The organism is Roseateles sp. P2_H4, from assembly GCF_056403315.1.
Map to the genome: position 1 here is coordinate 1 of NZ_JBFUFR010000045.1, position 50305 is coordinate 50305.

The 50305-nt window shown below is 69.5% G+C and carries 47 protein-coding genes and 1 riboswitch; of the genes, 15 read left to right on the plus strand and 32 right to left on the minus strand.

The genetic code is table 11. The features are described from left to right. Both AC1DW3_RS25640 and AC1DW3_RS25645 read right to left on the minus strand, forming a co-directional pair. A partial coding sequence (locus tag AC1DW3_RS25640) for a DUF885 family protein (protein ID WP_477936202.1) occupies positions 1-490 on the minus strand: 490 nt, incomplete at its 3' end. Next, complete coding sequence (locus tag AC1DW3_RS25645; protein WP_477936204.1) at positions 487-975, minus strand: cupin domain-containing protein; 489 nt, start codon at positions 973-975, stop codon at positions 487-489. The genes AC1DW3_RS25640 and AC1DW3_RS25645, both read right to left, overlap by 4 nt. A gap of 74 nt (positions 976-1049) precedes the next feature. Here AC1DW3_RS25645 and pdxR point away from each other — a divergent pair, with 74 nt between their 5' ends. Together pdxR and AC1DW3_RS25655 are read left to right on the plus strand one after the other, a co-directional pair. Further along, the gene (gene pdxR, locus AC1DW3_RS25650; RefSeq protein WP_477936206.1) at positions 1050-2495 is read left to right on the plus strand and encodes a MocR-like pyridoxine biosynthesis transcription factor PdxR; all 1446 of its coding nucleotides are present in this window, start codon (positions 1050-1052) and stop codon (positions 2493-2495) included. Between the two features lie 74 nt (positions 2496-2569). Further along, positions 2570-3364, plus strand: coding sequence for an MBL fold metallo-hydrolase (locus tag AC1DW3_RS25655; protein ID WP_477936208.1), 795 nt, complete (start codon positions 2570-2572; stop codon positions 3362-3364). 151 nt (positions 3365-3515) lie between these two features. Here the strand turns inward: AC1DW3_RS25655 and AC1DW3_RS25660 are convergent, their stop codons facing one another. Beyond that, positions 3516-4385 (minus strand): FlgO family outer membrane protein, encoded by an 870-nt coding sequence (locus AC1DW3_RS25660; protein ID WP_477936210.1) that lies wholly within the window; start codon positions 4383-4385, stop codon positions 3516-3518. A 121-nt stretch (positions 4386-4506) separates the two neighbouring features. Here AC1DW3_RS25660 and AC1DW3_RS25665 point away from each other — a divergent pair, with 121 nt between their 5' ends. Next, on the plus strand, positions 4507-5166 hold the full coding sequence (locus tag AC1DW3_RS25665; protein WP_477936212.1) for a YceI family protein: 660 nt from the start codon (positions 4507-4509) through the stop codon (positions 5164-5166). 143 nt (positions 5167-5309) lie between these two features. Next, complete coding sequence (locus tag AC1DW3_RS25670; RefSeq protein ID WP_477936214.1) at positions 5310-6389, plus strand: hypothetical protein; 1080 nt, start codon at positions 5310-5312, stop codon at positions 6387-6389. Positions 6390-6423: 34 nt separating this feature from the next. Here the strand turns inward: AC1DW3_RS25670 and AC1DW3_RS25675 are convergent, their stop codons facing one another. From AC1DW3_RS25675 to AC1DW3_RS25710, 8 genes are all read right to left on the minus strand, one after another. Continuing rightward, positions 6424-7221 carry an ABC transporter ATP-binding protein gene (locus AC1DW3_RS25675; protein WP_477936216.1) on the minus strand — a complete coding sequence of 266 codons (798 nt, stop codon included), beginning with the start codon at positions 7219-7221 and terminating at the stop codon, positions 6424-6426. A 4-nt stretch (positions 7222-7225) separates the two neighbouring features. Beyond that, on the minus strand, positions 7226-8137 hold the full coding sequence (gene ntrB / locus AC1DW3_RS25680; RefSeq protein WP_477936218.1) for a nitrate ABC transporter permease: 912 nt from the start codon (positions 8135-8137) through the stop codon (positions 7226-7228). A gap of 3 nt (positions 8138-8140) precedes the next feature. Beyond that, a complete protein-coding gene (locus AC1DW3_RS25685) occupies positions 8141-9388 on the minus strand; it encodes a CmpA/NrtA family ABC transporter substrate-binding protein (protein ID WP_477936220.1) in 1248 nt (415 codons plus the stop codon). 311 nt (positions 9389-9699) lie between these two features. Next, entirely contained in the window at positions 9700-10320 is a 621-nt protein-coding gene (locus AC1DW3_RS25690; RefSeq protein ID WP_477936222.1) for an ANTAR domain-containing response regulator, read from the minus strand. 39 nt (positions 10321-10359) lie between these two features. Next, complete coding sequence (locus AC1DW3_RS25695) at positions 10360-11337, minus strand: SRPBCC family protein (RefSeq protein WP_477936224.1); 978 nt, start codon at positions 11335-11337, stop codon at positions 10360-10362. A 12-nt stretch (positions 11338-11349) separates the two neighbouring features. Beyond that, complete coding sequence (locus tag AC1DW3_RS25700; RefSeq protein WP_477936226.1) at positions 11350-12633, minus strand: TRAP transporter large permease; 1284 nt, start codon at positions 12631-12633, stop codon at positions 11350-11352. Continuing rightward, positions 12630-13247, minus strand: a complete 618-nt coding sequence (locus AC1DW3_RS25705) for a TRAP transporter small permease (protein WP_477936228.1) — start codon at positions 13245-13247, stop codon at positions 12630-12632. The genes AC1DW3_RS25700 and AC1DW3_RS25705 overlap by 4 nt, the downstream gene beginning before the upstream one ends. 80 nt (positions 13248-13327) lie before the next feature. Continuing rightward, complete coding sequence (locus AC1DW3_RS25710; protein ID WP_477936230.1) at positions 13328-14326, minus strand: TRAP transporter substrate-binding protein; 999 nt, start codon at positions 14324-14326, stop codon at positions 13328-13330. Between the two features lie 116 nt (positions 14327-14442). Between AC1DW3_RS25710 and AC1DW3_RS25715 the strand changes: the two genes are divergently transcribed. From AC1DW3_RS25715 to AC1DW3_RS25730, 4 genes are all read left to right on the plus strand, one after another. After that, on the plus strand, positions 14443-16344 hold the full coding sequence (locus tag AC1DW3_RS25715; protein ID WP_477936232.1) for a sensor histidine kinase: 1902 nt from the start codon (positions 14443-14445) through the stop codon (positions 16342-16344). Beyond that, positions 16337-16942 (plus strand): response regulator transcription factor, encoded by a 606-nt coding sequence (locus tag AC1DW3_RS25720; protein ID WP_477936234.1) that lies wholly within the window; start codon positions 16337-16339, stop codon positions 16940-16942. Before AC1DW3_RS25715 ends, AC1DW3_RS25720 begins: the two co-directional genes overlap by 8 nt. A 61-nt stretch (positions 16943-17003) precedes the next feature. Beyond that, a complete protein-coding gene (locus AC1DW3_RS25725) occupies positions 17004-17753 on the plus strand; it encodes a hypothetical protein (RefSeq protein WP_477936236.1) in 750 nt (249 codons plus the stop codon). 188 nt (positions 17754-17941) lie between these two features. Continuing rightward, complete coding sequence (locus AC1DW3_RS25730) at positions 17942-18601, plus strand: PEP-CTERM sorting domain-containing protein (protein WP_477936238.1); 660 nt, start codon at positions 17942-17944, stop codon at positions 18599-18601. Between the two features lie 66 nt (positions 18602-18667). Here the strand turns inward: AC1DW3_RS25730 and AC1DW3_RS25735 are convergent, their stop codons facing one another. Both AC1DW3_RS25735 and AC1DW3_RS25740 read right to left on the minus strand, forming a co-directional pair. Next, on the minus strand, positions 18668-19930 hold the full coding sequence (locus AC1DW3_RS25735) for an MFS transporter (protein ID WP_477936240.1): 1263 nt from the start codon (positions 19928-19930) through the stop codon (positions 18668-18670). Then, positions 19927-20703 (minus strand): MerR family transcriptional regulator, encoded by a 777-nt coding sequence (locus tag AC1DW3_RS25740; RefSeq protein ID WP_477936242.1) that lies wholly within the window; start codon positions 20701-20703, stop codon positions 19927-19929. Before AC1DW3_RS25740 ends, AC1DW3_RS25735 begins: the two co-directional genes overlap by 4 nt. A 207-nt stretch (positions 20704-20910) precedes the next feature. Here AC1DW3_RS25740 and AC1DW3_RS25745 point away from each other — a divergent pair, with 207 nt between their 5' ends. Further along, a complete protein-coding gene (locus tag AC1DW3_RS25745; RefSeq protein WP_477936244.1) occupies positions 20911-21261 on the plus strand; it encodes a hypothetical protein in 351 nt (116 codons plus the stop codon). 88 nt (positions 21262-21349) lie between these two features. Here the strand turns inward: AC1DW3_RS25745 and AC1DW3_RS25750 are convergent, their stop codons facing one another. Further along, a complete protein-coding gene (locus AC1DW3_RS25750; protein WP_477936246.1) occupies positions 21350-21625 on the minus strand; it encodes a hypothetical protein in 276 nt (91 codons plus the stop codon). A 36-nt stretch (positions 21626-21661) separates the two neighbouring features. Here AC1DW3_RS25750 and AC1DW3_RS25755 point away from each other — a divergent pair, with 36 nt between their 5' ends. Then, positions 21662-21841 carry an ATP-binding protein gene (locus tag AC1DW3_RS25755; protein ID WP_477936248.1) on the plus strand — a complete coding sequence of 60 codons (180 nt, stop codon included), beginning with the start codon at positions 21662-21664 and terminating at the stop codon, positions 21839-21841. A gap of 157 nt (positions 21842-21998) precedes the next feature. On the opposite strand, the gene AC1DW3_RS25760 is transcribed toward AC1DW3_RS25755, so the two are convergent. The 11 genes from AC1DW3_RS25760 to AC1DW3_RS25810 all read right to left on the minus strand — a co-directional run bounded on the left by AC1DW3_RS25760 (position 21999) and on the right by AC1DW3_RS25810 (position 36384). After that, positions 21999-23798, minus strand: a complete 1800-nt coding sequence (locus AC1DW3_RS25760) for a S53 family peptidase (RefSeq protein ID WP_477936250.1) — start codon at positions 23796-23798, stop codon at positions 21999-22001. A 48-nt stretch (positions 23799-23846) separates the two neighbouring features. Then, a riboswitch (cyclic di-GMP riboswitch) is annotated at positions 23847-23941 on the minus strand. 167 nt (positions 23942-24108) lie between these two features. Next, positions 24109-26313, minus strand: a complete 2205-nt coding sequence (locus AC1DW3_RS25765; protein ID WP_477936252.1) for a molybdopterin-dependent oxidoreductase — start codon at positions 26311-26313, stop codon at positions 24109-24111. 128 nt (positions 26314-26441) lie between these two features. Beyond that, positions 26442-28529 carry a GGDEF domain-containing protein gene (locus AC1DW3_RS25770; protein WP_477936254.1) on the minus strand — a complete coding sequence of 696 codons (2088 nt, stop codon included), beginning with the start codon at positions 28527-28529 and terminating at the stop codon, positions 26442-26444. Positions 28530-28718: 189 nt separating this feature from the next. Then, positions 28719-29780 carry a cupin-like domain-containing protein gene (locus AC1DW3_RS25775; RefSeq protein WP_477936256.1) on the minus strand — a complete coding sequence of 354 codons (1062 nt, stop codon included), beginning with the start codon at positions 29778-29780 and terminating at the stop codon, positions 28719-28721. Positions 29781-29850: 70 nt separating this feature from the next. Then, a complete protein-coding gene (locus tag AC1DW3_RS25780) occupies positions 29851-30726 on the minus strand; it encodes an alpha/beta hydrolase (RefSeq protein ID WP_477936258.1) in 876 nt (291 codons plus the stop codon). Continuing rightward, on the minus strand, positions 30717-31802 hold the full coding sequence (locus AC1DW3_RS25785; protein ID WP_477936260.1) for an esterase/lipase family protein: 1086 nt from the start codon (positions 31800-31802) through the stop codon (positions 30717-30719). Before AC1DW3_RS25785 ends, AC1DW3_RS25780 begins: the two co-directional genes overlap by 10 nt. Before the next feature lie 511 nt (positions 31803-32313). Continuing rightward, positions 32314-33084: a LytR/AlgR family response regulator transcription factor gene (locus AC1DW3_RS25790; RefSeq protein WP_477936262.1), complete on the minus strand. Its 771-nt coding sequence runs from the start codon at positions 33082-33084 to the stop codon at positions 32314-32316. Beyond that, positions 33081-34127 carry a histidine kinase gene (locus AC1DW3_RS25795; RefSeq protein ID WP_477936264.1) on the minus strand — a complete coding sequence of 349 codons (1047 nt, stop codon included), beginning with the start codon at positions 34125-34127 and terminating at the stop codon, positions 33081-33083. The genes AC1DW3_RS25790 and AC1DW3_RS25795 overlap by 4 nt, the downstream gene beginning before the upstream one ends. A 244-nt stretch (positions 34128-34371) precedes the next feature. After that, a complete protein-coding gene (locus tag AC1DW3_RS25800; RefSeq protein ID WP_477936266.1) occupies positions 34372-35469 on the minus strand; it encodes a sensor histidine kinase in 1098 nt (365 codons plus the stop codon). 55 nt (positions 35470-35524) lie between these two features. Next, complete coding sequence (locus tag AC1DW3_RS25805; RefSeq protein ID WP_477936294.1) at positions 35525-36064, minus strand: PilZ domain-containing protein; 540 nt, start codon at positions 36062-36064, stop codon at positions 35525-35527. Then, positions 35950-36384 carry a hypothetical protein gene (locus tag AC1DW3_RS25810; protein ID WP_477936268.1) on the minus strand — a complete coding sequence of 145 codons (435 nt, stop codon included), beginning with the start codon at positions 36382-36384 and terminating at the stop codon, positions 35950-35952. Before AC1DW3_RS25810 ends, AC1DW3_RS25805 begins: the two co-directional genes overlap by 115 nt. Positions 36385-36484: 100 nt before the next feature. Between AC1DW3_RS25810 and AC1DW3_RS25815 the strand changes: the two genes are divergently transcribed. The 3 genes from AC1DW3_RS25815 to AC1DW3_RS25825 are packed head-to-tail and all read left to right on the plus strand — an operon-like array spanning position 36485 to position 41516. After that, positions 36485-37054: a DUF1134 domain-containing protein gene (locus AC1DW3_RS25815; RefSeq protein ID WP_477936270.1), complete on the plus strand. Its 570-nt coding sequence runs from the start codon at positions 36485-36487 to the stop codon at positions 37052-37054. A 57-nt stretch (positions 37055-37111) separates the two neighbouring features. After that, complete coding sequence (locus AC1DW3_RS25820; protein ID WP_477936272.1) at positions 37112-41131, plus strand: LAGLIDADG family homing endonuclease; 4020 nt, start codon at positions 37112-37114, stop codon at positions 41129-41131. A gap of 10 nt (positions 41132-41141) precedes the next feature. Then, positions 41142-41516 (plus strand): GFA family protein, encoded by a 375-nt coding sequence (locus AC1DW3_RS25825; RefSeq protein WP_477936274.1) that lies wholly within the window; start codon positions 41142-41144, stop codon positions 41514-41516. A gap of 76 nt (positions 41517-41592) precedes the next feature. On the opposite strand, the gene AC1DW3_RS25830 is transcribed toward AC1DW3_RS25825, so the two are convergent. After that, the gene (locus tag AC1DW3_RS25830; RefSeq protein ID WP_477936276.1) at positions 41593-42462 is read right to left on the minus strand and encodes a helix-turn-helix transcriptional regulator; all 870 of its coding nucleotides are present in this window, start codon (positions 42460-42462) and stop codon (positions 41593-41595) included. A 95-nt stretch (positions 42463-42557) separates the two neighbouring features. On the opposite strand from AC1DW3_RS25830, the gene AC1DW3_RS25835 reads away from it, so the two are divergent. Together AC1DW3_RS25835 and AC1DW3_RS25840 are read left to right on the plus strand one after the other, a co-directional pair. Continuing rightward, complete coding sequence (locus tag AC1DW3_RS25835; RefSeq protein ID WP_477936278.1) at positions 42558-43766, plus strand: hypothetical protein; 1209 nt, start codon at positions 42558-42560, stop codon at positions 43764-43766. Then, positions 43763-44827: a tetratricopeptide repeat protein gene (locus AC1DW3_RS25840; protein WP_477936280.1), complete on the plus strand. Its 1065-nt coding sequence runs from the start codon at positions 43763-43765 to the stop codon at positions 44825-44827. Before AC1DW3_RS25835 ends, AC1DW3_RS25840 begins: the two co-directional genes overlap by 4 nt. A 25-nt stretch (positions 44828-44852) precedes the next feature. Here AC1DW3_RS25840 and AC1DW3_RS25845 read toward each other — a convergent pair whose 3' ends face one another. From AC1DW3_RS25845 to AC1DW3_RS25870, 6 genes are all read right to left on the minus strand, one after another. Then, positions 44853-45221 (minus strand): hypothetical protein, encoded by a 369-nt coding sequence (locus tag AC1DW3_RS25845; RefSeq protein WP_477936282.1) that lies wholly within the window; start codon positions 45219-45221, stop codon positions 44853-44855. 135 nt (positions 45222-45356) lie between these two features. Further along, the gene (locus tag AC1DW3_RS25850; RefSeq protein WP_477936284.1) at positions 45357-46415 is read right to left on the minus strand and encodes a substrate-binding domain-containing protein; all 1059 of its coding nucleotides are present in this window, start codon (positions 46413-46415) and stop codon (positions 45357-45359) included. Between the two features lie 40 nt (positions 46416-46455). Next, positions 46456-47814 carry a cyanophycinase gene (locus AC1DW3_RS25855; RefSeq protein WP_477936286.1) on the minus strand — a complete coding sequence of 453 codons (1359 nt, stop codon included), beginning with the start codon at positions 47812-47814 and terminating at the stop codon, positions 46456-46458. 162 nt (positions 47815-47976) lie between these two features. Further along, positions 47977-48597, minus strand: coding sequence for an arginine N-succinyltransferase (locus AC1DW3_RS25860; RefSeq protein ID WP_477936288.1), 621 nt, complete (start codon positions 48595-48597; stop codon positions 47977-47979). After that, positions 48594-49607, minus strand: coding sequence for an arginine N-succinyltransferase (locus AC1DW3_RS25865; RefSeq protein ID WP_477936290.1), 1014 nt, complete (start codon positions 49605-49607; stop codon positions 48594-48596). Before AC1DW3_RS25865 ends, AC1DW3_RS25860 begins: the two co-directional genes overlap by 4 nt. Further along, a partial coding sequence (locus AC1DW3_RS25870; protein ID WP_477936292.1) for a helix-turn-helix domain-containing protein occupies positions 49604-50305 on the minus strand: 702 nt, incomplete at its 5' end. The genes AC1DW3_RS25870 and AC1DW3_RS25865, both read right to left, overlap by 4 nt.

The following is a 50305-nucleotide window of genomic DNA, read 5'->3' on the forward strand; positions in this document are numbered from 1 at the left end:
GGTCCACCCAGGCCGGCAGGCTCTGCAGCCGCTGCAGGAAGTGTTCGTGCTGCTGCAAGGTCTGCAGCGGCTGGGCGGCGTTGCCGCTGGCGTACTCGGCCAGTTGCGAGGGCAGGCTGTCCATCTGCTGCAGCGGCAGCAGGTGGGACGGGAAGCGCAGCAGGGCCAGGCGGTCGCGGGCCTCAAACGCGAGCAGCTCGTGCGTCGTGCGCTCGTCAGCAGACAGCGAGCGGCTGTCGATGCCGGCCAGTTCGCGCAGCGTAGCGGCGTAGAAAGCCTGCTGGCGCTGGCGGTGGGCGGGCGCGATGTCGATCTCCAGCGCCGCCTCGAAGCGCGGGTCGCCGGTGTTCTCCGTGGCCACGACGGGGAAGAGGGCGTAGTAGCCGTCGTAGTAGCGCTCGGCGAGGTCGGCCAGGCGCTGGCTGGGCGTCTGCGCGGCGAGGGGCAGGGCCAGCGCCAGCAGCAGGGCTGCAATGACGGCCCGCCTCATGCGCCCACCTCGGTCAGGCGCGGGTGCAGGCCGCGGGCCGCGCAGAAGGCCTGGTAGGCGGCGATGCGGTCGGCCGTCGTGATGCGGCGCTGCACCGTGCCGTCGGCGCCGACGTAGTCCACGTCGCCACGCACGACGACATGCAGCACCAGCACCTCGTCGCCTACGGCCTGCCAGCTGTCCACATTGCCATCGGGCTCGAAGACATAGTCGCCCGTGCCGATGAGGCGGCCGTCATCCAGCTGGCGCTGGCCCTGCAGATTGAGGCCGTGCACCTCGCCATGGTGGCGGTGCAGTGTGAGCTTGACCCCCGGTGCGAGACGCATCAGCTCGACCCAGCCACCGTCGGGCAAGAACTGCAGCGGCAGCGACCACTTGCCCTCGCCCTCGGGCATCCAGGCGTCCAGGCCGGCGCGCTTCAGGGCCGAGCTCACATGGGGCCGGACTTCGGGCTGCAGGCCATCCAGCGGTGTCGTCAATGTCATGGGGGTCTCCGTTGCCAAGGCCTTAGAGTGCCGGCTTGGATGGCTCCACAAAAGAGCCAAATTGAAGAGAAGACATGGATCCAAGCCTGGAACTCGATCTGCAGCTCGCCGCCCGTGGTTCGCGCCTGGCCAGCCTGCATGCGGCGCTGCGTGAGGCCATCGCCAGCGGCCGCCTCGCGCCGGGGCTGCGCCTGCCATCGTCACGCGAGCTGGCGGCACAAGTGGGCGTGTCGCGCAACACGGCCGTGGCGGCCTATGAGCTGCTGGCGTCCGAAGGCTGGCTGGAGTCGCGCGGCGCGGGCGGCAGCTTTGTCGCCGAGCTGCCGCGGGCGGCCGTGGCCGTGTCGGATCGCGCCAGCGTCGCGCCCTGGGCCGACAGCCGCTGGCTGCGTGGCGAGGGTGGCGGCTGGCCGGCGCTGCTCGTCAGCGGCCCGGCGCCGGCCTGGCACTTCAAGACCGGCATGCCCGAGGTGGCGAGCTTTCCTTTCGAGGTGCTGCGCCGCCTGCAGACGCGCGCGCTGCAGGCCGCCGCGCGCGAGCCCGCGCGCTACCCCGAGGCGCAGGGCCTGCGTGCGCTGCGCGAGGCGATAGCCGGCCATGTGTCGTCGTCCCGCGCGGTCGCCTGCACGGCGGACGACGTCATCATCACGGCCGGCGCGCAGCAGGCCTTCGACCTGATCGCGCGTGTGCTGGTCACGCCGGGCCAGACGGTTGCTGCCGTCGAGAACCCCGGCTACCCGCCATTGCGTGTGGCGCTGCTGGGTGCGGGTGCGCGGCTGGCGCCGGTGCCGCTGGACGGCGAGGGCCTGGTCGTCGATGCATTGCCGGCGGATGCCCGCATCGTCACCGTGACGCCGTCGCACCAGTCCCCGCTGGGCATGGCCATGTCGCTGGCGCGCCGGCGCGACCTGCTGAACTGGGCGGCGGCGCGCCAGGCCGTGATCATCGAAGACGACTACGACGGCGAGTTCCGCTTCACGTCGCGGCCGCTGGATGCGCTGAAGACRCTGGATTGCGACGGCCGCGTGTTCTATGTCGGCACGCTGTCCAAGAGCATGCTGCCGGCGCTGCGCCTGGGCTATGTCGTCGCCCCGGCCTGGGCGCGCGAGGCGCTGGTGGCGGCCAAGCATGCGGCGGGTTTCGGCACGCCGGCGCTGACGCAGGCGGCCGTGGCGGACTTCATCGCCGAAGGACACTTGCTGCGCCATGTGCGCCGCATGCGCGCCGAATACGCCGAGCGGCGGCGCGTGCTGGAGCAGATGCTGAAGCGCCACCTGGGCGATCGCGCCGGGATCTTCCCGGCCATTGCGGGCCTGCACCTGGCCGTGGCGCTGCCCGGCATCGACGCGGATGAGCTGACGCGCCGCGCCTGGGCCGCCGGCGTGGGCGTCGAGCCGCTGAGCCGCTACTGGATGGGCCCAGGCGGCATGCAGGGGCTGGTGCTGGGCTATGGCAGCGTCACCGCGGCACGCATTCCCGAGGCCGTGCGGCGCCTGGCCAAGGTGCTTGGCACCCTTTGAATCGCCGCACTTGGCTCTGTGATCGCGAGAGCGCCCTGCTTAGTCTGAGCGCCTGGCAAATCACGGAGCCCACCATGCCCCATTTCATGTGCCGCACCTGCGGAACGGAGCACGAAGACAGCGTTCAGCCGCCGGCCTTGTGCCGCATCTGCAGCGACGACCGCCAGTACGTCGGCTGGCAGGGCCAGGCCTGGACGACGCATGAGGAGCTGGCCATGACGCATCACAACCGGCTGGAGATGGACGGCGACCTGTTCGGCCTCGGCATCGCGCCGGGCTTCGCCATCCCGCAGCGCGCCCTGCATCTGCCGCAGGCCGGCGTGCTGTGGGAGACCACTGCGCTGGTGACGCCCGAGGCGGTGGCCGCGCTGCAGCAGCGTGGCGGCGTCGACCGCATCGCGATCTCGCACCCGCACTTCTATTCGGCCATGGTGCGCTGGAGCGAGGCGCTGGGCGGTGTGCCCATCTTCGTGCACGAGAACGACAGGGATTGGGTGGCGCGCTGCTCGCGCTGGGTGGAGTTCTGGCGCGGCGACACGCTGGACCTCGGCCGCGGTGCGACGCTGTTGCGCTGCCCCGGCCACTTCCCCGGCAGCACGGTGCTGCACTGGCAGGGGCCGGAGCGTTCCCTGCTGCTGGCGGGAGACTCGCTGCACGTGGCCCAGGACCGGCGCCATGTGAGCTTCATGTACAGCGTGCCCAACCATGTGCCGGCGCGGCCCAGTCTGGTGAGGGAGACGCAGGCGCGATTGCGCGGCGTTCAGTTCGACGATGTCTACGGTTTCACCTGGGGCCTGAACATCATCGGCGCCGGACGCGAAGCGGTGGACGCGTCCTTCGAGCGCTACTTCGACCTGGTCGCGGCGTAGGCGCTGTTCGGCGGCTTTTGCCGCGCTTCTCATGACTCGTGTGCAGTGACGCGGGAATCCGTCCCGCGAGGGCGGGTAACTTTTAGCGAAGCCTTCGGCTTTCTCTGACGCGCCACAGAAAAGTCACCAAAAGAGGAGCGTCAGCGCTTGATCAACCGTTGAGCGCCCGGCCCACAGCCTGGCCGACGGCCGCTGCCACCTCGGCCTGCACGGCGAGGCGGTCGGCGCCGGGGCGGTCGTAGGTGGACGACCAGACGACGTAGCCGTCGTCCACGCGCACCAGGCGGGCGCTGACGCGCAGCGTGTTGTCTGAGCGGCGCACGCTGCCTTCCAGCACATGCTGCACGCGCAGCTCACGGCCGAGCTGGGTCAAGGTCGTCTCCTTGCCCTTGTAGGAGAACACTCGCGACAGGGCCGGGATTTTCCAGCCGGGCCGGTGGCTCAGCGTGTCGATGATCTGCTCGGTCATGCCGTCGGCGAAGGGCTCCTGGTCCATCGCGTCGGTCAAGTCCAGGAAGGGCATCACGGCCACCGAATAGGCGTCGGCCGCGGGGTGTTGCCAGGATTGCAGCGCAGCCGCGGCCGTCACGACCGCCGCCAGGCCGCCGAGGGCGCCAGCGATCTGTCGGCGCGACCAGCGCGGTGAGGCTGGTGCCGGGGGCATGGTGTTCGGGACGTCCACGTCCGGCAGCGGTGTCGCCAGCAGTCGATAACCCTGGCGCGGCACGGTGGCGATGTAGCGCGCCTCCTTGGCGTCGTCACCCAGGGCGCGGCGCAGGCTGGCGATGGCCTGGTAGACCGAATCAGGGCTGACGACGACACCGGCCCAGACCTCGTCCAGCAACTCGTCGATGCTGGCGACCTCGCCCGGGCGGCGCGCCAGGTGCAGCAGCAGCTGGAAGGCGCGGGCGTCCAGGCGCAGCGCCTCGCCGCCCAGCAAGGGCGTCAGCAGTCCGCGCGCGGGGTCGACGCGCCAGTCCAGCAGGCGAAACGGGGCGGCGGTGAGGGTGCGGCTGTCCATGCGGGGCGCATTTTCGGCACGAAATCAGCGCCGTTCAGAAGATTTCAGAGGGCATTCAGGCCAGCCGGGGCGCGGATCACTACAACGAGCGGCTTCATTTCAACCCGAGCAAGGACCCGCGATGCCCTCCCTTCTGACTGCACTGCCCTCCGCACGCAACCCGCTGCTGGCCGCCGCCCTGGCATTCGCCGCCCTGTCCGCCGCTGCCGCGCCGGCGACCTATGCCATCGTCAGCAAGCTCTCGCGCGTGAGCTTCAGCCTGGAGCACCAGGGCTTCATCAGCCTCGTCGGCACGGTGCGGGTGGCGCCGGGCAGCTTTGTCTTCGACGCGGAGGACTGGTCGCGTTCGTCCGTCGCCGTCTCTCTGCCCATCGCCTCCATCGACCTCGGCGACGCGACATGGAACAAGCAGGTGCGCGGCGATTCGGCCTGGGCCAAGCTCTTCAAGGGCGCCGGCAGCATCGACTTTCGCAGCACGCGCCTGGAACGAGGCCAGGGTGCGCTGGGCCGGCTGCATGGCGAGCTGACGCTGGCCGGCGTGACCCGGCCCGTCGTGCTGCAACTGCGCTTCAACAAGCAGGGCCTCAACCAGATCAGCGACAAGATGTCGGTGGGCTTCTCGGCCAGCACGCTCATCAAGCGCTCTGACTTCGGCCTGGGTGCCTATCTCGATCTGGTCGGCGACGAGATGGCGCTGCAGATCCAGATCGAGGGCGTGCAAGGCGAGGACGGCGATGCGCGCAATGCCATCGACGCCTTGGGCGTGGCGAGCAAGCCTTAGGGCCCGAGCCGGTCCGCAAGCATCGCCACACCCTCGGGTATTCCTTTGGGAATCAAGCCGCCGGCCGCGGCACGCCAGCTGCGGCCTGACTACCATCGCGCGACTCAAATCACGCCGGCTCACGGCGGAGGCAGGGAGGCCGCATGGGAACTCGTCTACTGAAGAAGATCGATCTGCTGAAGGGCGTCGACAAGTCCAAGCTCAAGAACCTGAGCCTCCCCGACATGGAGCTCACGGTGTTGATGGAGATCGACAAGGAGCTCGAGGAGCTGATCGACAAGGGCAAGGAGGGCCTGCGCTGGCAGCAGCTGGCCGACGCCGCGGAGGCCCACCTGGCCAAGCCGCGCAAGCTGATCGCCACCGAGCTGCTGGCGCTGAACGCCAAGGTCGCCACCCTGCCCAAGGCCGATGCCGAGGCCATGGTCGAGACGACGGCCAAGATGCTGAAGAAGATCGCCGTCGCCCAGGAGGGCGGTGTCAACGACGCGGTCCAACTCGTCTGGGAGCAGGCCCTGCGCCGCAACAAGAACCTGAGCAAGTTCAAGGTCAAGTGCGTGTCCAAGGCCCTGGTCGGCGCGCTGACGATCAGCGCTTCGCTGGCCAGCATGATCGCCAGCGGCGGCGCCAACCTGGTGGGCGTGATGGTCATCTTCAAGTCGGTGGCCGAGCTGGCCGTGCTCGGTGCAGACATCGCGCAAGGCGTCGAGGAAGCCGGCGCGGAGCTGCTGATGCTGCGCGGCCGCCTGCTGGACACGATCAAGAAGGAAGGGCAGCCCAGCCGCGCCGACGAGGTGCTCTCCGACCTCACGCCGATCTTTCACAAGATCAGCGGCACGGTGAAGACGGTGGACGTCAGCCAGATCAAGCTCGACGCCAAGATCGCGGCGCTGGAGAAGACGGCCGACACCCTGGTCGGCTCGCTCAATGCGGGGCTGGAGAAGCTGTTGAAGATCCAGACGGAAAGCCCGGCGCGCAAGGACTTCATCAAGGAGATGGCCGGCGGCAACCGGGTCCTGCTGCGCGAGATCCAGGAGACGAACAAGAGGCTGGAGCCCTACCGCAAGGTGAGCAACCTGGTGGCCAAGGAAGTGCTGGTCTGGAAGGCCAAGCGCCAGCCCAAGACAGGCAAGGCCATCGCCGCCGCCAGCCTGACCAAGCTCGTCGTCGGCCTGGGCAGCGCGGCCCGCGTCTTCGTCAAGATCGCGGGCGTGCCCATCCCTTGAGCCGGCGGGCGTGCCCACCGGCTGGGTGCGTGGCTCAGGCTGCTGCCTCGACGTGGGCGTGGCGGGTGTACAGGAAGTCGATGACCTCCTTGCGCGCCGCCGCATAGCGCGGGTCCTCGGCCAGCTCGACGCGCAGGCGCGGGCGGGGGATGCCGACTTCCAGGATCTCGCCGATGGTCGCCGCCGGCCCGTTGGTCATCATGACGATGCGGTCGGACAGCAGCACGGCCTCGTCCACGTCGTGCGTGACCATGACCACCGTGCTCTGCGTGCGCGCGACGATCTTCAGCAGTTCGTCCTGCAGCTTGGCGCGGGTCAGGGCGTCCAGCGCGCCGAAGGGCTCGTCCATCAGCAGCACCTTGGGCTCCATGGCCAGGGCCCGGGCGATGCCGACGCGCTGCTTCATGCCGCCCGAGATCTCGTGCGGGCGCTTGTGCAGCGCATGGCTCATGCCCACCAGCTCCAGCGCGGCGCGGGCGCGCACCTTGAGCTGGGCGGTGGTCTCCTTGGCGCCGAAGACGGACTCGACGGCCAGCAGCACGTTGTCCAGGCAGGAGAGCCAGGGCAGCAGCGAGTGGTTCTGGAACACCACCGAACGCTCGGGGCCCGGCGCGGCGATCTCGCGGCCGTCGCAGATCAGCACGCCCGAGGTGGGCTGCAGCAGGCCGGCGATGAGGTTGAGCAGCGTGGACTTGCCGCAGCCGGAGTGGCCGATCAGCGTGATGAACTCGCCGCGCTGCACGTCGAGGTTGACGTCCTGCAAGGCGTGGAAGCGTCCCTTGCGGGTGGCGAAGACCATCTCGGCGGCCTGCACTTGGATGAACGGTTTCATGGCATCAATCCCCTTCGAAGGTGAAGTGCTTGGCGATGGAGATCAGCGCCCATTCGAGCAGCAGCCCGACGGTGCCGATGACGAAGATGGCGATCAGGATGTGGGCGACGTTGAGGTTGTTCCACTCGTCCCAGACCCAGAAGCCGATGCCCACGCCACCGGTCAGCATCTCGGCCGCGACGATGACCAGCCAGGCCGTTCCGACCGACAGGCGCACGCCGGTCAGCACATAGGGCAGCACGGCGGGCAGCAGGATGCGCGTGATGACCTTCCACTCGCTGAGCTTGAGCACTCGGGCGACATTCAGGTAGTCGACCGGCACGCGCTGCACGCCGACGGCGGTGTTCACCACCATCGGCCAGATCGAGCAGATGAAGATGGTCCAGATCGCGGCCGGGTTGGCGCTCTTGAAAGCGAGCAGGCCGATGGGCAGCCAGGCCAGCGGCGAGACCGGCTTGAGCAGCGCGATCAGCGGCGACACCATGCGGTTGGCGAACTCGAAGCGGCCGATGATGAAGCCCAGCGGGATGCCGACCAGGGCGGCGAGGCCGAAGCCCATGCCGACGCGTCCGAGCGAGTTCAGGATGTTCCAGCCTATCCCCTGGTCGTTCGGGCCGTTGCGGTAGAAGGGGTCGGAGAACAGCTTCACGGCGGCGTCGAAGGTGGCGGCCGGTGTCGGGAAGCTGCCGCCCTTCATGGTGGCCAGCCCCCACAGGCCGATGAGCAGCGAGATGCTGATCACCGGTGGCAATACGCGCAGCGCCACGGCGCGCCAGTCGATGGGCGAGCGGGCGGGCTTGGCCTGGGGTGCCGTGGCCTCGTTGGCGGCCACGCTGGGCCGGCTGACGCTCAGGGGAGCACTGGCCGGGGCGGGAGCGACGTTGTCGCCGGGGGAGTGGAAGACTGCGGAGACCATGATTTACGCCTTGATCTTGAAGCTGTCGGCGTACTTCGCCGGGTCTTTGCCATCCCAGACAACGCCGTCCATCAGCTTGCTGGTGCGGAGGTCAGTCTTGGGCACGCTGATGCCCATGGCGCTGGCCACTTGCTTGTAGAGCGCCGTCTGGTTGACCTGCTTGGCCACCGCCAGGTAGTCGGGGTGGGCCTTGAGCAGGCCCCAGCGCTTGTGCTGGGTCAGGAACCACATGCCGTCGGACAGATAGGGGTAGTTCACCGCACCGTCGTTGAAGAACTTCATGTGGTTGGGGTCGTCCCAGGTCTTGCCCAGGCCGTTCTGGTAGCGGCCCAGGATGCGCTGGTTGATCGCATCGACGCCGGTGTTGATATAGGCCTTCTGCGCCACCGTCTCGGCCATCTTCAGCTTGTTGGACAGGCTAGCGTCGATCCAGCGGCCGGCCTCCAGCACGGCCATCATGACGGCGCGGGTGGTGTTGGGGTACTTCTTGACGAAGTCGGCGCTCGTGCCGAGGACTTTCTCGGGGTGGTCCTTCCAGAGGTCCTGCGTGGTGTTGGCCGTGATACCGATGCCGTCCATGATGGCGCGGTGGTTCCAGGGCTCGCCGACGCAGAAGCCGTCCATGTTGCCGACGCGCATATTGGCCACCATCTGCGGCGGCGGCACGGTGATGAGCTTGGCGCCCGACATCGGGTTGATGCCTGCGGCGGCCAGCCAGTAGTGCATCCACATCGCGTGGGTGCCAGTCGGGAAGGTGCCCGCGAAGGTGTATTCGCGCGGGTTGGCCGCCATCACCTTGGCCAGGGATGGGCCGTCGACCGCGCCCTTGTCCGCCAGGGCCTTGGACAGCGTGAAGGCCTGGCCGTTGTGGTTCAGGTTCATCAGCACGGCCATGTCCTTCTTGGGGCCGCTGGTGCCCAGGTGCACGCCGTAGACCAGGCCGTAGAGCACATGGGCCATGTCGAGCTCGCCGTTGACGAGCTTGTCGCGCACGCCGGCCCAGGAAGCCTCCTTGGTCGGGACGATCTTGACGCCGTACTTCTTGTCGAAGCCCAGTTCGGCCGCCATCACGACCGATGCGCAGTCGGTCAGCGGGATGAAACCGATGCGCACCTCCTCCTTCTCGGGCTTGTCCGACCCTTGGGCCCAGGCGCCGCCGGCCAGGCCGGTGAGAGGCAGGGCAGCGGCGGCGGCAAGCAGGCTGCGGCGCTGCGGGTGGTGCGTGGCGTTCGAGTTGTCGCTGGCGGTCATCACGGGCTCCTGTTCATGCAAGGCGCAACGCCGTGCGACCACGCATCGCCCGCACCACAGTCAGCAGTGCAGGCGACAAAAGGAGAGGTCGGACGCCGTTGTCCCGAAGTGCCGGCCGATTCATCAGCCGGCCGGCCCGAGAGGCCTGCGCCATTGCAGGCCTCGCTTCGGTTAACGCAGGTTGCGTGCCAGCTCGGTGCCGGCACCGTCAGGCCGCGATTGCACGCGCTTGGCGCATGGCTGTCGCTGCGGCGGGCGGTTTGCGCCGTGCCGGTGCGTGGGGGCTGAACGCGAGTTGGTGCGCCGCGCCCTCAGCGTGTGCGCAGCAGCTGGTCTGCATCAATCAGGCGCATGGCGACGGCCGCCAGCGTCTGCTTGCCGTCCATGGCGAGCTGGCGCAGGCGCTGGAAGGCGGCTTCCTCGTCCAGGCCCTGCTCGCGCATCAGGATGCCGCGCGCGCGCTCGACGAGCTTGCGCTCGGCCAGCTGGGTCTGGGTCTGGCGCAGGTCGCGCTGCAGGGTCTGGTCGTGCTCGAAGCGGGCCAGGGCCAGCTGCAGCAGGGCGCCCAGGCGTTGCGGCGGCAGGCCGGCAAGCTGCAGCGTGCTGATGCCGGCGTGCAGGGCGGCGCGCATCTGCTCGGCCGTCATCTGCTCGGCGAACAGCAGCACCGGGCGGGGCTGGCGCTGCAGGGATGCGCCCAGCTGGGCCAGCAACTCGGGCGTGGGTTGCTCGCAGTCGATCAGCAGCAGTTCGGGCGCCAGGCGCTCCAGCGCCGTGGGCAGGGCGTCGGGCTGGGCGACGAGGTCGATGACGTCGACCAGCTGGCAGCGCAACCGGATCAGCTCCAGGCGGATCACGGGGCTGCGGCGCTGGCCGGCGTCGGCCAGCAGCACGCGCAGGCCAGGGAGGGAGAGCGGCTGGGGGGTGTTCATGCCCCAAGCCAGTGCAAATAGCGTGCCGCTCGGTGTTTTCTAGGGCCTCAGCGGCAGGAAGAGCTCCACGACGCCGCGCCGGCCCGGCGCCGATTCGCTGGCGTAGCGGGCATAGGGTGGCAGCTGCGGGTGGGGCTGGTGCTGTTCGACGCGCAGGCGCTGCATGGCCTGATACCAGGCCAGTTCGAGGGCCTCGGGCGGGCCGTCGAAGCGCAGCACATAGGCGGTGTGCGCCGCGTGCTCGTGCTGCTTCAGGTCCGGGGGCGGCGCCGCGCCTGCGGGCAGTTCGACGCCGACGCGGCAGTCGACGATGCGCAGCTTGAGCTGGGTCTTCAGATAGTGCACGACGGCCGGGCCCTCGGCGGCCAGGCCGGCGGCAGCCATCTGCGCGCGCACGGCCGCGATGGTCGGCGGCAACTCGATGGCCAGCTTGTCCAGCGCGCCGCGGTGGGCGAGCTGCGCGAAGCGGCGGGCGGGCTGTTCGTGCACGCCCGCGTAGCTGAGCTCGTAGGCGGGCGGCCCGCCTTCCAGCGCCGCGGCGAGGCGGTCCAGGCCGAAGCGCAGGTCCAGCCGGGTCGCGCCCTGCACGGTGGCGGCGAAGGCCCGCAGCGTGAAGGCGACGCGCCCCTTGAAGCGCCAGGTGACGCGGGTGCCACCCGGCGCGGGCTCGAAGCGCCAGTCCGAGCGGCCGCGATAGGCGAAGGGCAGGGCGAACTCCAGGCGCTGGCGCAGCGCGCGCGACGGCGTCTGCCCCGTCTGGCGCACGCTGCCGCGCCCGACCTGGGGCACGTCCCAGGCCAGCGCAATGCCGTCGGCCTCGGCCTGGGCGCCGCGTGCATGCTCCAGCCAGGGGTTCCAGGCCTGCCACTGGGCCAGGTCGGCGACGCGCTGGTAGACGTCTTCAGGCGACGCGGCAATGAGGCGGCTCTCTTCGACCCGCACCCGGCCGCTGTAGCGGCCCATGTAGACGAGCAGGGCGACGACCGCGAAGGCCAGGGCGAAGAAGAGCGGGCTCATGTGCGGCTCCCGTTAGAGCATTCCCATCATTTGTGGGACGACCAATGTCAGCCACGGCCAGTAGGTCACGATGACGAGGAAGACGATCATCGTCAGCAGCCAGGGCATGACGGCCTTGGTCAGCTCCGTGATGCCGAGCTTGCTGATGCCCGAGGCCACGTAGAGGTTGAGCCCCACCGGCGGGTGGCACAGGCCCACTTCCATGTTGACGTCGATCAGGATGCCGAAGTGCACCGGGTTGACGCCCAACTGCATGGCGGCCGGGAAGAAGATGGGCGCCATGATCAGGATGATGGACGAGGGATCCATGAAGTTGCCGGCGCCCAGCAGCACCAGGTTGACGACGAACAGGAAGCCGTTCTGGCCCAGGTTCATCGACAGCAGCCAGTCGGCCAGCTGGTGGGGCAGGTTCTCGTTGGTCAGCACGAAGGAGAACAGCACCGCGTTCGTGATGATGTAGAGCAGCATCGCGGACATGTTGGCCGAGTCCTTCAGCACCTTGGGCACGTCACGCAGCTTCAGGTCCTTGTAGACGAAGATGGCCACGAAGAAGGAGTAGACCGCCGCCATCGCCGCCGCTTCGGTCGCCGTGAAGGCGCCCGAGTAGATGCCGCCGACGATGATGACGACGAGCAGCAGGCCCCAGAAGCTCTTGCGGAAAGCCGCGAAGCGCCCGCGCCAACCGATGCGCGTCAGACGCGGGTAGTTGTTCTTGCGGGCGATGTACCAGGTCACCGCGGCCAGCATCAGGGCCAGCGTGATGCCGGGCAGCAGGCCGGCGACGAACAGCGCGCCGATCGACGTGTTGGTCGAGATGGCGTAGATGACCTTCGGGATCGACGGCAGCATCAGGATGCCGAGCGAGCCGGCCGTGATGATGACGCCGGCGCCGAAGCGCATCGGGTAGCCGTGGGCCACCATGGCGGGCAGCACGATGGAGCCGATGGCGACGACGGTGGCGACCGAGGAGCCGCACACCAGCGCGAACATCGAGCAGGCCAGGATGGACGCCAGCGCCAGGCCGCCGTGGAAGTGGCCCACCATGGACGTGGCGAAATTGATCATGCGCCGCGCGACGCCACCGTGGGTCAGGAAGTTGCCCGCCAGGATGAAGAAGGGCACGGCCATGATTTCCCACTTCTCGATGCCCGTGAACAGCTTGAGGGCGACCGATTCGATGGGGACCTGGGTCATCGTGACGATGAAGGTCATCACGGTGAGGCCCAGCGAGATGCTGATCGGCATGCCGGTCAGCATCAGCGCCAGCAGCAGGCTGAAGATGATGAGTGCATTCATTTGCGGGCCTCCACTTCCAGCGGGGTCTGTTCGTCCACGCCCTCGACGTGGGATTCATCGTGCTTGGGCAGCTCGCCGGTCTTCCAGAAACCCCAGCAGACCTGCAGGAAGCGGTAGCACATCAGCGCCGAGCCCAGCGGGATGGCGGAGTAGACGATCCAGGTCGGCCATTCCAGGTCGGGCGTCGTCGGGCCCTCGTAGACGTCCTCGCGCGGCTGGCCGATGAGGTCCAGGAAGGCGTGGTGGGCGCCGTTGTCCCAGACGAAGGTGCCGCCCATCACGGCGACGGCGCCGGTGAAGAAGGCGCCGGCCAGCAGGCCAAAGATGACGAAGCGGCCGCGGTTGGCGGGCGACATGCGGTTGATGACGACGTCCACGCCGACGTGGATGCCCGTGCGCACGCCATAGGCCGCGCCGAACTTGCACATCCACACGAACAGGATGATGCAGAGCTCCTGGGCCCAGCTCATGTGGATCTTGAGGGCGATGTCCTGCACATAGGGCACGGTCGCCAGATAGCGGTGGACGACGGCGACAAAGATCACCAGCGTCGCCGCGGCCATCAGGAAGGAGATCAGCCACTCCTCCAGATGGTTCAGCGCTTTGTTCAACATAGGGTTCTCCGGTCAACGGAAACGGCTGCGCCTGCCGAGGGCCGCGGCGGCCCTGGCATGGCGAGAGTCAGTGAGGGGAATTACTTGGGAGCGACGAAGGCGGCGGCCTTGTAGGCGGCTTCGATGGTGGCCTTGCCGACGCGCGATTCCATTTCCTTGTGGACGGGCATCAGCGCCTTCTTCCACTCATTGGTCTCGGCCGGCGTCGGCGTGTAGATGTTGACGCGGCCGCTGGCCTTGATGCCTTCCAGCGCGCGACCGTTCTCGGTGCTGGCGATGGCGTTGGCATAGGTGGTCGCTTCCTTGATGGCCGCTTCCAGCTGCGTGCGGATGTCGGCGGGCAGGCCGTCCCAGAACTTCTTGTTGACGATGACCGCATAGGCCAGGTGGCCGTGGTTGGACATGGTCATGTGCTTCTGCACTTCGAAGATCTTCTGCGTGTAGAAGTTGCTCGGCACGCCTTCGGTGCCGTCCACGACGCCGGTCTGCAGGGCCTGGTAGAGCTCGCTGAAGGCCATCACCTGCGGGATGGCGCCGAGGGCGCGCATCTGGGCGTCCAGCACCTTGCTGGACTGGATGCGCATCTTCATGCCCTTGAAGTCCGCCACGTTGTGCAGCGGCTTGTTGGCGCTCATGATGTGGAAGCCGTTGTCCCAGTAGGCCAGGCCCTTGATGCCCTTGGGTTCCAGCTTCTTGAACAGGTCGGCGCCGAGCTGCCCGTCGGTGACGGCGCGGAAGGAATCGGTGTCCTTGAACAGATAGGGCAGGTCGAAGACCTCGAACTCCTTGACGCCCAGCGGGCCGAACTTGGCCAGCGACGGGGCCAGCATCTGGACGGAGCCCAGCTGCAGGGCCTCCATCTCTTCCTTGTCCTTGTAGAGCTGGCTGTTGGGATAGAGCTCGATCTTGACCTTGCCTCCGGTCTTCTGCTCGGCCAGTTCCTTGAAGCGCTGGGCGCCCTTGCCCTTGGGGGTGTCGGGCGCGACGACGTGGCTGAACTTGATGACGATGGGGGCCTGGGCGAAGGCTGTGAAAGGCAGGGCCAGCGCGGTGGCCAGCACGAGGCGACGCAGGATCATGGTGTGTCTCCAGATGGAATATTGGGTATGGGGGTCATTCTTGCGAGCCGCACCGCCGGCGCAAAGTTGTGGAGTTCCACATTTCGCGCGGCCTCCACCCTTCTTAGACTGCGGGCATGACTTTGCGCGACCTCCTGCACCGCAGCCTGTGGCTGGCCCCGCTGGCCCTGTCGCTGGTCTTCGTGCTGGGCGTGCTGGCCTGGGTGCGTGCCAACGAGGCCGAGGAGCAGGAGCAGCAGCGCCAGACGCTGATCTCCGACGCGCTGAGCACCGAGGCCCAGCTGCGCGACCGCATCGCCGACGAGCAGGGCCATCTGCGCCAGCTCGCCCAAGGCCTGGTCGGCCAGGCACCGAGCGAGGCGGTGCTGGATGGCCAGGCCGAGGTCAACGCGGGCCTGCGGCGGCTGTGGCAGTCGGTGACCTGGCTGGACGCGCGCAACCGCGTGATGGCCGAGGTCTCGGGCCGCGGCGACATCGGGCGGCTGGAGGATGGCCTGTCCCTGCACCTGACGGCGCCGGTGGGCGCCGAGGGGACGCTGGTGGTGCGCTACCCGCCGGCCCTGCTGCTCAAGCGCGGCGTGCCCTGGTGGCTGGCGCGCAAATACGACGTGCAACTGGTGGACAGTGCCGACCAGGTCATCGCCTCCAGCACCGAGTCGCCGCTGCGCGCGGCCCAGGCGCAGCGGCCGAGCTATCGCGTCGCGCTGACCGGCCCGCTGCGCGCCAGCCCGCTGACGCAGGCGACGCTGACCGACGCCGCGCTGGAGCTGACGGTGCGTGATCCCGTCGTCAATGGCGTGCGGCCGCTGGCCTGGGTGCTGGTGGCCGGCTTCCTGCCCCTGATCGCCGTCGCGAGCTGGCTGCTGCGCCGCCAGATGCGCCAGGTGCAGCGCGCCGAAGTGGCCGGCCGCACCGAGGCCGCCTGGCGCCGCGCGATGGAGGACTCGGCCCTGGTCGCCCTGCGCGCGCGCGACTTCGACGGCCGCCTGCTCTATGTGAACCGCACCTTCTGCGACATGGTGGGCCTGCCGGCCGAAGCGCTCGTCGGCTTGCTGCCGCCCATGCCCTACTGGCCGCCGGATGCGCATGAGGAAATCAGCGAGCGCAACCGCCGCAACCTCGCCGGCCATGCGCCGCGCGAGGGCTATGAGGCGCATTGGCGGCACAGCGCCGGGCGCATGGTCGACGTGATGGTGTTCGAGTCGCCGCTGGTGGACGCCGGTGGCCGCCAGATCGGCTGGATGGGCAGCATCATCGACATCACCGAACGCAAGCGCCTCGAGGATCGCGAGCGCCGCCAGGTCGAGACGCTGGCCCACAACGCGCGCCTGACGATGCTGGGCGAGATCGCCTCCACGCTGGCTCACGAGCTCAACCAGCCGCTGACGGCCATCGCCAGCTATGGCGCCGGCATCACCAACTCGCTGGCCAAGCTCGGCGTGCAGGACGAACTCGTGCTGGGCGCCCTGCAGCGCCTGGGCCAGCAGGCCACGCATGCCGGCCGCATCGTCGCGCGCATCCGCGAGTTCCTGACCCGCCGCGAGCCGCGCCACGAGCACTGCGACCTGCACGAGGTCATCACCGCCGCCATCGAACTGCTCAAGCGCGACTGCCAGCGCCGCGGTGTGGCGCTGGATGTGACCCTCGCGCCGGGCGTGCCCGCCGTGCTGGCCGACGCCGTCCTCATCGAGCAGGTCGTCATCAACCTCGTGCGCAATGCGGCCGACGCGCTGCAGGCCCGCGAGAGCGGCCGGCGCATCGCCGTCAGCAGCCGCGTGGCTGGCGACTTCGTGCGCGTCGACGTGCAGGACAACGGCCCCGGCCTCGCGGGCCGCCGTGTCGAGCAGCTGTGCGCGGCCTTCTATTCCACCAAGGCCGACGGCATGGGCATGGGCCTGGCCATCTGCCGTTCCATCATCGAGGCCCATCAGGGCGTGCTCGATGCGAACGAGGCAGCGGCTGGGGGTGCCCTCTTTTCGTTCAGCTTGCCTTTGAGCAGGGAGACGGTGAATGGCTGAAGCCGCGGTCCACCTCGTCGACGACGACCCCGGCGTGCGCGATGCGCTCGCCTTCCTGCTGCGCTCGCGCGGCCTCAATGTGCGGGCCTTCGACAGCGGTCCGGCGCTGCTGGAGATGCTGGACCGCGAAGGGACGCCGCGGGGTGTCTTCCTGCTCGACGTGCGCATGGAGCCCATGGGCGGCACGCGGCTGCACGACGAGCTGCTGGCGCGCCGGCTGAGGAATCCGGTGCTGTTCCTGACCGGCCATGGCGACATCCCCATGGTCGTCGAGGCGCTGAAGAAAGGTGCCTTCGACTTCCTCGAGAAGCCTTACAGCGACAACGCGCTGGCCGACCGCCTCGAACAGGCGCTGGCCGTGGACGCGGCCATGCAGGCCGAGGGCGCCCAGGCGGCCGAGCGCAGCGCACGGCTGGCCAGCCTGACGGAGCGCGAGCGCGAAGTCATGACGCGGGTGGCGGCCGGCAAGCTCAACAAGGTCATCGCCGACGAGCTGAACGTGTCGGTGCGCACGGTGGAGGTGCACCGGGCCAGGGTTTTCGCGAAGCTGGGAGTGAGGTCGGCGGCGGAAGTGGCCACCCTGATTGCGGGGCGCTGAAACCGGCGGCCTTCGCCGACACTCCCCCCAAAGCAAGGCCGCAAAGGCCAGGAGGGGTGAAATGGCCATCGATTTCGCGCTGTTGAAACAGTGTTCGGCCCGCCGGCACACGCCGGAGGTGAGACTGCGATCCATGGTCAGGCATTGGGGCATCGCCGAGTTCGCCATCGCCCAGTTCCGCGAGAAATTCCCCCATGCCGACGAAGAGACCCTGACTGCCAAGTGCACGGTCGAGATCGCCGTCAAAGGGCCGGACGGCATTGCCATACAGACGCAGGTCACGGTCGGCCAGCTGCTGGAAATGATCGCGCCGCTCAGCGAGCTGGACGGCGAATGCAAGGGCTGCCCGGCCAATGTGTCCGGCCGCTCCTTCGGCTGCATCGGCAAGGTGAACTACCCCATCCGCAAGGAGGCCGAGGACTGGCTGCTGGCGCGCCTGCCCGAGGACGCCAAGGACGCCAACCTGGCGCTGCTCCTCAAATACCTCGCCGATCTGGCCCTCGATGGCGCGCCGGTCGAGGCGCAGCGGGCGAACTCGCGGATGTTCGAGCGCAAGGAAGCCGCCGTGCGGAAATGGGGCAGCTGGTTTGGCAGCAAGGCGCAGCTGAGCTCGAGTCAGCTGCTGCACATGCTGGCCTTTGGCGGCCCCATAGTGCCCGAACAGGCCGAGCTCTACAGCAGGCTGCTGGGCCTGGCCAAGTTGGGCTCGGAGCCCGGCTCGGCATCCAACGCGGTGGAGCAGTTCAAGATCTTCCTGCGGGCGGTCAATCTGGCCGGCCGCCTGAATGTGCAGCTGATCGTCGAAGCCTGAGCCGCTGCGTGCACGAGTTCACGGATGGACGGCCGCAACCCTTGTCCACGGGTGACGGCGCGCTTTACATCGGTCGGCGACGCATCGCCCCGATGGGGGAGAAAAGTGAAGCGTGACAATGGGATGGACTTGTGGCCCGAATAGTGCTTACGGCAATGCCTGTCACCGTTCAACCTGAGCATCACCCAATGAACTTCTTCTCCAAATCCGTCGCCGCCCTCAGCCTGCTGGCCGCTGGCCTGTCCGCCCAAGCCGGCGTCATCGACCTCTACGGCCTGGCTGGCAACTTCAACCAGTCCGCGTTCGGCTCGACCGGCTCGCAGTACTACGCCCAGTCGATCACGGCCGACGGCACTGTTTTCGACAGCCTGCGCTTCACGGTCAACGACGCCGAAGGCGGCAGCTTCAAGCTGCGCATCACGACCGGCGTGGCTGCCGGCCTGCCCGGTACCGGTGAGCGTCCCGACGCTGTCAATGAGCTCTTCTCGCAGACCTTGAACCACGCAGGTGGCGGCGCCATCAACTTCGACGTGAACCTGAACCTGGCCGTCGCCGATGGCGATGTGCTGTTCTTCGTCCTCGACGCCGTCGGCCAAACCCTGAGCGGCGCGACCGTGCTGGCCACGCAGTTCGGCGGTGTCGACAAGTACACCGGCGGTGAATTCATCTTCGGCAACACCAACTCTCCGCTGGGTTCGGTCGGCTGGTCGTCGCGTCAGCCCAACGGCGAAGACCTGGTCTTCCGCGCCGCCTTCAGCGACAACGTCGTGCCCGAGCCGGGCTCGCTGGCCCTGGTCGCCGCCTCGCTGCTGGGTGTTTGCGCAGCCGCCCGCCGCCGCCGCGCCTGATCCTTCCGGCTTTCCGGTTCAAGAAGCCCGCGCGGTGCATGCCGCGCGGGCTTTTTTTCGACCCGCTCATCGGTCGGGATTCGCTTCGAGGTAGGCGATGCGCCGGATCGGCGTCATCAACGCGCCCAGCGCGACGACGGCCAGCAGGCACAGCGCCGCGGCCGTGAACAGCGCCGTCACGTCCAGCACCCGCAGCGCCGCCCCCGCGGCCGCAGAAGCCAGCGGCGCCAGGCCCATGACGATGAACATGAACAAGGCCATCGAGCGGCCCAGCATCTCGGGCGCGATGCGCTTTTGCAGCCAGCTGTAGACGGCCACCTGCACGAAGCCGGCCAGCGCACCCAGGGGCAACAGCAGCAGCGCGCCCTGCCAGGCCGCATGCACATGGCCGAAGGCCAGGAAGACGCCGGCCGCGATGCCGTCGATGAGCAGCACGGTGCCGCCCAGCGTGGACAGGCGCCAGTGCGGCTTCAGGCCCGACACGGCCATGCCGGCCAGCGAGCCCAGGCCGTGCACGGCCAGCATGACGCCCAGGGCCGCGGCACCGCCGGGCAGGCGCTCGGCGGCGAGCACCGGCAATGCGACCTGGATGGGGCCGCCGACGAAGAAGGCGATGGCGGCGAAGTAGAGGAACAGGGCGCGCAGTTCATGGTCCCGCCAGCAGGCGCGCAGCGACTCGGCAATGGCGGCGAAGACGGCCTGGGGCGGCTGGGCCGGTGGCGTGCTGGTCTGCACGCGCGACAGCGTCCAGGCCGAAACGGCGAAGCTGACGGCATCCAGGCCAAACGCCCAGGCCAGGCCGCCGAGCCCCAGGGCGGGGTCGCTGCCCGAGGTGACGAGCCAGCCAGCCAGCACCGGGCCGAGCAGCAGCACGAGCTGGCGCGCGCCCATCAGCACGCCGTTGGCCGGCTGGATCAGCGGGGCCGGTACGGCCCGCGGCAGGATGGCGCTGCCGGCGGGGTAGCTGAAGGCCGTGGCGAGGCCGATGGCCAGCGTCAGCGCATAGACGCCGGGCAGCGTGATCGACCCGGTGGCCGTCAGCGCGCTGAGCAGGCCCAGCAGCGCGGCGTTGATCCACTTCGTCAGCCACAGCACGCGCTTGGGCGAGTAGCGGTCCACCAGCGCGCCGCCGACGAGGATGAAGATGGCGCGGGGCAGGCTGCCCAGGGCGAGCACGGTGCCCAGCACCAGCGGGTCGCGGCTCAGTGCCATCACCAGCCAGGGCAGGGCCAGCAGCGTGAACTGGTCGCCCAGCATGGACAGCAGGCCGCCGCCGATGATCCAGCGGAAGTTGGCGTTCCGGAACAGCTCGCGGCGCGGGTTGCTCATGACCTCTCCTGCGCGGGCAGTGTTTCCTTGGACCGGCGCAGATAGGCGAGCAGTTCCTGCGTCACGCCGGACTGGCGCGCCAGCTCGGGCTCGGCGGCATACATGCGCTGCATGGTGTCTTTCATGCCGGGCGCGACGTCCAGGAACTGCTTCTGCAGCAGCAGCCAGCGCCGCACCAGGGACTGCACCTCGGGCATGCCCGGGTCCACGCCGGCCTCCATGGCCGCCCGAGCCTCGGCGATCAGCCGCGGCCACTCCAGCTCGACGGCATCGCGTTCGGTCTCGGGGATGGCCTCCCATTGCCGGCGCATCGCGCGCAGCTGCTCGGGGCTGAACCAGCGCTCGTGCACGCGGCGGATGGCCATCGCATCCAGCAGCACCTGCACGGCATCGCCGCCGTCGCCCTGCAGCTCCAGCCGCTTGGCGGCATTGCGCAGCGTCAGCAGCAGACTCTCCTGCGCCTGCAACTGGGCCTCGACCTGTTCGATCTGGGCCTGCAGCACCGCGGCCAGCGGCGGGGGCGCTTCGCCGTCCAGCAGCGGTGCAATCTGCTTCAGCGACAGGCCGGCATCGCGCAGGGCCAGCACGCGGTGCAGGCGCAGCACGTCGGCCTCGCCATAGCGGCGATAGCCCGCCTCGCTGCGGCCCGAGGGGCGCAGCAGGCCGAGTTCTTCGTAGTGGTGCAGGGTGCGCACCGTGAGGGCGGCGCGCTTGGCCAGCTCTCCCACTGTGTAGTCCATGTCGGGGCTCTCCTTGACGACGGGCCGGATCATGGACCCTGACGTTGCGTGAGGGTCAAGCCCCGCGCCATCGCGATGCACGGTGTCGCGATGCGGGGCGAACAAGCCCAAACCTGGGGCGAACCCTGATTGAAACGACGTCAAAGCGTGAAGTTGTTTGCGCTCCCAGCCTGGCATGGCGTTTGCAAAAGAGAGATTGCCGAGGCGACTGGCCTCGGGGAACCTAAGGAGTACCTCACCATGAAGACCTGGACGAATCTGCGACCCCTCACCCTGTCGGCCGCTCTGCTCGCAACCCTGACGCTGACCGCGCCCGCGAGTGCCCAGGAACCCACCGTGCCTGGCGTCGTCGGCCGTACCGTGCTGCGCGAAGCCCAGGGCGAATACGTGCTGGAAGACGGCCGCACGCTGCGCGTCGTCGTCGGCATCCGCCATCTCGGCGTCGGCCTCGACGAGGCGCCGCTCGAGACCTGGCAGGCCAGGAACGCCGAGCTGCTCGTCAGTGCCGATGGCATGCGCCGCCTGCGCCTGTATCGCAATGTCGACGGCACCGTCGATCGCATCGCGCTGGAGACCGATCGCATCAAGTGACAGCGCTGACAACCCGCCCTGGGGCCAGGGCCGTGAGCCCTGGCCTGCGCGAGACACAAGCGGCCCTCAAGACCGCTTGTGCCCATGCTCACCGGCGCGTCTGCCCCTCCTGCCATGCGGCGCGGATCTCGCGCCCGCAGCTCACCGAAGCCACCGCGGGCTTGTCGCCCGGGTCACCGCTCATGACGCCGTGGCGCTGCTCGCGCGCGACCATGCCGTAGAAGCGTTTGTCGGCGCTGACCCACGGATAGAAGCCGAAGGCGCCCGGACTGTTGAAGCTGCCGTCGCCGACCTGCGGGTCGTCCTCCACCCAATGGCCGAGGCTGTAGTGCCAGCTCTCGGTCTCGGGGATGGGCGTCTTCACGGCCTCGCGCGGGCAGGTCTGCGGGTTGGTGCCGAGTTGCGTGCGTTCCTGGCCGAGACGCAGGCGCTGCGCCGCCTCGTGCTCAACCTCATCTTCAATGCGCAGACCCATGGCGCACCGCCCATCGAGCTGGCCTGCGGCGAGGAGGGTGGTACAGCGTGGATCGAGGTGCGCGACCGTGCCCCGGCATCGCGCGTGCCGAAGGCGCTCGGCTGAGCCTGCTGCCGCGCGATGGCGGCGGCCTCATCGCGCGCGTCAGCTGGCCTTGGCCGCGACGAAGCGGTACTCGCGCTGCGCGTCGCGCAGGATCAGCGTCGAACTGGAAGCGCGCCTGGCCCCCCTGCGTCGGCGCGGCGAATGATGCAAGCCGGAATCAGCGGATGGTCACCACGACATTGCCCGTCGAACTCTGGCCGAGGTTGTCCTTCAGCGTGATGACGAGGGTGTAGCTGCCGGCGACAGGCCGGGCCCAATTGGCCGAGATGTTGCCGCTGGTGGCCGCGAAGCTCATGCCGCTGGGCGCGCCGCTGATCGAGATGGACAGGGAGCTGGCGCCCGGGGCGCTGTAGCCCACGGCGCCGCTGAAGGCGATGCCGGCGCTGCCGCTGAGGCTGGTGGTCGTCAGCCGCGGGCCGGTGGTGGCAGGCGTCGTCGTTGTCGAGCCGCTGCTGGTGACGCTGGCGCCACTGAGGCTGCTCAGCAGGGCGCTGACGTTGGGCGTGCCCCAGCCGGTGGGGGTGTCGTAGCCGGCCTTGGCGCTGCAGTTGGTGCAGCTGCCGTTGCTGCCGCTGGCCACATCCTTGAAGGCGGCGGCGTATTGCGTCGGCACCGCGCCGATCTGTTGATACAGGGCCGCGTGCGGCTGGCCGAGCAGGGCCTTGGCTGACGCGGCGCGCATGGCGTTGGCGACGGCCAGCAGGCCGGCCCATTGCGGCGTGGCCAGGCTGGTGCCGCCGGCGCTGACCCAGCGCGTCGTCGTCGTGCCCGGGCTGATCAGGGCGACGTACTGGCCGGAGTTGGGGTCGGCATTGAAGGCGACGTCGGCGACGGCGCGCTTGGCATAGCCGCCGATGGTGCCGCTCTGGTAGCTGGGCAGGGCGGTATAGGCGCTGGTGCCGCCGCCGGTGCCGCTCCAGGTGGTTTCGCTGCGGGTGCCGCTGCTGTAGCTCAGCGTCGTGCCGCCGACGGCGACGACGCGGGTCGACACCGAGGGCCAGGACACGGCCGCGCCGTCGTCGCCGGTGGCGGCGAGATAGCTCATGCCGGTGCCGGCGAAGGCGCTGTCGTAGCTCGACGTCCAGCTGCCCTCGGCCGCGCCGAAGCTCATGGACACGACGCCCGCGCCCATCTTGTTGGCCAGCGCGACGGCCTTGGACAGGCTGGCCACGCCGGCGTCGGGGGCTTCGATGAGGACGATGCGGGCCAGCGGTGCGGTGGCGTGGGCCCATTGCACGTCGAGTGCAATCTCGGTGGCCCAGCCGCTGTCGTAGGCCGGGGCGGTGGCGGTCAGGGCGCCGGCGCTGGTGCTGTAGGCGATGACCAGTTCGCAGCTGGTGCTGGACGCGCTGGCCAGCGGCAGGCTGGCATTGGCGGCCAGCGTGCGCGAGGAGCAGGTCGGCAGCGCAAACTTGGCGTTGAAGGCGGCCAGCTCGGCCGCGATGTTGGGGTCGTGCTTGGCGTTGACGATGTAGAGGGTCTGGCCGGCGCCGAGCTGGGCGGCCTGGGCCGCCGTCAGGCCGGCGGTGCTGGCCGGCAGGGCTGGCTGGGCGTAGGCGGCGCGGATCTGGGCCGGCGTGTAGGTCGTCACCGCAGTGGACGTGGCCATGGGCGCGGCCTCGCCTGCGCCTGCCGAGAAGGCGCGGGGGCGCATGGCGTCATCCAGGCGGTCGCGCGTCAGGCCCTTGGTGGCGATGCTGGCCAGCGCGTGGCTGCGATGCGGTGCGGCGCCGTTGTCGGGTTCTTCGAGGTCGACGGCGGCAGTGTGGAAGGTCGGCTGCGCGACGACGTTGGCGGCGGCTGCGGCGCCTTCGTCAAGGTCCACGCTCAGATTGATGACCGAGGCCGCCTCGTTGACCTGGACGGTCGGGCTGTCGCTGGCACCGCCACCGCAAGCGGTCAGGGCCGCGGCGGTCAGCAGGCTGAGAGTCCAGGAGAGGTGACGGGTACTGCGCATGGCCGGGTTCTCGTACGAAAGAGGGCCACGCCGATCAAGACCTTGGGTCTTGGCGGCCCCGCTGCCGTGGCACTGCGTGCTGCAAGTGCTGTAGGCCGGTGGCTTTGCGTCCCCGCCTTTCGACGGGTTTGCCCTCAGGGTTGTGAAACAGGTTCAGTCTAGGCGCCGGGGTGTCGGCACGCGCGCCTCGGTGCGGTGCGTACGTGACTTCTGCCTCGGCGGGCGGCGTGAGCTTTCGACCCCGCCAGTCTGGGTTTCGTGAGTTACTGCCGTGTCGTTGCTTTGTGTCACAGGGGACACAAAAACCAGCTCATGCGGGCGCGATCTCGACAGCGACGCCGGACAGCACGGCGTTGCCCGACAGTGGGTCGCGCGCCGCGTCGTCCAGCAGCTCGTTCATGTTGACGCCGGGCCGCTCGCGCGCCACGCCGAGCACCACGCCGTCCAGGTCATGCCCCCAGCCATGCGGCAGGCTGACGACGCCGGGGCTCATGTCGGCGCTGCGCTCGACGCGCGCGATCAGCTCACCGACCGCGCTCTTGATCCTGGCGAACTCGGCCAGGCCCAGGCGGTCCGCGTCGCCCGGGTTGACCAGCAGCGTGCAGCGGTCCGGGCCCTTGGCCAGCACCGGCAGGTTGTGCATCCAGCTGTTGCCCGAGCGCGTGTCGCGCCGGCCGATGAGGCTGAACTCGGGCGCCGGCTCGGTCTTGACCTGAGCGAGGTCGGCCAGCACCGAGGGCGGCGCCAGTTCGATCTTGCCGCTGGGCGTGCGCAGGATCTCGGGGATGCGGGCGGTCAAGGCGCCGAGGTCGATGCCACCGCCTTCGACCGTGCTGGCGGCCCTGACCTTGGCCAGGTTGATGCCATCCGGCTTGCGGCCGAACTGGTCGCCATAGGGGCCGACGCGCAGTTGCAGGTCGATGAGGCGCTCGGGGCCGCGCCAGGGTTGCAGCGCGGCGAGCACGGTGGGTGTCTGGTCGCCGGCAAAGCGCTTCACATCGGCCTCGATGGCTTCGTCGTCAAGCTGGGCCACGTCCACATCCACGCCGCGGCCTTCGAGCAGGGCGCAAAGGCGCAGGATGGTCTGCCATTCCTGCGGCGTGCCGGCCGGCGCATCGAACACCGGGCCTGAGAAGCGCGCGTGGTTGCGGTGGCTGAGCTGCGGGAAGGCGACGTCGTAGTGCAGATCCTCCAGCGGCGACAGGCCCGGCAGGATGACGTCGGCGTGGCGGCTGGTCTCGTTGACGTAGATGTCCATGCTGAGCATGAAGTCCAGGCCTTCCAGCGCCTTGGCGATGCGCGGGCCGCCCGGGGCCGACAGCACCGGGTTGCTGGCGATGCTGATGAGGGCCTTGATCTGGCCCTCGCCGGCCGTCTCCATCTCCTCGGCCATGACGGTGATGGGCAGCTCGCCGAAGACCTCGGGCGCGCCGGACACGCGGCTGTGGCGCCGGCCGGTCGTGATGCCCTTGCCGCTGCCCGGCTTGCCCTGGGTGTTGGGGGCAAAGGCCGCGGCCTTGGCGAACATCGCGCCGCCTTCACGGTCGAGATTGCCGGTCAGCGCATTGATGAGATCGACCAGCCAGGAGTTGACGGTGCCGAAGCGCGTCGTGCAGGTGCCGATGCGGCCATAGACGGCGGCATGCGGCGCGCTGGCGAGCTCGCGGGCGATGCGGCGCTGCGTCTCGGCGGGGATGCCGCAGCCCACAGCCGTCACCTCCGGCGCGAAGGGCAGCACGGCGGCGCGGGCTTCTTCCAGGCCGTTGATGTGCTCTGCCAGGCGGCCGAGCTTCACCAGCCCTTCGTCGAACAGCGTGTGCGCGATGCCGGCCAGCAGCAGTGCGTCGCCACCCGGGCGGATGGCCAGATGCTCGTCGGCCGCCGCGGCCGTCTCGCTGCGGCGCGGGTCGACGACGACGATGCGCCCGCCGCGCGCGCGCATGGCCTTGGCCTTGCCGCGGTAGTCGGGCACCGTCCACAGGCTGCCGTTGCTGATCATCGGATTGCCACCGAGGATGAGCAGGTAGTCGCAGCGCTCGATGTCGGGCAGCGGGATGGACAGCCAGTGGCCGAACATCAGGCCGGCGCTGAGCTGCTTGGGCATCTGGTCCAGCGTCGAGGCGCTGAACGCATTGCGCGTGCCCAGGGCCCGCACGAGGCGCGGCGTGTAGGCCAGGAGGCTCACCTTGTGCGCGGCGGGGTTGCCGATGGTCATGGCCACCGAGTCGGGCCCGTGCTCGCGCCAGACGGGCAGCAGGCGTTTCTCGATCTCGGCAAAGGCCTCATCCCAGCTCGCCGGCACGAACTTGCCGTCGCGCTTGATCAGCGGCGTGCGCAGGCGGTCGGGGTCCTCGTGCAGGTCCTTCAGGCTGACGCCCTTGGGGCAGAGATAGCCATGGCTGAAGACGTCGTTGTCGGCGCCGCGGATGCTGATGACCTTGGCGCCCTCGGTCTTCACTTCCAGGCCACAGCAGGCCTCGCACAGCGGGCAGATGCGGTAGTGGCTTTCGGGCATGGCTGGTCTTTCGTGGTTTGCGGCCGATTCTGCGGCGCGAAGACTAGTCCTGGCGTCAACCCGGCGACATGACCCGACAGATCATTGACCGCGCGGCGCCAGGTCCTCGAGGGGCTCCGCCCCGCGCTTCACGACGCCGGCCAGACGATCTCGCGTCCGTCGCTGCACAGCAGCGTCCAGACGCCGGCGTCGACCCCGGCCCGCAGTTCCCGGATGTCCGGGTGCTCACGGGCTCTTCGCACATCCGGGGCGGTGACGCCGACCCAGACGTCGCGGCCGCTGGCCTTGGCGACGTACAGGCATTGGTCGGCCAGCGCCACGGTGTCATTCCAGTCTGCCGGCGCGGCGCCCTCGGCATCCTGTTGCAGAGGGTGGCAGGCGTAGCCGATGGAGCAGGTCTTGCGCAGCACCCGGCCGTCGTCCAGCACGAAGTCGTGGGCGGCGATGCTGGCGCGCAGCCGCTCGGCCAGCACGTGGATCTCGCCGGCGTTGGCCTGGCGGGCGCAGACGAGGAACTCCTCGCCACCCCAGCGCACGAGGGTGTCGGACTCGCGCAGCTGCTGTTGCAGCACGGTGGCGCACTGCCTGAGCACCGCGTCACCAGCCGCGTGGCCGTGCACGTCGTTGACGGCCTTGAAGTGGTCGATGTCGATCATCATGAAGACGACGTCGGCGTTGGCCGGCGCGTCACCCGCGTTGGCGCGCAGGCGCCGTGCCTGCGCCAGGTCGTCCTGCACGCTGCTGACCAGGTGGCGGCGGTTGCGCAGGCCGGTCAGGGGGTCCGAGAACGCCATGTCGCGCATCGCCTGGTAGGCCCGCTTGACGTGATGGCGGCTGACGGCCGCGACGACGGCCGCCGCCAACCCGGCCACGGCGGCCAGCGCCAGCAGCCAGTGGAAGCGTTGCTGATACTGCTGCTCATGCTCCAGCGCTTGGATCTGACGCTGGCGCTTGTCGGCCTCATAGGCGGCTTGCGCCTCGGCGATGCGCTTGTGGTCGGCGGCCTTGCGCACCTCGTCGCTCAGGCGCTTGAACTGCATCGCCGCCTCGTAGGCTTGCGGGTAGTCGTGGGCGAAGGCCAGCTCCTCGGCCAGCAGGCCCTGGACGTCAGCCGCGTTGGTGGCCATGCCGGGTGTGGCGGTGAAGGCGGCGATGGCCTTGCGTATCCAATCGAGGCCGCCGGGCCGCCCCAGCCGGTTCAGGGCAATGCCCTTGTTGACCCAGCAGATCCACAGTGACTCCTTGTCGCCGGTGCGTTCGACGAGGGGCATGGCCTCCTCGGCATAGCTCAGCGCGGCGCGGTAGTCCTTCTTCTGCAGGGCGACGTCGGCCAGGTTGGTCGCTGCGACGGCGAGGTTGTAGTTCCTCAATTCCTCCCGCGCGGTGGCCCGGGCCTTGAGCAGCGCCTCGTGCTGTTCGTCGGGGCGCCCGAGCAGGCCGAGAAAATAACCCTTGCGCAGGTAGTAGCTGGACAGGGCGGAGCGATCCCCTGCGGCCTCCGAAACGTCGATGGCCCGTTGCACCGTGCGCAACGCTTCGTCGACGCGACCGGAACGCGAATGCACGAGGGCCATGTAAGTCAGCGCCTGCGCGAACTCGTAGACGGCGTCGGGGCGCTCATCGAGGATGCGCAAGGCCTGCGTCAACAGCTCCGTGGCCTCGGGCAGCCGGCCGACGCCGAACGTGGCCATGCCGGCAAGCCGCCAGATGTCCGCCGCTATCAGGCGCGCGTCGGCATCCGCTGCGTCCCTCGCCAGCGCTGGCAGCAGGGGCGCGACGCTCTGGTAGCGCTTGAGCACCTCATCGTGGCGGTGCGCATCCACCAGCGCCATCATCTCCAACCGGTCGAAATGCAGCCGTTCCTGCTCGTCGCGGGCCTCCCGCCGGCCGATGCCGGCCTGGGCGACGGCCTCCTCCGTCCGGTCCAGGCGCTCCAGGTCGCGCACCAGGCGCGTACGCAGCCAGCGGCGATCCTCGGGCGCCAGCCCGGCTGCGGCGAGCGCCTGTTGGGCCAGTGCGATCGAAGCGGCAGGCCGCCGGCGATCGTCCGCGGCGATCCTGGCCTTCAGCTCGGCGATGTCCAGGGCGGGCGCCTGGGCACCGGGAGCGGAAGCCGCACTTGCCGCCGCAGGCGCCTGAGCCAGGCCGGCGACCGGCATGCCGAAGGCCGTGCATCCGGCCAACACGGCGGCCGCAAGCCGCGCAGCGGATCGCATCGCAGTCCTTCCGATGCGAGACCGGTCCGTTCGAAGATGTCTTTGCGCCATAGCCGGCGAATGCGCGCCCTCGATGCCTTGGGCTGCCCCGCTGGGAGAGTCTATGGTGCCRCCCGCCGCCGCGCACCGCTGCCGTTGTCTTTGGAAAAAAGGATGCGTGCAGCTTTCCTCGCGCGGAACGCCCCTGAGCTACCAGTTGCCGATGGCCGGGTTCTCGTAGCTGAACTCGTTGGGCACGCCGGCGTCGAAGTTGGTGTACGAGAAGGACATGCTCATCTCCAGCGACGACACCTGGTGCCACCAGCCCAGCGGCAGGAAGAGGGTGTCGCCGGGCTCCAGCACCGTCTCCAGCACGACGGCCTCGCGCAGCCGCGGGTAGCGGTTGTAGTCCGGCGCGTCCAGGTCGATGGGGCTGTAGACGCCCATGCGGTTGTAGAGCAGGGGCGTCTGCAGCGGCGACACGAAGCGCCAGCGCTTGCGGCCGACCACCTGCGTGTGGAAGAGCATCAGCGTGTCGTGATGCAGCGGCGTGCGCGTGCCCGCCGGGCCGAACCAGAAGGAGGCGGCGGTGTGCAGCAGGGCCGGGTCGCAGATGGGCGGCATGCGGCCGATGTCCTGCAGCAGCGGCATGAACTCGGGCCGGCGCAGCATTTCGTCGTTGGCCGTCAGGTAGTGGTCGTTGGTGGCGCCGCCACTCACGACGAGGTCGGCGAACTCGGACACCTTCATGCGCTGGCGCAGCTTTTCCTTGTTCTGCTCGAACAGGGTGTCGGTGTTGCGGCCCACCTGCACGTCGACCTCGAGATGGCCGAAGCGCTTGCTGAGGTCGGCCGGCGACCAGCGCTTCATGGCCGGCCAGTCCTCGGCGATATCCGTCAGCACGACGGGCCGGCAGCCGTAGACATAGCGCTGCAGGAATTCGTCGCGCCCGACGCCGCGGCGCTTCTCGACGACGGCATAGCCCGGATCCTGCTGCCAGACCTTCTGCAGATTGCCGCAGACCGACTCCAGCTTGCGCAGCATCTGCTGGTGGCGGCGCGCGGCCTGGAAGACCGGGTCCTGGTCGATCTGGCCTATGGCGGCGGCGGCCGTCTCGGTGTCCTGGCCGGCCGTGACCATGGTGTCCAGCATGGAGTTGGGCGCGCAGTCCCAGAGCCGGTTGTCAGCCAGCCACAGCAGCCAGTCGGGCGACAGGTCGAGCAGGGCCGCAGGGCGGGGCCGGGGCGGAGGCTTGATCGGGGAGAGCGTCATGGCGGCAAGGGGTGTTGATGGCCAGCGAGCGGCATTGTGGGGCCGCCGAAACTGGTATGGCCGCGAGGTCCTAGGGGAGGGCCCGGACGATGCGCTCCACCACTTGGCGGCCGGCCGGTGTCCATGGCGCGATGAGTTCAAAGTGGCCTGCATCGTCGAGCGTGACGACCTCCACCTTGTCGCCCAGCGCAGCCGCCTTCGCGCGGTAGTCGTCGCTGGCGGCGGGCGGCACGATGCGGTCCTGCGCGCCCTGCATCAGCGTCTGTGGCAGGTGCAGCGGCAGCAGGGCCAGTGGCGAGGTGTCCTGCAGCAGGGCTGGGGTCGGCGCACCGCCCAGCAATTGATCCACCGACGCGCCGCAGAGCTTGGTGCGCGACGCAAAGGCCAGGTCGGGGATGCCGGCCACGGCGACAACGGCGGGAATGGGCAGGGGCGCCTCGGCCTTCAACGGGCCTGCGGTGATTCGCGGCCTGGCGGCGGCCCACAGCGCCAGGTGCCCGCCGGCCGAGTGGCCGGTGGCGACGAGGCGTTTCAGGTCCAGCGGGTAGCGCTGGGCCAGCACGCGCAGCCGGTCTGTGCCGCGGGCCACGTCATCGAAGCTGCCGGGATAGCCGCCGCCCGCATGGCCGACGCGGCGGTAGCTGATGCTCCACACGGCCACGCCGGCGGCGCGCAGCGCATCGGCCTGGAAGGCCAGCAGCTCGGGCCCCGGCAGGCTGGACTGCCAGCAGCCACCATGGATCATCAGCGCCACCGGGTGCGGGCCTTTTCCCTTGGGCAGCCACAGCTCGCCGAACTGCTGCGGCGCATCGCCATAGGCCAGGCGCATGTCGGGCTGCGGGCGGTCGGGCCGGTCGAGGATCTGCAGGAAGCTCAGCGTCTGGGCGGACGCCGACAGAGCGATGGGCAGCACGAGGCTCATCAGCAGGCGCGGGATCACTCGCATGGCGGTTTCAACCAGTCTTGCAGTTGCTTCAGCACGGCGGCATCGGTCTGGAGGGCCAGATGGCCCAGGCCGCTGAAAAGGGCGGTGTCGGTGAAGGCCAGCCGGCGCGCCGGCGAGCGGTGCTGGCCCAGCGCGCTGGCCACGGGCACGAGGCCATCGCCCAGCCAGCGAGCGGGCGAGCCGCTGGGCTTTTTGGACGTCGTCGCCGCCACGGCATAGCAGGCCACGCCTTCCGGCAGCGGCAGCACGCTGGCCTTGCCGGCATCGGCTTCGATCAGGCTGGCATGGCGCAGGTCGCGGATGCCGGCGCTGCGCCGCGCGGCCAGCAGGGCCAGCGGGCGCGAATAGGCGCTGACGTTGAGCAACTGCTGCACCTGCTGGCCGCCGCGCTCCAGCGGCGCGCCCTGGTGGGGCGTGCCCAAGGTGATGAGGCATTGCAGGCGCTTCAGCCAGCGCCGCCGTCCGGCTTGCGCGATGGCGCTGCGGATCACCAGGCCGCCCATGCTGTGGCCGAGCAGCGTCAGCGGGCCGGGCACATCGTCGAGCAGTTTGGCGAGTTCGTTGCCATTGCGCCAGATGGGGCGGCCGCTGTTGTAGCGCAGGCCCAGCGGCTGGTAGCCGAGGGCGGCCAGCGCGGCGGGGAAGTCGGCGCCGTCGCGGCGCCATTGCGCCTCGTTCATGCACAGGCCGTGCAGCATGACGAGAGGCGGGCCGGTGGCGCCGTCGACCAGCGGGCGCAGGCTCATCGTCGTGGCCAGCGGGTTGGCGGCGTCCTCGAGGTAGTCGCCCAGCACGCCGTTCAAGGCGGCCTGCACGGCGTTGGCGCGGTCGGCGTCGGCTTGTCCGATGAGTGGGGTCAGCGCGCCGAGCGCCAGGTCGAGGCCACCGCCGACCAACTGGGTCACGCCGCGCACGCTGCGGTAGACCAGGCCGGTGATGCCGGAGGTTCTCTCGCGCTGCTTGGTCAGCGGCAGTCGTGAGATCTCGGCATGCATGGCCTCGACGAGATTCGTCACGCCAGTGGTGGCATCGACGGCGAGGCGGCTGGCGCCGCGGAGCTGCTGGGGGCTGGGCATGACCCATCATGCCCGCGTTGTGTTGTGTGGGATGCTTTTGCTGCGGTCCTCATGACTCGCGTGCAGTGCCGCGGGAATCCGCCCCGCGAGGGCGGGTAACTTTTCTCTGACGCGCCAGAGAAAAGTCACCAAAAGAGGAGCGCTCAATGCAATCCGCACTCGAGTGGGATGAGGCGCTCGCGTTGCTCGAACCGGGCCGCACCTCGACGCGAACCGCTGCGCTCTCGCCCACCACTTGTCCAGACCACCGCAGCTCGGACCTTCACGCCGCTTAAGTCGCGGCTGCACGCCGACGCCCGGCAAATACCGAACAGCCGCGCCGCTCGGGCGGCGCTGCATTGGGCTGTTTTTGCGCGCCGCTGGTGGCGGCGCCGCGATCGTGTGCGGTTCGGGCCCTCTTCTTTGGTGACTTTCTTCTGGCCCCGCAGAAGAAAGTTACCCGGCCGCCGGGACGGACTCCCGGCAATGCATCGAGCAACAGCGCTCTACGCAAAAGCAACCCAACCAAACCTCACATCTGCCTGAACAGATGCGCACAACTCTCCGCCACCAACAGCATCTCCGTGCCGTGCTTCAACTTGATCTGCATGCGCCCCCGAAAGTCCCGGCTGACTGAGGCGATGGAGTTCACGTTGACCAGCGTCGAGCGGTGGATCTGCCAGAACTGCTGCGGGTCGAGCTCGTCGATGAGCTCCTTCAAAGGCTTGCGGATCAGCGCCTCGCCATCCTTCAGCCCCAGTCGCGTGTACTTGTTGTCGCTCTGGAAGAACATCACTTCGTCGACGGTGATGAGGCGCAGCGTCTGGCCCACCGACGCATTGATCCAGCGCAGCGGCGCCCGCGCCGCCGAGGGCGTGGCCGCGGGCCGGGCAACGAGTTCATCCAGCACGCCCCCCAGCTGGGCCGGTGCCTGGCCCAGCCGCGCCTTCAGCCGCGAGATGGCCGTGAACAGGCGCGCGCCGGCCAGCGGCTTGAGCAGGTAGTCGACGGCGCCCTGGTCGAAGGCGGCGATGGCGTACTGGTCGTAGGCGGTCACGAAGACGACATGGGCGCGGCCATTGACCTGGCGGGCCACGTCGATGCCGGTGGCGCCAGGCATTTCGATGTCGAGGAAAAGGATGTCGGGCTGGTGCCGGTCCAGCAGGCGCAGCGCCTCCAGCCCATCGGCCGCCTCGCCGACGATGCTGAGCTCAGGCCACAGCTTGCCGAGCTGCTCGACGAGTTCGCCGCGCAGCGCGGCTTCGTCCTCGGCCACCACCGCCGTGGGTGCAAAAAGGCTCATGCGGGTAAGTCCAGGATGAATTCGGTGCGGTCGGCGCTCGTGCGGCAGAGCAGTTTCGCGCCGAGCACGGCCAGGCGCTCGCGCAGTGAGGCGAGGTCGGCGTCATCGCTGCACAGGCCGTCCTGGTCGAAGCCCAGCGTGATGCTGCCATCGACCCGCAGCCAGCAGTTCCTGGGGTGGCCCAGGCGCACCGCCCGCTGCACCAGCGGCAGCAGCAGCATCGGCGGCAGTTGGGTGGCGCCGCACAAGCCCAGCTCGCAGTCGAAGGCGGGTGGGTCGCCGTTGAGGTCGCGCAGCAGGTCGAGGTAGCTGGCGATCAGCTCGGCCTCGCCGCCGAGCGTCGCGCCGGCATCGCGAAGCCGCGGCAGGGCCACGCGCAGGTGGCGGATCAGCCGCTCCAGGCGGGCACTGGCGGTCGTGTCTTCGCGGCCATAGGCCTGCTCGACGGAGACGAGGGCGTCGAACAGCAGGGCCGGATCGACCTGGGCCTGCAGCGCGGCCAGGCGCGAGGCCAGCGCATGGCGGCGCAGCTGGCTGTGCTCGCGCAGCAGATCCTGGGCGGCCTGGTCCTGGCGGCGCCGCAGCGTGCGGAACTCCAGCACGCCGACGATCATCAGCGCCGGCATGAAGACCCACAGCGTGTCGCCCACGATGGCGTTGATGCGGAACAACGAGCATTTCATCTTGCCGTGGGTCTGGGCATAGACGTCGCACAGCGACGGCCAGGGCAGGGCGCCAGCCAATGGGTAGATGACGCCCATGGACAGCACCGCGCCCAGGGCCGTGGCCGCCACGAGGCGCTGGCGCCGCGCCGGGTGCGCCGGGTGGCTGCGCGCGGCCGGCAGCCAGCACAGCAGCAGCACGGCGCAGCTGACCAGGGGCAGGCTCAGCTGGCGGGCGATCACCGGCAGCAGCTGGTCGCCGACGCGCAGCTCCAGCAGGGAGGTCAGGTCGATGGCGCCGAAGAGCAGGCCGGCGCTGACGAAGACCAGGGCTTCGGGCCAGCGCAACGAGCGCCAGGATTGCCAGACATGCCGGATCATCTCGTGGACTCCAGCTGCTTTCGCGGGCCGAGCGCTGGGCCGCTCCCGAGCCGGCCCGTCTGGCGATGTGCTTGCCGGTTGATCCGGCAAGCATCGCCGTCCCCTCGGGGGCTGAGGCCGGACAGGGCAAGTCCTGAGGACTTGTCGTGCCAGCCGAAGAGCAGCCGCTCCGTCGTCTGCGCGGTCTGCAAGACCGGTTGGGCCTGCCCGTGTGCAGCGGCGCAGGACTGGACGAGGGGCAGCTTCATGCCAGGGCCTCTGACGGCAGGTGCACGCGGGCAATGACGCCGCGCGGCTGGGCGGCCTCCAGCTCCAGCGTGGCGGCGTCGCCAAAGCGGCCGGCGAGCCGGGCCCGGGTGTTGGCCAGGCCCACGCCAGCGCCGCCACTGGCTGAGCCAAAGCCCTGGCCGTTGTCGGCCACCTCGACGGTCAGGCCGCCATCGGCCGCATGGCTGGCGCGGATCTCGATGCGCCCGCCCTCGGGCAGGGGCGAGAGACCGTGCTTGATGGCGTTCTCCACCAGGGTCGGCAGCACCAGCGTCGGCAGGCGGGCCTCCAGCAAGTCGGGCGCTGCGGTGATGTCGAAGGTCAGCCGCTCGCCCATGCGCATCTGCAGGATGGCGAGGTAATGGCGCACCAGCTCCAGTTCGTCGGCCAGCGTGGACTCATGCCGGCGCATGCCGGGCAGGGCGGCGCGCAGATAGGCGATGAGAGCCACCAGCATGTTGCGGCCGCGCTCGGGTTGGGTCTCGTACAGGCGCTTGACGTTGGCCAGCGTGTTGAACAGGAAGTGGGGTTCGATCTGCGCGTTCAGCGCCGACAGCTGAGCCTCGGTCTGCTGGGTCTTGAGGGCCTCGCGCTCGCGAAACAGGCGGGTCAGCTCATCGCGGCCCTGGCGCTGGGCGCGGCTGACGAGCAGCAAGGCATAGGCGATGCCGCCGAGCAGGGCCCACAGCGAGATGGTGGAGATGACCCAGCCGGCCTTGACCTTGTTGCTGGGGTCGCCCATGGAAGAGACCGCATAGCGCAGCCAGGTGCCCAGGGCCGCACCGAGGCCGACGGCCAGGGCCTGCACCGTCAGCGCGGCGGGCAGCTTCCAGCGCCGGCCGGCCAGCAGGGCCTCGGCCAGGCCCACCATCAGCAGCAGCGAGAGGCCGGTCAGCAGGCATTGGCGGCTGAAGCGGATCAGATCGAAGAGGGCTTCGTCCAGGCCGCCATCGCCTTCCCCGAACCAGGTCAGCGCGCGCGAGATGGCATAGAGCAGGCAGAAATAGTAGACGCCGGCCAGCATGCGCAGATTGCAGACACGGCGAAAGGCTTGCAGCGGGCTGAGGTCCTCCATTCGGGCGATTCTCGGTGGGCCACCGCCGCCCGGGGTGGGATGCGACGAACTGGCCTCAGGGGCTGCCGGCTGCGGCAATCAGCGCCTTGAGTTCACGCTCCGACGCCAGCGGGTCGCCGAGGTTGACCTCGATGAGGCGGCGCAGATGGGTGATGGACTCGATGTCGATGCTGCGGCACAGCACGCCGGCGTGGCTGCCTTCGACATGAGCCAGCTCGCCGGCCATGGAGATGACGACGTCAGCCGTGGCCCCCGCCCCGAGAGGCAGTTTCACCAGGCAGGGCATGCCGACCTGGGGTGGATGGCCGGTCGGCAGTTGCAGCAGCACGCCCTTCAGCGAGATGTCGAGCACCTGGCAGAGCAGATGCTCCTGGGTCGTGATCAGCTCGGCGCCTGAGGCGAAGGCGACGCGGGCGAATTGGCGACGTTCGTTGCTGATGATGATCTCCCGGCGGCGGAGGCGATGAACCTCGGCTGATCCTAGACGAAAGGCTCCAGCGCAGCACTGCTGCTGAAGACGGTGCTGTGGTCCACGGCCTGCTGCAGTCTTTCGGGCGCCAGCGAGGCCAGGCCCATGGCCTCCAGCATGAACCAGGCGGCGCGCAGCAGGGCGACGATCTCGTCGCGCGTGCCGTCGACCTCGACCGGGGAGTCGTCCCAGCTGCGGTCCTGGGACTGGCGCGGCGCGACGACGGCCGGCCGGTGGGCGCGGGCGATGCGGGCCAGCAATTCGCGGGTGTCGACCGTCGCGCTGGGGGCGTCGATGAGGCGCACCAGGTCGCCCAGCTGCTGCTCGGCCGCGGCGGCCAGCAGGCGCGCGGCCTGGTCGGCGCCGCCCGCCAGATAGAGGCCGGCCGCGAGGTCGGCGTATTCGAGGGCGGCGGAGAGCCGCTGGAGGTCGGGATTGGACGACATGACCATCGAGTCTAGGTTGTGTGCAGGGGCAACGGGCGGCCAAACTTCACGCTGCTTTGTTTATGCTGACCCCTCAATGAGGGCCCTCAGGAGCGCTGCAGTGATCGATAGACGCCAGCATCTGCAACACCTCGCCGCCCTGGCGTCCGCAGCGGCCTTGCCTGCCTTTGCCGCGGACGACAAGGACAGCACCTATGACGAGGAGTCCGTCCTCAAGGCTGCAACCGATTTCTTCGGCCAGACGACGGAAGGACTGGCCAAGGTCATCGAGAAGGCCTTCAAGGAGCAGGGCCGGCCCAATGCCTACATCAGGGGCGAGGAAGCCAGCGGTGCGGTAACCGTCGGCCTGCGCTATGGCGACGGTGAACTGCTGATGAAGGGCGGTGGGTCGTCCAAGGTCTATTGGGCCGGCCCGTCCATAGGCTTCGACGTCGGTGGCAATGCGTCCAAGGTCTTCACGCTGATCTACCACCTGCCCAAGGCCAGCGCCATCTACCAGCGCTTCCCGGGCGTGGACGGCAGCCTCTACTACATCGGTGGCGCCGGCATCAACTACCAGCGCCTGAAGGGCATCACGCTGGCGCCCATCCGCCTGGGCGTGGGCCTGCGCGCGGGGGCCAGCGTCGGCTATGTCCACTACCGTCGCGAGAAGAGCATCAATCCGTTCTGAGCGTCCACGCCGGCAGGCGTAGACTGTATTTTTGTACAGCATTTTCCGGGGCCTAGTGTGAGCACCACCAACGAACTGTCCGTACAGGACATCTCCAGCGAAGTCCTCATCGAGAAATACGCCAAGGGCGGCGAGCAGACACCCGACGAGCTGCGCGAACGCGTCGCCCGGGCCCTCGCCCAGGCCGAGAAACCCGCCGACCGCGTGCGCTGGACGGCGGCCTTCCTCGAGGCCCAGCAACGCGGCTTCGTGCCGGCCGGCCGCATCATGTCCGCCGCCGGCACCGAGCTGTCGGCCACCCTCATCAACTGCTTCGTGCAGCCGGTGGGCGATTCCATCGCCACGCCCGAGGACGGCGTGCCCGGCATCTACACGGCGCTGACCGAAGCCGCCGAAACGATGCGCCGCGGCGGTGGCGTCGGCTACGACTTCAGCCGCATCCGCCCGCTGGGCGCCTGGGTGGGCTCGACGCGCAGCCACGCCTCGGGCCCCATCAGCTATATGCGCGTCTTCGACCGCAGCTGCGAGACGGTGGAAAGCGCCGGCAGCCGCCGTGGCGCGCAGATGGGCGTGCTGCGCTGCGACCACCCCGACATCGAGGCCTTCGTCCACGCCAAGGACCAGGGCGATTTGCGCAACTTCAACATCTCCATCGGCGTCACCGACGCCTTCATGGAGGCGGTGCAGGCCGACGGTACGGTGGAACTCGCCCACCGCGCGCAACCGAGCGCCGAGCAGATCGAAGCCGGCGCCTACCAGCGCGGTGACGGCCAATGGGTCTACCGCAAGGTGCGCGCCCGCGAGCTGTGGGACCAGGTCATGCGCTCCACCTACGACCACGCCGAACCGGGCGTGCTCTTCCTGGACCGCATCAATGCCGACAACAACCTGCACTACTGCGAGACGATTGCGGCGACCAACCCATGCGTGACCGGTGACACGCGGTTGGCCACCCAGCACGGCCTTGTGCCCATCGCTTGGCTGCAAGCCAATGGCGCAGCGTTGGACTGCACGGTAGACCGACGCGCGCTGGGCGCCGAAGAGCGCGGCACCGTGGTTCGCCCCGCCGTGCCGGCCTTCCTGAGCGCCGGGCAGGCCGAGGTCTTCAAGGTCACGACGGCAGAAGGCTATGAGATCAAGGCCAYGGCCTGGCATGAGTTCTACACAGCACGCGGCAAGCTCAAGCTGTCCGAGTTGAAGCCGGGCGACGAGCTGTGGGTGCAGTCCGGCAAGGGCCAGTTTGGTGCCCAGGGCAGCGAGGCTCTCGGCACCCTGCTCGGCTTGATCACCGGCGACGGCCATTTCACGAACCGCGGCAAGGGCGAGCGGGCCGCAGTCGTCAACCTGTGGAACGAAGAGCGCCAGCTCGCCGACGGCATCGCCAGCTTCGTCAACACCTTGATTGCTGGCATCGCCCAGGCGCCGCGTGAGTACCACGTCAAGCCGGTCGCCATTGCCGAACGCAATCTGGTGATGATCCGCTCCATCATGCTGGCCCGCGTGCTGGACGGCTATGGCTTCAACGCGAAGACCAAGCTGGCCGTGCCCGAAGTCGTCTGGCAGGGCAGCGAGGACTGCATGCGCGGCTATCTGCGCGGGCTGTTCCAGACCGACGGCACGGTCAATGTGTCGTCGTTCAGCCAGAGCTGCTCGGTGCGGCTGTCGTCCATTCATCGGCGTCTGCTGCAGGACGTACAGGTGCTGCTGGCCAACTTCGGTGTGTTCTCTCGTATCCATGAACGGCGTCAGGGCGGCGCGCGCAGCTTGCCGGACGGCCATGGCGGCCGGCGCGACTATCTTTGCCAGACGCTGCACGAACTCATCATCGATGGCGAGTCGCGCGAGGCTTTCGTGCGCGAAGTCGGCTTCCTGCTGCCAGCCAAGCGTGAGAAGTACGAGGCCTGGGTTCATGGCAAGGCATTGCTGAAGAGCCAGCGCTTCGCAGCGAAGATCGCGTCCATCGAAGCAGTCGGTGTCGAGCCGGTCTACGACACGACCCAGCCCGACGGCAACACCGTCATCTTCAATGGCCTGGTCACTGGGCAATGCGCTGAGCAGCCCTTACCGCCCTACGGCTGCTGCTGCCTCGGCTCCATCGACCTGACGCGCTTTGTGCGCGACCCCTTCTCGCCCAAGCCGGTGTTCGACGAAGCCGGCTTTGCCGAGGTCGTGGCCGTCGCCACGCGCATGCTCGACAACGTGCTCGACGTGACGCCGTGGCCTTTGCCCGCGCAGGCGCAGGAGGCGAGCAACAAGCGCCGCGTCGGCCTGGGTTTCACGGGCCTGGGCGACGCCCTCGTCATGCTGAACCTGCGCTACGACACGCAGGCCGCGCGCGACATGGCCAGCCACATCAGCGAGGTCATGCGTGATGCGTCCTATGCCGCGTCCAGCGACCTCGCCGCCGAGCGTGGCAGCTTCCCCCTCTTCAATGCCGACCTCTATCTGTCCGGCGGCAGCTTCGCGTCGCGCCTGCCGCAGGGGCTGAAGGACAAGATCCGCTCGCAAGGCCTGCGCAATTCCCACCTGCTGTCGATCGCGCCCACCGGCACCATCAGCCTGGCCTTTGCCGACAACGCGAGCAATGGCATCGAGCCGGCCTTCTCCTGGACCTACACGCGCAAGAAGCGACTGCCGCAGACCGAGGGCGGCGGCTTCAAGGAGTACCAGGTCGAGGACCATGCCTGGCGCCTGTATCGCCACCTGTTCGGCGCCGATGCGCCGTTGAGTGAGGCCTTCGTCACCGCGCTGGAGTTGAGTGCGGCCGACCACGCCTCCATGGTCGCGGCCGTTGCGCCCTATATCGACACGTCGATCAGCAAGACGGTCAACGTGCCGGCCGACTACCCGTATGAGGACTTCCAGGACCTCTACATCCAGGCCTGGCAGAGCAAGCTCAAGGGTTTGGCCACCTACCGGCCCAACAGCGTGCTCGGCTCGGTGCTCAGCGTGACGCCGGAGGTCAAGCAGCCCGAGCCCCTGCGGGCCGATGTGGATGGCACCAACCAGCGCCTGCGCGTCGAGCGCCTGCCCAATGCCGTCGTCGCCTCGCTGCGCTGGCCCGGCCGCCCCGAGATGCCCGGCGGCAACCCGGCCTGGAGCTATCTGATCCAGCACCCGCATGGCGACTTCGCCCTCTTCATCGGCGAGCTGCCGCTGGAGGGGCCGGATGCCGGCCTGTTCGGCCGCAACCTGCCCTTCGAGGTCTGGGTCAACGGTGCCGAGCAGCCGCGTGGCCTGTCGGCCCTGGCCAAGACGCTGTCCATGGACCTGCGCACCAACGACGCCGCCTGGCTGCGCTTGAAGCTCGATGCGCTGGCCACCGTGGCTGAGGAGCGCGCCTTCGAGATGCCCATGCCGCCCAGCGGCGAGAAGCGACTCTTCCCCGGCGTCGTCGCCGCGACGGCTGCCGTCATCCGCTGGCGCTGCGAGCAACTCGGCGCCCTGCAGGAGGGCGGCGCCACGCCGGTCGTGGACGCCATGTTCAGCCGCAACGAGCCGCGCACCGGTGTGTCCGGCACGCTGGCCTGGGCGGTGGACGTGGACAACCCGGCCACCAACGAGCAGTTCACGCTGACGTTGAAGGAAGTGGTGCTGCCCACCCCGGACGGCGGCAGTGTCACGCGCCCCTGCGCCATGGGCTTCTCGGGCAACTACCCCAAGGCCCTGGACGGCCTGGCGCGCCTGCTGTCGCTGGACATGCGCGTGATGGACCCGGGCTGGATCGCGATGAAACTGCGCAAGCTGCTCAATGTCGGCGAGCCGCTGGGCCATTTCATGGCGCCGGTGCCGTCATTGAGCGGTGAACGCCGCCAGCAGATCTGGCCGTCCACCGTGGCCTATGTGGCCCGCCTCGTCATCCACCGCTACGCCATGCTCGGCATCCTCGACGAAGCCGGCCAGCCGCTGACCGACATGGGCCTGCTGCAGACACCGGCGCCCAAGCTCGCCGCGGCCGCCGGCACGCTGCAGGTCCAGGCCGGCAAGCCCTGCCCGGAGTGCGGCAACGCGACCATGATCCACAAGGATGGCTGCGATTTCTGCACGGCCTGCGGCTATGTGGGCCAGTGCGGCTGAGGGGGCGGTGATGCACCAGGGTTCCTGCCACTGCGGCGCCGTCCGTCTGACCTTGCCGTCCACGCCGACCGTGGCCACCGATTGCAACTGCTCGCTGTGCCGCCGAGTGCGCGGCATCTGGGCCTATTTCGAGTTCGGCACCGTGGCCATCACGGGCCACCCGGAGGCGACGATGGCCTACGTCTGGGGCGACAGGACCTTGCGGACCATTCGCTGCGCCACCTGTGGCTGCGTCACGCACTGGGAGCCCGTGGAACCGACCCCCGGCGGCAAGCACGGCGTGAATCTGGCGAACTTCAACCCGGCGCTGGTCGCCGCGGTGAAGGTGCGCAAGTTCGATGGGGCCGAGACCTGGCGCTTCTTCGACGAGCTCGGCGGCGCCTAGGACGCAGTCGGGCGGCGTGGCATGTGGTGGCTTGACGTGGGTCAAGCCAGGCAGCATCCGCTGGCAACCGGCTGGCTCAGGCCTGCAGCAACAGCTGTCGACGGTCCGCGCTTCTCAGCCGGCGCGGCGAACAGCCGAACTCGCGGCGGAAGGCCTTGTTGAAATTCGACAGATCGGCCCAGCCGGTGTCGTAGGCCACCTCCGTCACCGGCTGGCGCGTGTCGCGCAGCAGCCGCAGCGCATGCATCAGCCGCATGCGCATCAGGTACTGGTGCGGCGTCACGCCGATGGCTTGGCGAAACACCCGCAGCAGATGGAAGGGGCTCAAGCCGGCGACCTCGGCGACCTCATCCAGGGTCAGTACTTCGGCGCTGCGCGTCTCGATGCAATGCGCCGCCGCGCGTGCGCGCTCGTCCTGCCGCGGCAGGGCGGCCGGCGCCTCGCCGTCGACCAGGGCGCGCTGCACCTGCGCCACGATGGCCAGGGCCGCCTCCTCCAGCGCAAAACCCTCGTCACCGTCGGCGGCTAGCCCATGGAAGATCCCCGCGACGCGCGGCAACGGTGGCAGGCAGGCTCGGGTGAAGTGGCCCGGCCGCCGGGCGACACCGAGGGCGCCCAACGACTCCTCCAGCAGGGCCGGCGACAGCGACAGCACCGTGCAGTCGTCCCCTGAGCCATCGCTGTCCTCGTGCGAGCAGGCGTAGCCCTCGCCGACGTTGCCCAGCATCAGCCAGCCTGCGCTCAGCAGGGCCCCGCCGGCGCGGGTGCGATAGGTGAACTGGCCCCGCTCGACGAGCGTGATGGAGAAGGCGGGATGCGCCTCGTCGACCGCCCGCTCGCCGCGGCCGGCGCGGCACTGGCAATGCATCAACCGCAGCCCGGCGCCGCGCTGCACGGGGCGGTAGCGGCGTTCGGCCTGGGGCGGGGCGGTCTGGGGCAGGGACATGGCCGCATCGTAGGAGGGCGGGTGTGCAGGTCCTGTCAGCAGGCATCGCAGTTTTTGCCAAGTTTTCTGCGGCCGCCTTCCCTAGGCTTCGTGCCATGAAACACCTCCTCTCCCGCCTCGCCTGGCTGGCCATGCTGGCCGCCGCACCCGCCCTTGCCGCCGACCACCTGGACACGCCCACCCTCATCGCCGACCCGGCCGCCGACATCGGCGATCTCTTCGCCTGGACCGCGGCCGACGGCAAGCGCCTCAATCTCGTCATGGACATCGTCGGCAAGCGCTTCTCCGACCAGGTCCAGTACGTCTTCCACGTCGAAAGCGGCCAGGCCCTGGGCCGCACCACCGCGAGCACGCGCCTGGTCTGCCAGTTCGGCGCTGCGGGCGCCGCCAGCTGCTGGGCCGGCCGTGCCGACCGCCTACAGGGCGACGCGGGCAGCCCCGACGGCCTGGCGAGCCGGAGCGGGCGCCTGCGCGTCTTCGCCGGCCTGCGCGACGACCCCTACTTCAACAATGTGCGTGGCACGCGCAGCGCGCTGAACGCGGCCGGCGATGCCATCCGCAGCGGCCAGGCCGCGCAGGACGCCAGTGGCTTCCGCCGCTTCGATGCCCAGACGCTCAAGCGCATCCCCGAGCTCTGGAGCCAGACCCAGGGCGGCCCGGCCCGCAACTTCCTGGCCGGCTGGACAACTTCGGCCATCGTCGTGTCGGTCGACCTCGACCTCGTCAACAGCGGCGGGCCGCTGCTGGCCGTCTGGGGCCGCACCGAGCGCCGCCAGGCCGTGCCGGCCGGCGAGCCGCCGCCTCCCGGCGCGCCCATCGACCGCATGGGCCGCGCGCTGACCGGCAACGCCCTGCTGGCCACCGTCGGCGACGACGACATCGCCAACCTGCTGAAGGAAGCCTACAACCGCGCCGACTCCACCGGCTGGCAAGGCTTCGCCACCGAGATCGGCCGCAACCTGGCCCTCTACGACAGCTTCGACGGCGTGGCCGGCAACCAGTGGCTGGCCGATCCGCAAGACGGCACGCCCGCCCGCTACAAGCGCCTGGCCGAGCTGCTGGCCGACGACCGCCTCTGGGTCGACAGCCGCCAGACACGCTGCCTGCATTACCTCGCCGTCGAGCGCAACGCCTTCGGCGCGCCGCCTTTGGGCGACTGTGGCGGGCGCACCCCGCTGCAGAACGTCAATGGCGTCTTCCGCTCGCTGCTGATCCGTGGCACGCCCGATGTCGCCGACGACGGCGTCACGCAGGACGACCACGAGCACTCCACCACGGCCTTTCCTTTCCTGTCCCCACCATGATCCGCACCACCCTTCTGACCCTGGCCACCGCCGCGCTGCTGGCCGGTTGCGCCACGCCGCCAGCCACCACCACCCACGGCGCCATCGCCTTGGCCAACCTCGACGATCAGCTGCAGCGCCAGGCCGACGACCCCACCGCGCTCGAGCTGTGGCTGCTGCGCCTGCAATTCCTGGCCGACTACCGGGTGCTGGACCGCGCCGCCGCAATGACCGAAGCGAGCATCGACAGCACTGCCGATCGCCTGCGCCGTGCACGGGCCCGCATGGCCGCGCATCGCTTTGCTGACGCCCGGGTCGACCTCGACGCCGCCGGCGCCACGCCGGCCCAGCGTGCCACGCTGCTGGTGGCCACGGGGCATGCCGCCGAGGCCCTGCCCGCGCTGCAGGCCGAGGCCGAACGCCAGCCCGGCTTCACCAGCCATTGCGCGCTGGCTCGCGGCCTGGCCGCCGTCGGCCGGCTGGAGGAGGCCGACCGCCTTTACGCCCAGGCCCTGCGCGAGCTGGACACGACCTTGCCCTTTCCGGCTGCCGCCCTTGCCTTCGCACGCGGATTGATGTGGTCCGAGCAGGGCGGCGACCCGGCCCGCGGCGCGACCTTCTACGCCGAGGCCCTGCGCCTGCTGCCCGGCTACGCGGCAGCCGGCATCCATCTGGCCGAGATCGAGCTGGCGCGAGGAGATGAGGCCGCGGCCGAGGCGCGCTTGCTGCAGGTTGTCATCTATACCGACGAGCCCGAGGCCATGGCCCTGCTGGGCGAGCTGCATGTGCGACGGGGCGAGGTGGCGCGCGGCCAGGACGAGATCAACGGCGCACGCCGCCGCTACGAGAGCCTGCTGGCCCGCCATCCCGAGGCCTTCGCCGACCATGCGGCCGAGTTCTACCTCGGCGCGGGCCGCGACCCGCAGCGTGCCTGGACCTGGGCCCAGGCCAATCTGCGCGAACGGCCGACGCGGCGCGCCTACGCGCTCGCCATCCGCGCGGCCGAGGCGACGGGCCGCACGGGCGAGGCCCTTGCCCTGCGCCAGCACATGCAAGCCCGTCACGCAGCGCGGGCCGCCTGAGTCCACGGAGCTGCAGAGCGACCCATCAATCGGGCTGCCTGATCAGGTTGACAGCCATCGGCTGACGCCCGTCGAGCACGTCCGTGGTGACCTCCCGCAGCACCACGGCGCCATGCTGTTTGCGCCAGCTGTCCCAGAGCCGGGCGGCATCGGCGTCGATGCTGGAGGGACCGCTGAGCACATAGGTGCGCCCCGTCTTCGTCGTCACCTCTTCGGTATCGATGTGCACGAAGGCCGCGGCGGAAGACACCTTGGCGCAGCCTTCGTCTTCGAGGTAGCCGACGAGGTGCCAGGTGGGCGCGTCGTAGTTGGGCACCTGCACCTCCCATGCGCGCCAGCGGATCAGGACGATCCGCGGCTCCTGGGAAAAGGGGGTGGAGATCCAGAAGCTCATGGGTGCGGCGATGACTTCGTCCCTGGGGCCTTGGCGCTCAACGGTGAGCGCCCCCCAGACGATGCCTACGGCGCAGGCGCGCCGTTGTAGGACTTTGAGCTGCTTGAATGCCAGCCGGCGGGCAACCGTTCCCGGTTAAGGCGTCTTCGCCGCGCTCGGCGGGCTGGCCGACCATTGCTGGCGGTACTCGGCCCGATAGGGCAGCAGGTCGTCGACCTCCAGCTGGCCCAGCTGGCGCAGCAGCTCGGTCGTGACGGTGATGGGGCGGGCGACGCGGCCGCTGGGAGCTTGCTTGGCGAAGGCCCGCCGCAGTTCGTCGGCCAGTTGCCAACCGTGCAGGCCGGTGGGCTCGGCGATGGTGGCCAGCTGCTGTGAGCGACCGGAGCGGATGCGGCTCAGCGCCGTTCGCGAGCCGTCGCCGGCGGCAATGCCGACGATGTCGCCACGGCCCAGGGCCTGCAGCGGGAAGTGCATGGAGTCCATGTAGACGTCGTTGATCGCCAGCACATGGGTCCAGCGCCTGCCGAAGCGCTTCTGAAGCTTCTCCAGCGCGGCCGGCATCTCCTTGCCGGCATTGGAGATCGGCAGGTCCTCGACGGCCAGCAGCTCGCAATGGGCACAACGCGACAGGGCCTCGCGCATGCGCAGCGTCTTGACGTTGGCGATGTCGAAGCGGCCGTCGTTGAAGATGACGACGCCGGCCTGGGCACCAGGCGCCGGCGTGACCAGGGCCGCTGCCATGTCGGCCACGACCAGGGGATCGGTGCTGACGTTGGCAAACAGATAGGGCGTCGCCCCCTGGCGCGCGGCCGCATGCCAGCCGACCAGCACGGGCTTCGGGCCCGAGGACGCCGCCAGGCGGTCGGCGATGTCGCCTTCGTCGAAACCACCCAGCACGATGCCGTCGGCCCGGTCCTTCAGGGCTTCATCGAACAGGCGCCGGATCGTCGCCTTGTCGCCCTTGCCGTTGGCGATGCGCAAGGCCCAGCCGAGCTCCTGGCAGGCCTGCTCGAAGCCGCGATAGACGGTGGTGATGCCGCCGTTGCGGAAGTCCTGGGCCAGGAAGACGATGCGCCTGGGAGCAGCCGTTCCCGCCTCGATCGGTTGTGCGATCGCCGCGCTCGCGGCCACGGCGGCCAGCAAGCCGAGCATCGAGCGGCGCAGCAGGCGGGTGCTGAAGCGGGCGGACGTCATGCATGCAGCCTACCCTGCATTCGCCCGCGGCGGGCGGTCCTCAGTAGATGTCGACCTTGACCTTGTCCACCGTGTATTTGCCGCTGCCGTAGTAGCCCTTGCTGCTCCCATCCCGCGTGAAGCGCAGGTGAATGACGGGCGAGCCGCCCGGGTAGCTGGGCCCGCTGCCGTAGACCGGCACCGGCGCCGTGCCGATGTTGACCGTCGGCGTCTGGTCGACGGTGCGGGTCAGGGACTTGGAGGTCTCCAGTGCCGCGAAGATGTCGGCCGAGTTGTAGGCGCTGCTGTAGTAGTAGGCCGTGCCGATGGCGCTCTTGCTGCTGGTGACGGCCTTGCTGGACCAGTTGTATTTGTCGCCCGGCGTCAGCAGGCTCACGCGCAGGCCATTGACCTTGTAATAGCTGCCGGTCTGCACGCTGGCACCGGCCGTGTCGACGACGAGCAGCTTGTTGGCGCCATAGACCGTGGCCGTCTGCGCCGAGGTGTCGACCACGACGCCGGTGTTCTCGTCGACGCCGAAGCCTTGCGCCACACCGAGGTCGCGCAGGGCCGCGGCCAGGCGCCCCAGGCGCCCGGAGCGGCTGTCGAAATGGGTGTCGCTGAGGATGCCGGCGGGCAGATAGCCCAGCGCCTTCATCGTGGCGCCGTTCTCCAGGTAACGCAGGGCCGTGACACCGTCGCGCGTGTCGCCGAGGGTCTGCCAGCCGGTCACCGGTGTCGCGGGCAAGTCGGCGCCGTAGTAGAGGTAGCCGTAGCTGACACCGGCGGCGTGCATATTGACGTTCAGCGCATGGTTGCCGGCCGAGTCGCCGGCGATGACGATGCTGCCGCCGCCATTGCTCCAGCGGCTGCGCAGCGCAGCGGCCAGGGCCGTGTCTGCGCCGCTGTCGGTCAGCAAGGTACGGATGATCTTGGCCTGGTCGCCGCCGACGAACCAGACCGCGTCGGCCTGGTTCAGGATGGCGATATTGGCCTGGCCCTCGGGCGTGCTGCTGCTGGTGTGCACGCCGTAGTTGTCGACGTGGGCGGTGATGAACTTCGGGCTGAAGCCGTGGGTCTGGAAGAGGTTGTAGTAGCCGCGCTTGAGCGGCATGGAGCCGCTGGCGGGGATGTCGTTGTTGAAGGCGTCCAGGCCGGTGGCGTAGCTGTCCTTGGCGGCCGTGATGACGGCAATGCGCGGGCAGGCCGTGGTGGCCCAGTTGTTGCCGCAGTTGCTGGTGCTGTTGATGTTGGGCGTGAAGCCCGTGTCGCGACCGGTGGCCTTGCGCAGGCCGTTGACGAAGAGGTCGGTGTTGGCGTCTTCATAGGCGCCACCGGAGAGGAAGAGTTTGCCGGCCGCAGCCGGCAAGGAGGCCGCGGCCAACAGGCCGCACAACACGATGCCCACGACTGATTTCATGTGCTCTCCAAGCGACAGGAGGGTGGCGCCGGAATGGCGACCTCGAACCCTGAACGCACGGTAGTGACGCGGTTGTGTCGGTGGAAGGTGGCGACTTGCAGTGGGGCGACGCCGACTTGCGTCGCTGTGCCGGGGCCGGGAATGTCCCGAGCGGGTGGGCCCTTAGGTGGCACGCCAGGCGAGCACCGGTCCGCCATCGTCGATGCGTGCATGCACCGGCGGCTGGAAGCCCGCGGCCTTCAACGCGGCCAATACAGGCTTGTGCGTGTCGGGCACATCCAGCACATGGCTTTCCGCCTGCTCGCCGAGAAAGGACAGATAGACCGTCTGGCGCGGCAGCAGCGCCGCGAGATGGCTGCGCCAGTCGGGGCCCAGGCGGCCTTCGGCCTCGGCCGGGTCACCGGGGTAGAAGCGTGCGCCCAGGGCCTGCCAGAAGGGCGAGTGGCCTTGGGCGTCGCGCCAGCCGGGCAGCTCGCAGACCACGGTGTCACCGAAGTCGGCGGGTCGGTCGCGCAGCAGCTGCTGGGCCGCGGCGACGAGTTGCGGCAACTCGGGCGTCGGCTGCAACTGCGTCAGTTCCGCGGCGCCGGTGTGGTCGTTGCCGAGCAGCAGCGTGGTCTGCACGCGGAACAGGTCCAGTTCGACGGCCGCATGCACGACGCGGCCGAGGCGGAAGTGATAGCGCGGCAGCTTCAAGCCGATGCGGGGCAGGAGCAGGGCGCTGGCGTCGTTCAGCGTCAGTCGCAGGCCGGTGGCTTCCTGGGTCACTTGCACGGCGCTCATGCGGTCACCTCCGTCTGCAGCGGCGTCATCACGAGGCGCTCGCCGGGCTGGGCGCCCACGCGGGCCGCAGTGCCTGCATCGACATCGTGGCCGACTTCGGCCAGCACGGCGCGAAACCGCGCGCGCTCCGTGCAGGCCACCAAGGCCCACTCGCGAGGGCCGCTTGGGCCGTCCTGCACCAGGACGTCCCGCGCCAGCCTCACGCTGCGCAGCGATGCCAGCGGCGCCTCCACCGTCGGGCCGCCGTCGAAGATGTCGACATAGGTGTCGGCGTCGAAGCCCTCGTCCTGCAGCACCGAGAAGGGCAGTTCGCCCACCGGGTGCAGCTGGCCCAGGGCCCATTGCGCGGCCTCGGGCAGCAGGGCCACGTAGATGGGCGAGGGCGGCATCAGGTCGGCGATGCAGGCGCGGCTGCGGCCGCCGATGATGGCCTCGGCCTCGGGGTAGGCCATGCCGAAGAAGCGCCGCCCGACGGCGTCCCAGAACGGGCTCTGGCCGGCCACGTCCGTGATGCCGGGGCTCTCGGCCGCGATGCGCTCGGAGAAGCGCGCCGCGTTGCCGCGGATGAAGAGCAGGCGTGCGCGCGACAGCAGCTGGGCCGCGGGGCCCTGTTCGTAGTCGGGCTCGAGATAGAAGGAGGTCAGCAGCGTGGTGCCCGTCAGGTCGTGGCAGAGGTGCAGGGTGTGCATGCGCTGCGACACGCCCAGGGCCGTGCTGGCGTGCACGACGAACTCGTTGCGGTAGCTGTAGAAGCGGTCGAAGAAGCCGGCGCTGGCAGCGACTCCGGAGCAGCCCACGATGCGGCCGGCGTCTTCCAGCACGAAGAGATAGGTCTCCTCGCCGCTGGCGTCGTCGGGGCTGGCGAAGGACTGCAGCGAGGCGCTGATGCGCGCGCGCAGCTTGGCCTCGTCGTTGGGCAGCGAGCTGATGCCGTCGGCGCTGGCCGCGGCCATGCGCAGCAGGTCGGGCAGGTCGGCCGCCGCCACGGGGCGCAGCAGCAGGGTGTTCATGGGCGGTCTCCGGAAAGAGGTTCGGCGCGCCAGGCCTGGGCGCGCTGGCTGCGCTCGTCGCGCGGCGTGCGGCCGAAGTGGGCGCGGTAGGCGTTGGAGAAATGCGGGCCCGACGAGAAGCCGCACGACAGACCGATCTGCAGGATGGACTGCGAGCTCTGCTGCAGCAGCCGTCGCGCGCGCGCCAGGCGCAGCTCCAGATAGTGGCGCGAGGGCAGGGTGTCGAGGTGCTGCTTGAAGAGGCGCTCCAGCTGGCGGCGCGACACGCCCACCAGCGTGGCCACCTCCTCGGTCGGCAGCGGTTCGCCAAGGTTGGCTTCCATCAGCGCCAGGGCCTCGGCCAGCTTGGGGCTGCCGGCGCCGCGCTGTTCGCTGTAGCCGCCGCGCTGACGCTCGTCGCGCGGTCGCAGGCCTGCCAGGCCCAGCGCCTGCAGCAGCTCCTGGCCGAGGCGCTCGCCGTGCTGGGCGGCCAACCAGGCGCAGCACAGGTCCATGCCGGCCGTACCGGCGGCGCTCAGCCGGTCGCCGGCGGCGTTGATGTCCCACAGGCCCTGGGCCCAGGCGACTTGCGGCTGGGCATCGGCCAGGCCGTCCAGCAGCGGCCAGTCGGCACAGGCGCGCTGGCCGTCGAGCAGGCCGGCGGCGGCCAGCCAGGCGGCGCCGGCGGCGAGGCCACCGAGCGCGACGCCGTCCGTGGC

Bases quoted from the DNA above. Each gene is read 5' to 3' on its own strand.
- AC1DW3_RS25715 (WP_477936232.1), top strand. From the start codon at position 14,443: ATGACTTTGCGCGACCTCCTGCACCGCAGCCTGTGGCTGGCCCCGCTG.
- AC1DW3_RS25685 (WP_477936220.1), bottom strand. From the start codon at position 9,388: ATGACCGCCAGCGACAACTCGAACGCCACGCACCACCCGCAGCGCCGC.
- AC1DW3_RS25800 (WP_477936266.1), bottom strand. From the start codon at position 35,469: ATGGAGGACCTCAGCCCGCTGCAAGCCTTTCGCCGTGTCTGCAATCTG.
- AC1DW3_RS25760 (WP_477936250.1), bottom strand. From the start codon at position 23,798: ATGCGCAGTACCCGTCACCTCTCCTGGACTCTCAGCCTGCTGACCGCC.
- AC1DW3_RS25785 (WP_477936260.1), bottom strand. From the start codon at position 31,802: ATGCCCAGCCCCCAGCAGCTCCGCGGCGCCAGCCGCCTCGCCGTCGAT.
- AC1DW3_RS25665 (WP_477936212.1), top strand. From the start codon at position 4,507: ATGCCCTCCCTTCTGACTGCACTGCCCTCCGCACGCAACCCGCTGCTG.
- AC1DW3_RS25695 (WP_477936224.1), bottom strand. From the start codon at position 11,337: ATGAGCCCGCTCTTCTTCGCCCTGGCCTTCGCGGTCGTCGCCCTGCTC.
- AC1DW3_RS25730 (WP_477936238.1), top strand. From the start codon at position 17,942: ATGAACTTCTTCTCCAAATCCGTCGCCGCCCTCAGCCTGCTGGCCGCT.
- AC1DW3_RS25835 (WP_477936278.1), top strand. From the start codon at position 42,558: ATGAAACACCTCCTCTCCCGCCTCGCCTGGCTGGCCATGCTGGCCGCC.
- AC1DW3_RS25765 (WP_477936252.1), bottom strand. From the start codon at position 26,313: ATGCCCGAAAGCCACTACCGCATCTGCCCGCTGTGCGAGGCCTGCTGT.
- AC1DW3_RS25675 (WP_477936216.1), bottom strand. From the start codon at position 7,221: ATGAAACCGTTCATCCAAGTGCAGGCCGCCGAGATGGTCTTCGCCACC.
- AC1DW3_RS25720 (WP_477936234.1), top strand. From the start codon at position 16,337: ATGGCTGAAGCCGCGGTCCACCTCGTCGACGACGACCCCGGCGTGCGC.
- AC1DW3_RS25775 (WP_477936256.1), bottom strand. From the start codon at position 29,780: ATGACGCTCTCCCCGATCAAGCCTCCGCCCCGGCCCCGCCCTGCGGCC.
- AC1DW3_RS25655 (WP_477936208.1), top strand. From the start codon at position 2,570: ATGCCCCATTTCATGTGCCGCACCTGCGGAACGGAGCACGAAGACAGC.
- AC1DW3_RS25645 (WP_477936204.1), bottom strand. From the start codon at position 975: ATGACATTGACGACACCGCTGGATGGCCTGCAGCCCGAAGTCCGGCCC.
- AC1DW3_RS25855 (WP_477936286.1), bottom strand. From the start codon at position 47,814: ATGAAATCAGTCGTGGGCATCGTGTTGTGCGGCCTGTTGGCCGCGGCC.
- AC1DW3_RS25660 (WP_477936210.1), bottom strand. From the start codon at position 4,385: ATGGACAGCCGCACCCTCACCGCCGCCCCGTTTCGCCTGCTGGACTGG.
- AC1DW3_RS25840 (WP_477936280.1), top strand. From the start codon at position 43,763: ATGATCCGCACCACCCTTCTGACCCTGGCCACCGCCGCGCTGCTGGCC.
- AC1DW3_RS25780 (WP_477936258.1), bottom strand. From the start codon at position 30,726: ATGCGAGTGATCCCGCGCCTGCTGATGAGCCTCGTGCTGCCCATCGCT.
- AC1DW3_RS25845 (WP_477936282.1), bottom strand. From the start codon at position 45,221: ATGAGCTTCTGGATCTCCACCCCCTTTTCCCAGGAGCCGCGGATCGTC.
- AC1DW3_RS25705 (WP_477936228.1), bottom strand. From the start codon at position 13,247: ATGTTGAACAAAGCGCTGAACCATCTGGAGGAGTGGCTGATCTCCTTC.
- AC1DW3_RS25690 (WP_477936222.1), bottom strand. From the start codon at position 10,320: ATGAACACCCCCCAGCCGCTCTCCCTCCCTGGCCTGCGCGTGCTGCTG.
- AC1DW3_RS25710 (WP_477936230.1), bottom strand. From the start codon at position 14,326: ATGATCCTGCGTCGCCTCGTGCTGGCCACCGCGCTGGCCCTGCCTTTC.
- AC1DW3_RS25850 (WP_477936284.1), bottom strand. From the start codon at position 46,415: ATGACGTCCGCCCGCTTCAGCACCCGCCTGCTGCGCCGCTCGATGCTC.
- AC1DW3_RS25740 (WP_477936242.1), bottom strand. From the start codon at position 20,703: ATGATCCGGCCCGTCGTCAAGGAGAGCCCCGACATGGACTACACAGTG.
- AC1DW3_RS25860 (WP_477936288.1), bottom strand. From the start codon at position 48,597: ATGAGCGCCGTGCAAGTGACCCAGGAAGCCACCGGCCTGCGACTGACG.
- AC1DW3_RS25745 (WP_477936244.1), top strand. From the start codon at position 20,911: ATGAAGACCTGGACGAATCTGCGACCCCTCACCCTGTCGGCCGCTCTG.
- AC1DW3_RS25700 (WP_477936226.1), bottom strand. From the start codon at position 12,633: ATGAATGCACTCATCATCTTCAGCCTGCTGCTGGCGCTGATGCTGACC.
- ntrB (WP_477936218.1), bottom strand. From the start codon at position 8,137: ATGGTCTCCGCAGTCTTCCACTCCCCCGGCGACAACGTCGCTCCCGCC.
- AC1DW3_RS25865 (WP_477936290.1), bottom strand. From the start codon at position 49,607: ATGAACACCCTGCTGCTGCGCCCCGTGGCGGCGGCCGACCTGCCCGAC.
- AC1DW3_RS25735 (WP_477936240.1), bottom strand. From the start codon at position 19,930: ATGAGCAACCCGCGCCGCGAGCTGTTCCGGAACGCCAACTTCCGCTGG.
- AC1DW3_RS25830 (WP_477936276.1), bottom strand. From the start codon at position 42,462: ATGTCCCTGCCCCAGACCGCCCCGCCCCAGGCCGAACGCCGCTACCGC.
- AC1DW3_RS25770 (WP_477936254.1), bottom strand. From the start codon at position 28,529: ATGCGATCCGCTGCGCGGCTTGCGGCCGCCGTGTTGGCCGGATGCACG.
- AC1DW3_RS25725 (WP_477936236.1), top strand. From the start codon at position 17,004: ATGGCCATCGATTTCGCGCTGTTGAAACAGTGTTCGGCCCGCCGGCAC.
- AC1DW3_RS25795 (WP_477936264.1), bottom strand. From the start codon at position 34,127: ATGATCCGGCATGTCTGGCAATCCTGGCGCTCGTTGCGCTGGCCCGAA.
- AC1DW3_RS25670 (WP_477936214.1), top strand. From the start codon at position 5,310: ATGGGAACTCGTCTACTGAAGAAGATCGATCTGCTGAAGGGCGTCGAC.
- AC1DW3_RS25790 (WP_477936262.1), bottom strand. From the start codon at position 33,084: ATGAGCCTTTTTGCACCCACGGCGGTGGTGGCCGAGGACGAAGCCGCG.
- AC1DW3_RS25825 (WP_477936274.1), top strand. From the start codon at position 41,142: ATGCACCAGGGTTCCTGCCACTGCGGCGCCGTCCGTCTGACCTTGCCG.
- AC1DW3_RS25810 (WP_477936268.1), bottom strand. From the start codon at position 36,384: ATGTCGTCCAATCCCGACCTCCAGCGGCTCTCCGCCGCCCTCGAATAC.